The following is a 57,174-nucleotide window of genomic DNA, read 5'->3' as shown; positions in this document are numbered from 1 at the left end:
CAGTGCTCCAGATAGCTGGCCGTTTTGCCCCCGATATTGTCCGAAATAAACATCAGGTCGTAGCCTTCGGCTTCCGCCGTTTTCTTGACGCTGTCGAGCACGCCGCCGAAGAACGGGTGCCGGATGCCGACGCCTGACGATTCGTTGAACAGGATGCCGATCGTCCAAGATTTCTTCGTCATCAGCGTGCGGGCGTGCGAATTGGGCATATACCCCATCTCTTTGGCGGTATCCAGGATCTTCCCGCGCGTCTTAGCGCTGACATCGCTGTAATTGTTGAATACTTTGGATACGGTCGTGGGCGAATACCCGGTGACCCGAGCGATATCGTATATGGTGATCAAACGGTCATCCCCTTTTTTTCGAAATGGGTTTCGGCTAACGTCAATGTAACGGCTTTCATGCACAATGTCAACGGCGAAATCGGCAAAATGACGTCTATTGCCGCTCAACCCGAAAAACGCTCCCCGGCAGCCGAAATTCGGTGCGCCGAAGAGCGTTTTTTTGGCGCGGAGCCCGGTACTGCCCGTTCTCCGCATTCGTCGTAATCAGACCCTGCCGCGTACGATCGAGGAGGCCAGAACGATCCCCGTTCCGGCGTACAGGACGCCTTGAACGTAATCGGGATACAGCAGGGAGCGCACTCCCGCGGCTTCGAACAGAATAACCAGCAGCGCGCAGCCTGCAATCTTTGCTTTCGACGACATAAATGTCCTCCTCCGTCTCCAACCTTACTGCTTCTGATGTCGTACCTCATTAAAATAACCATTTTTTAGCCAAGTTGAAATCTTATAGCACTCAATATATAAGAATTTTCATACGATGTAAATCCCAATTTTATATAACCACAATTGTAAGCGTTTAATCCGCGGCAAAAAAGAAAAGCTTCGAAAGGAATATCCTTCCGAAGCTTCGCTGTCTCTGTCTTATATGCGCTGCGGCGTCCGTCTGTCGATTACGGCAGGTACTGCTGCACGATCTTGACGATTTCGCCGTCTTTGACGGTGATGTGATAAGGGTAAGCACTCAGGTCGAGCAGTCCCAGCGGGTTGTTGTATTGAGCATTGAACTTGGCGAGACCGATCGATTCGTTCCAGTTGATCTCCATGTCTTCATAGTTGCCGGTGTGATCGTAGATCTGCATCAGCACTTCGGCGTTTGCCGCAACCGGCAGCGTCACTTCGGTCGTATCGTTGTTGACGATGTAGTAGCCGTCCGGCGCTCCGCCCAGTTCCTCGACCGCGTCCGGGTTCTCTTCCAGGAAGAGCTTGTCCGCAGCCGCGCCGGTGTACCAGCCGATCTTGTCGGTGTCGACTTTGATGTTGCCGCCTGCGTCTTTTTCAACCGCGTTGATAAATACCGTGTATGTGCTTGCCGTAGAATTCTCGTCGCTTGTTCCCGTCGTCTGTTCCGCCGGAGCGGCTTGCTCCGCAGGAGCGGCCGAAGCCGGGGTGATAATATTGGAGACGGGGAAGTACCCGAAACCGATCATGAATGCCAGCAGCCCTGTGCCGATCATACCGAATGTTGTTTTTTTCATTGTTGTTCTCCCCTTCCAGAGATCTCTGTGTATGCTGCGTTCATAGGAGTTATTAACCCGAAGTTAGCTTGCACAAACCGTTTTTGCAAATTTCCTTGATAGTTTCATTATAGGAGCTGGTCTCAAGTAAAGGGTGTCGAATGGATAAAAAAGTTCTTACAAAATCGACTTTTTTGAAAGCGGAATCCTGTCCGAAACGGGCATCGGGATTCGTTTATGGATTGTTAATAAATCCGCTACGACCGGTTTATTTCCGATGCGGATAATAAAGCGGAAAGCGCTCAATGGCGCCGGAATAATCCCGATCGGAGGTCTGTTTTATGTCTGAAAAAGTCTCTCTCAAAGCCGCCGTCTACCTGCTTGTCTACGCGGCGTTCGTATTCATGGGCAAACTGCACACTCTGCTGCCTTTTCGCACGCCGAATGAAATCCGGTTTGCCGCTTACGCTCTTTTGTTCGCCGCCGGCGCGGTGCTGTTTCGCGAAACGCTGGTCCAAAGCGCCCTTCTGCTGCGCAGCCGTCCGATTCGCCAGTTTTTGCTGCTGATCGGGTTTTATATCGCTTATTTGCTGCTCAGCATCGTCGTCTACACGCTGTTTGAACCCCTGGCCGGCAGCGGTACCAACGACGACAACGTATTCGCGGCCATGGCCGCTTTCTCTCCCTGGATCACGCTGCCCGTCCTGGGCGTGATGGGACCGATCGTGGAAGAATTCGTTTACCGTTATCTGCTGATAGGCCGCCTGTCGGAACGGGTGCCCGTTTGGGCCTGCGTATCGGGCTCCAGCCTTCTGTTCGGACTGCTTCATATCCACAGCCTGCCGGACCTGGCGAATATCGTGCCTTATCTGGCGACCGGGCTTGTGCTCGGGACGCTGTATATCGTTTCCGGCCAGAATCTGCTGCTGCCGATCATTTTTCACGTATTCAATAATTTGAACGGTCTGATTCCGTCTCTGCTGTATGGATCGTGACGCTGCCGGGGCGCGAAGTCCGTGCGCGATTCGCCGCTGTGTTATGCTGGTGGATAGACGACAAAGCGAAATCGATCATGATCAATCCACAGGGAGGAACCGGCCATGCAGGCGAATCGAATTCTGGTCGTGGACGACGAACGCGAGATCGCGGAGCTGATTCGCGACTATCTGGAGGAAGAACATTACGAGGTGGCGATCTGCGCCGACGGCGGCGAAGCCTGGCGGCGGTTCGGCGCGTTCCGTCCGCACCTTGCGGTGCTGGACGTGATGCTGCCGGGCATCGACGGTCTTGAACTGTGCCGCAGAATCCGGGCGGAATCGGCGATTCCCGTTATCATGCTGAGCGCCAGAAAAGAAGAAGCCGACAAGATTCTCGGACTCGGGCTGGGCGCGGACGATTATGTGGTCAAACCGTTTAGCCCCAAAGAAGTGGTGGCGAGGGTCAAAGCCCAGCTAAGGCGGTTCGGTCCGCTCTCCTCGCTTTCCGCCGAACGGGACGTCCTGACGTTCGGCGAGCTGGAGATCGAACCGCAGGCTTACGCCGTCCGGGTCGGAGAAACGGCTGTTCCGCTGACGGCAAAAGAATTCGAAGTACTGCGCCTACTCGCGCTGCACCCCAACCAGGTGCTGAGCCGGCAGCAGATTTACGATCGGGTCTGGGGCGTGAACGAATACGGCGACTTGAATACGGTGACGATTCATATTCAAAGGATCAGGCAGAAGATCGAACGCGACTGCGCCGGCCCCCGCTGTATCCGCACGATATGGGGAGTAGGCTACAAGTTCGGAGGACCGGCTTATGAATAAACGGAGACTGGGGATTCGCGCAAAAGTACTGCTGGCGCTGCTGGCCGCGCTCGTGCTTCCGCTGTCCGTCGGTTCGGTCGCGGGCGTCGGGCTGGAAACGGCGGAAGAGCTGAAGCCGGGCGCTTCGCTCAGTCTGGCCGCGGCGCTGCTGATTCCGTTTGCGCTGTGCGGCGCGGTGCTTGTCTCGGTCGTTTCGTCGAATGTGCTGAGGCCGCTGCGGGAGCTGAAGCGCGCGGCGAACGCCATGGAGGAAGGACGTTTCGATTACGAGATTGCGGTTCGCGGCGGCGGCGAGATGGACGATTTCCGCGCCGCGTTCGAAGCGATGCGGCTTCGCCTCCAGGAATCGCTCGAAGCGCAGCAGGCGCTGGAACGCTCACGCAAAGAGCTGATCGCCAGCATCTCCCACGATCTGCGAACTCCCCTGTCTTCGATCAAAGGCTACGTAGAAGCGCTTTGCGACGGCGTCGTTCGCGACGAAGAGAGGACCGCCCGGTATCTGAACGTAATCCGCGTCAAAACGGAAAGCCTCGACCTCCTGATCGAAAACTTGTTTCAGTATTCGCAGCTTGAGCTGGATGATAGGCCGGAGCGGCGCGTTCTCCTGGATTCGCGGGAACTGCTGGAAACGATCCTGACTCCGCTGGAAATGGAATTTGCCGACGGCCCCGTCGCGCTGAGCTCGGTCAAGCCTTTTCCGGCCGTGAACCTGGAAGTCGACGCGGAGCAGATCGCCCGGGTGCTGCACAATCTGATCGACAACGCCAGACGGCATACGCGGGAGCGCGATTCCGGCCGCATCCGGGTGGAAGCCCATGCGGACGGCGAACGGCTGGCCGTATCCGTGGCCGACAACGGCACAGGCATCGCGCAGGAAGATCTGCCTTATGTCTTCGACTTCTTCTACCGGGCGGAGAAATCGCGTTCCCGGCATCACGGCGGCGCGGGACTCGGGCTCGCGCTTTGCAAGAAAACGATCGAGAATCACGGCGGCGTCATCCGGGTGTCCAGCGTGCCGAGCGAAACCACCGTCTTTACGTTCACGCTTCCGCTGGCCCCTTCCCCGGTTGTTTGACGCGCGGTCGCATTTCTTTTTTCAAAAAGGTTATACCGTTCCCCGCTCGATCATCCGCACGGGGATTTCGGTATGTCCCGCCCCGCCTTCCAGCACTTGCCGGAACAGCTTCGCCCCGATCTCCTGCAGCGGAATCGCAAAAGTCGTAATGCCCAGCACCCGCGCCAGCGGCTGGTCGTCGAACGCGACCAGCGCCAGGCGCCGCGGCACTTCCAGCTCCAGCTCGCGGCAGCGGGCCAGGATGCCCGCGGCGACCTGGTCGCTCGTGACGAGCAGCGCGGTCGGCGGATGCTGCATATCCAGCAGGCGCTCCACGACCGGCCCTCCGTCCTCGACATGGATCGTATCGTCGAACACGCAGCTTTCTTCGAACGGGCGTCTTTTTCGGATTAAAAAGTCCCGATAAGCTTCGATCCGCTGCCGGCTGCTCGTCCCGGAGCGGCGCGCCAGGCAGAAGCCGATCCGGCGATGTCCTTTGTCCCACAGATAGTCCAGCGCTTCGGTGAACGCCCGGTAATGGTCGATAAAGATCGACGGCACCCGGCTTCCCCGGGCATCCTCGAACGCGACGATCGGTCCGTATTCCAGATACGTCTCGAACGCGCTCCAGCCGCTGGTCTTCGAACAGACGATCAGGCCGTCGATCTGCTTGTGCTTCAGCATGCGCAGCGCCTCCAGCTCCCGCTCTTCCTCGTAATCCGTCTGGATCAGTACCAGCTTATAGCCGCGGCGCAGCGCTTCTTCGGCGATCCCTTCGACCACCAGCGCAAAATAAGGCCGTTTGATCGAAGGCACCATAATCCCGATCAGCCCCGTGCGGCCTTTAATCAGATGAACCGCGTTGATATTCCGCTCGTAATCGGCTTCTTTCATGGCACGCAGCACCGCTTCCCGCTTGCTTTCGCTTACATACGGATGCCCGTTGATGACCCTGGAAACGGTCGTGATCGAGACCCCGGCGATCCGAGCGATGTCTTTGATATTCGCCATGCTTGCGCGCTCCTTTCGATCGGCTTTTTTCATTTTCTCGCCGGAACTTTGAGTTTGCGGCTTGACATGAAATGCTTTTCATCTTCTACAGTGGTTCTGCAAGCCCTGCGAAACGCGCGACGGCCGCCGCAGCCCGACCCACCGCACCGGATAAGGCTTGTCCATTATTTACTTATCATAACGAAGATCGGATCTTATTTGAACAAAAGGAGCTGGACCCGCTATGAAATGTATCATTTTCGACCTGGACGGAACGCTCGGCAATACGCTGCCTCTTTGCATCGCCGCTTTCAAGAAAGCGATCGAACCGCTGGCCGGACGCTCGCTGAGCGACCGCGAGATCGTCGCTACTTTCGGCCCTTCGGAAGAAGGAACCGTGCAGGCGCTCATTCCGCAGCATTACGACCGGGGCATCGAAGACTATCTGCTGCATTACCGCGAGCTGCACGGTATGTGCGGCGCCCCGTTCGAAGGGATGCGGGAGCTGCTGGACAGGCTGAGGGAACAAAACGTGCGGCTCGCGCTGGTCACCGGCAAAGGCGAACGCAGCACCGCGATCACACTGGAACTGTTCGGTCTGGACGGTTATTTCGAAGCGGTCGAGACCGGTTCGCCGCGCGGGCCGAGAAAAACCGAAGGCATCCGCGCGGTGCTGGAACGTCTCGGGCTGACGCCCGCCGAGTGCATATACGTGGGCGACGCGCCGAGCGATATCGAAGCTTCGCGCGCGGCCGGCGTACCCGTTATCTCGGCGGCCTGGGCGGAAACGGCCGAGCCGGAGCTGCTGCGGCCGCTGGAACCGGACGAACTGTTCGTTACCGTCGCGGAATTCGAGCGTTATTTGGAACGAAGCATCGGTTGAAGCAAAAAAAGGTATAAAACGATCATACGTTCTGCTACACTTGGGCTGTAACCGTGTCGGCCAAAAAAGACGGCTTTCCCCGTCGTATTCGAGGAGGAACACATATGGAGGTTTTTGCGGATTATCTGGCAAAGATCGACGACCCGCCGCAGCGCGACCAAACCGAAGAAGTCTTGAACTGGGTGCAGCGGACTTTTCCCGGCCTGGTTCCGAAGATTGCCTGGAACCAGCCGATGTTTACCGATCACGAGACGTTTATCATCGGCTTCAGCGTCGCGAAAAAGCATCTGGCGGTCGCGCCGGAGAAAGCCGGAGTCGCGAAGTTTGCGGACGAAATTGTAAAAGCGGGGTACGAACACACGGATCAGATGATCCGCATGCGCTGGGATCGTCCCGTGGATTACGGGCTGTTGGAGCGGATTATCGCGTTTAATATCGAGGATAAGGCGGAGTGCGGGACGTTTTGGCGGAAGTGAAACAGGGCGCGAGGAATCGTTCTCGGGGAAGTTTTATAAAAACTTTATCCTCCAGTATTTTGTAAAACCTGATTGAAATCGCTCCATGGGTGCAAAAAAGAAGCGGGTTAAATCGTCCCGCTTCTTTGTTTGTTTATTGGAAGTCGCTGTATGGATTTTTGCAAAAGTCTCACTTAAAAACTTTAACCCGTTCTTCTAACGGTTGGAAAGCTTTCTCTCCGGCTTCTACGGTCGGTTGACCGAAAGGAAGTTGGGCTCTCAGTTTCCAGGTGGAAGGGATGTTCCAGGCCGCTTGAACGCCGGCGTCGATCAAAGGGTTGTAGTGCTGGAGCGAAGCGCCGAGGCCTTCGGAGGACAAAGCGGTCCAGACTACCAGCTGAAGCATGCCCGAGGACTGGTCGGCCCAGATCGGGAAGTTGTCGGCATAAAGAGCGAATTGGTTTTGCAGGTTTTGGACGATTTCCTGGTCTTCGAAGAACAGAATCGTTCCGTATCCGCTTTTGAACGAATTGATCTTGCCGGTCGTCGCTTCGAAAGCTTCGTCGGAGACGGCTACTTTTTTCAGTTCGTCCAGCGTGATGTCCCACAGTTTGTCGTGCTGTTCGCCAAACAGGATAACGGCGCGCGAAGTCTGGGAGTTAAACGAAGTCGGCGTGTATTTGACGGCTTCTTCTACGATTTCCTGGATTTTTGCTTCGTCCACGGATGTGTTTTTATCAATCCCGTAGATGGAACGTCTGGATTTGAGTGCTTCGAAAAATTCTTTTGCCACTTTAAAACTCCTCCTCGCCGGATCACGAAAGTATTTTAATAACTTTTCGTAATATAATATATAATAGTTAAAACCCGACGTCAAGTCTTTATTCCGATTGTTCCGCTGGGTTAGGATGTGTACGCTTTCGCTCATTGTTTTTTAGCAAATCAGGCTTTGTCTTCATTTTGGAAATAACAGCGTCAGCGCAGTTATTTTTTCTCATTCTCCGCTTGAATCGCAAATAAGTGCGTAGAGGCAGTTATTCGGCGAAAAAAAGAGAGATTAGACGGAAACGCGATCATTTAGATGTATATATGTATTTATTTCATCAAAAAGCTTGAATAGAGCGAAAATAATTGTATGAGCGCAGTTATTTACGTTTATCGCAACCAAAGGAACCCGGCTCTCCGTCTGGAGAGCCGGGTTCCCGATACGCCGAAAACCGCCGATTCAATCGGCAGTTTCATCAAGCGGCATGTCCCAGTCCAAACGCCGCCACAGGCTGCGGGGTTCGGTCAAGAGGCGCGACACGCAGTCGATCTGAGCTTTGGCCGCTTCGGCGGAAGGCTGGTTGGTCCAGACCTGGCGGCCGGCCAGGTAAGCGACCGCATATTCGGTCCAGCTTCCGTACAGCTCCTGCGCCCTCAAAGCGGCATCGAGCGCCAGCTGCTTGGCCCGTTCCGCTTCCAGCCAGCCGGCGGACAGCCCCGTGCGGCAGATAAAAACGTACTGGCCCAGATCCCAGGCCGCGATGCCCGCGGGAGGCAGCTTCCCGCTGTACATCTGCACCAGCCGGGCGTGGTTGAACAGCGCGATATCGCTGCCCAGCCGGTCGAAATAGTTCTGCTGGTCGCGGAAGGACAGCGTGTTCAGAAAAGCTTCCGTTTTGCGAAACGATGCCTGCGCGCCTTCTTCCCACAGCCAGTTCAGGTGACGCTCCAGCGATTCTTCGTCCGTGACCGCCCAGGTGTGCTCGAGCAGGCGGCGCAGTTCGTCGCGCCTTGCGGCCGGCCAGGAGAAGCCGGTTTCTTCAAGCAGTCCGTTCATCCGGAACAGGACCGCCCCCAGCGCGAACGCGCGCAGCTCACGCTCGCTTATTTCTTGAACGCGCAGCGTTTCCAAGGCTTTCAGCCCCTTCCTCAGAATGAATGAATATCGGGCAGCGGCTCTACGGTCGGCTGGGGCAGTTCAGGATGCGGATCGAGTTCGGGCAGTTCCACTTCCCGGCTCCGTCCGAACAGCCGCCGCCGGCGCGATTCGTGACGCTCCAGCGCTTGACGAATCTCCAGCATGCGCGGAGCGGGATCGGCTTCCGCCGCCAGCGCCGCCGCTTTATCCGTAAGACCCAGCTTTACATAGCAGCGGATCAGGTATTCGTCCGCTTCGCAGCGCTGTCCGACTCGGCAGGACGCTTCCAAGAATTCGACCGCCTGCTCGTACTGCGCCAGACGCAGCAGGATGTATCCGCCGTAGAACAGCACGATCGTATCCTGATCTTTCGCTTCGATCCGGTCCGTATACAGCACGATCGCGGCTTCGGCGTCTTCCCAGCGGCCTTCTTCGATCAGCAGGCGGATTCGCTGCAGATAAGCCCAGCCCCGCTGCGGATAGGCCTGGATCAGCGAGCGCAGCGAGCTTTCCGCTTCCGCTTTGCGTCCCAGCCGCAGCAGCATTTCCGCTGTCAGGCGTGCCGGCAGATATTCTTCCGGCGCCAGTTCGGCCGCTTCCGCATAGCTGCCCAACGCTTCTTCCCGCCGCTTGAGCGCACGGTGCAGATCGCCTTCCACAACCCGGATCAGGCTGTCTTGCGGCTGCTCGCGTTTGTACGCGTCCAGCACTTCGAAGGCGCGGGCGGAATCCCCGGCGCGAAAATGCGTTTCGGCGATCAGCAGCTGCGCGGCGCGCGGGAAGCCACGCTGCAGCGACTCGCCGAAGTACTCCAGCGCCCGGCTGTGATCGCCGATGCGCAGGAAACAATACGCGGCGCGGAACCAGGCTTCGCTCAGGCTGCGATCGTACTGGATGACGCGCAGATAATCGAGCAGAGCTTCCGGGTACCGGCGCAGCATATAGAAGCAGTCGCCGCGCGCGGAATGATAATACCACTGCGAAGACAATTCGAGCGCGTGGTTGAGCAGCTGCAGCGCTTCTTCGTAGCGCCCTTCCAGCCTGAGCGATTCGCCGAAACGATACAGCGATTCGGGATCGGAAGGCTGAAGAAGAAGCACTTTCTTGAGATCCGCCCGCGCTTCCTGATACCGCGCAAGCGCGATATAGATCAACCCGCGCAGCTTCAACACATCGGCCTGCTTGAGCGGTTCCGCCTCGCTTTGCTTTGCCGCGAGCGTGAGCCGGCTTTCGCTCTCCGCATACCGTTCCAGTTTACCCAGCGCTTTGGCCAGCAGGAAATTCAGTTCCGCGTTCAGCGGCCGGCGGCTTTCCAATTCGAGCAGGCGCTCCGCGCACTCCGCTTCCCGGCCCGTATCCAGAAACAGCTCCGCCAGCTTCTGCGCGTCTTTCAATTCGTCTTTGCCCTCGGGCAGCAGCTGCTCGGCGAGCCTATCGTTCAATTTGAGCAGACGGATCTGCGCGTCGAGATCTTCGGGATAGCGCCGGTTCAGCTCCTCGTAAACTTCTTTGGCTTTCCACGGTTCGCCCAGGCCTTCCCGGCAGTTTGCGATGCCGCCCAGCGCGTGCGAGCTGCCCGGCATCAGTTCGAGCAGGCGCTCGTAGTCGCGGAGCGCGGCCGGGAAATCGCGGCTGCGCAGCAGCGCGTCGGCGCGCATTAGCCGGGCTTCCGGCTCGTTCGGGAAGTCGCTCAGCAGGCGGTCCAGCACTTGAAGCGCGGAACCCGTTTCCTGCTTGCGCATATAAAAGGCGGCAATCAGGCGCAGACAGTCCGGTTCTCCGTTGTTGAGCAAAGCCGCGCCTTTGAGCGAACGCTCGGCCAGTTCCAGATCGTTCATCACCAGCGCATAATGCGCCTGTTCGCGAAATCTTAGAAAAGTATCGTAATCGTAAGGTTCCTGCGCCGTCAACATATCGTAACGCAGCTCCCAGAAAGCCGAGATTCGCTCGATCAGCCCGTTCACTTCGGGCGATTCGTGTTCGGTTTGCAGCGAGCGCTCCCTGGCCGTCCATTCGAAATGCTCGTCCAGCAGCCGCAGCACCGCCTGCGGAAGAAAAGGATGCTTCAGCAAAAACGCAAACAGTTCGCTGCCGATCCGCTGCCGGATCTCGATCGGCCAGAACATCTCGTCGTCAAGCAGCTCCTGCCAGACTTCCGGATCGATCCGGCGTTCGATATCGGCGTAAATACTTTCGCAGCTGCGCAGAAACAGCGTAACCGGCGCTTCCGGTCCGGTTTCCGCCGCCGCGAGTTCCGGACTTTGCATCCTGACGCGTTCGGCGGTGCTGAGCGGACTCTGCCCGCCCGGCTCCGTCAGCGTTTTCGCTTCCTCCAGCGCCGTTTCGTAGGAATGGCGGATCTGTTGAAATCCTTCCGGATTTTCTTCCGGGTGACATTCTTTGAGTCTGCGCGCGTAAGCGCGTTTGATCGATTTGACCTCGGACGTCGGCTCAATCCCAAGCGTTGCCCAAATATTCGTCATAGTCAGTCCTCCGGCTGTTTTTCCGCCCGCTCCAGCAGTTCTTTCAGCACGACCGCTTCCTTACGGATTTCGCGCTCGTCCTGACGGCCCAGCGCGCTTTCGAAACGCCGCAGCGCGCCGGCGATCTGAGTGCGTCTGCTGCCGAGGGTTTCTTCGTAGATCCGGTCGCCCCGGGCCAACAGCAGCCGATTCTCCGCTTTATCGCGCGGATGGATTTTGATTGCTTCGAGTTCTTGAAACCGCTGCTCCACTTCCTCCATCGACATGCCGCTTCCGTCTTCGCGGATCAACAGCCGGTGGGTCTCGCTTGTCGAGAGCGTGGTGACTTCCACTTCGAGAATGCCGTTGATATCGTAAGTAAAACGGATATCGACGGCCTGTTCGCCCGCTTTGCCGCCCGGAACGGGAATTTCCAGCTGGCCGAGCTTGATATTGTTGCGCGTCAGCCGGTTCTCGCCCTGGTAGATTTCGACGCGGATCGTTTTCTGCTCGTCGCTGACCGTATAGAAGCGCTCGACGCGGCTGGCCGGAATCACGGTATGCCGTTCGATAATCGGGTAGAAATGACCGCTGTCGTAGCCGACTTCGCCGCTTTTGACCGTCACCATCGTACCGAGCGTATACGGACATACGTCCGTCAGTACCACTTCCTTCAATTCTTCGCGGCGCTCTTTCATCGCGGCGATGATGCCGGCTCCGATCGCGATCGTCTCGTCGGGATGGATGCGCGCGGCCGGAAAGCGGCCGAACAGCCGCGCCGCGAACGAGTAAATCAGCGGCATGCGGGTCGCTCCTCCGACCAGAATGATCTCGTTCAGCTCGCGCGGGCTGAGCGAAGCGTCTTTGAGCGCGCGTTCGACCGGGTTGCGCAGCCGGTTCAGCAGCGGCTTGGAGAGGTGGTCGAACAGCCCGCGGTCCACCGTCCAGTCATACGTTTCCCCTTCCACGGTACAGGAAAGCTTGGCGTCCTGCTGCATGCTGAGCAGCCGCTTGCCCTGCTCGGCCTGCTTGCGCAGAGCCGCCATCGTCCGTTTGTCCAGGCGATCCCGGTCGAGTTCGAATTGTTCCAGGAAGCGGTCGATCAGCATGTCGGTAAAGTCTTCGCCGCCGAGAAAAGCGTCGCCCGCCACCGATTTGACTTCCATTACGCCTTCGAACATATCCAGGATCGATACGTCGAACGTGCCGCCCCCCAGGTCGAAGACGAGGAACTGGCTTTCTTCCTGCTCCAGATGCAGCCCGTAGGCGACAGCCGCGGCCGTAGGCTCGTTGATCAGCCGCTCGACGCGCAGTCCGGCCAACTCCCCGGCGCGCTTGGTCGCTTTGCGCTGGATATCGTTGAAGTAAGCGGGTACGCTGATCACCGCTTCTTCAATCGGTTCGCCCAGGAAATCTTCGGCATCCTGCTTGAGCGAGCGCAAAATAAAAGCCGACAGGTCTTCCGGGGAAAATTCGTGCTCGCCCAGCTGGTAGCGCCGGTCCGTGCCTATGTATCGTTTAAAAAGCGCAGCCGTCCTCTCGGGATGCGTTACAAGCCTTTCTCTTGCGATTTCGCCGACCAGAATCTGGCCGTTGTCGTCGACTCCGACGACGGAAGGAGTCAGCACGTTTCCAAGTGCGTTCGGAATCAACGTGCTTCCTTCTTCCGTGCGGTAAGATGCCAGACTGTTCGTTGTACCCAGATCGATTCCGATAATCGGCACTGCGTTTCACCTCGCTTTTCGAAATTTAAATTCGGTTTCCATTCGTTACCGTTATGACATTAATTACACATAAAAAGAAAAACCTCCCTAGTGCCGGAAGGCTTTCTCAAAATCGGTCGGCGGCTTTGCTGCTCCTTATAGGCTGCGAACGAAAATAAATGTCCGATTTTTGTGCCCTGCCGGCCAAACGGCGCGCCCGATGGCGCATCCGATCCACGGCCCGTCTATTCCGGAGCTTATCATCTATTCAGGAAGATTGAGCCAGCTTGACCAGCATATGAGCCAGTTTATGCCGCTGCTCCTCGTCTCCGACTTTCCATAATTCCTGCAGCAGCTTTTCCTCGCTGTTGCGAGGCTTTTCGTTTTCGGCCAGATAGCCCGCAACTTTCTGCGCGACTTTCGCCAGCTGCTCTTCGCCGAGACCGATACTTTCCCCGATCTTGATCCGGTTATGCAGATACTTCTTGAACGATTCGAAATCTTCGAGAATCCGGTCTTTCTTGTCGTCGTCGATCCGGTCGATCGTTTCCCCGATCTTGTCGGTCCGCAGTTCCCCGTCCTTGGTTATCGCATGGTTCGATTCTCTCAAGTTGCCCATCTCTCATTCTCCTCTCAAGTTGCGACCCTGCTGCCTATTATTAACCCGTTTGCCAAATCTGAACCCGTTCATCCCGAATTGTCGATTTTGCGCAATCTTTTATGAATCCAAACCGCGGCCTGCATTCCGTCTCCCATCGCGATCGCCGTCAATTCCGAGTGGAGGGAAATATCCCCGGCGGCCCAGACGCCTTCGACATCGGTCATCTTCGTTCTGGGATCGGTCTTGATATGAAGATTGCTCTCGAGCGTTACGCCGAGCTGCCCGGCCAGTTCGGTGCGCACGTGATTGCCGCCGAAAGCGATAAACCCGCGCTCCGCTTCCAGTACCCGCCCGTCTTCCAGCACGACCGCTTCGATATTGCCGCTGCCGTCGGAACGTACTTCGGCCGCCGGCTGTTCTTCGTAATCGACGCCCAGCTTGCGCAGATGAAGCAGCAGCTTTTCGTCGATCGGCGCTTTCTCGTGATTGACGTAAGTCAGGTGCGGCGTGCGCTCCGAAAGCAGTACCGCCATGCCCGACCCTTCTTCGCCGGAACCGAGCAGCACCGTGCGCCGGCCGACGATCTCGTAGCCGTCACAGTCCGGGCAGATATACACGCTGTAGCCCAGCGTATCGCGCAGCCCGGGAATCGTCGGATAGCGGTCCACCATCCCGGTGGCGATCAATACGGTATGGGCGGCGAAGCGTTTGCCCGTTCCGGTCGTAAGCACGAAGCTTTCTCCGTCGCGCGCGGCTTCCGTGACCGTATCCTGCAAAAACTCGGCGCCGAGCGCTTCCGCCTGCTTTCTCCCCGTTTTGCGAAGATACTCGCCGGTCACGCCTTCGTCCCAACCGAGAATATTGTGGTACGTATGGCAAATCGATGAGCGTCCGTAGCCTGAGTCGATCACGAGCACTTTGTGCGCGCTGTAACGCCCCAGTTGGATGGCAGCCTGGGTGCCCGCGATTCCGCCTCCGATAATGACGCAGTCGTACAGCATGAACAGGGCTCCTCTCTATTCGTAAAAAAAGAATGTACTTGCATTGGAACGGCTTTATTTGCCCGTATTCGCTTGCTTTTGTACAGCCGGTTTCAAAAATATATATAAACCAAAACCCCGGTTTTGAACGTTTATTTGACAGAAGCGCGCCGGATTCTTAAAATTTATCTAGATATGAGCAAGCCGGAACTTTTGATAAAAGCCGGCGTTCGGAGCTGTCGGGACACTTCCCGGGAAAGGAGGACGTTTACTTTTTCGAACCGAATACGCAGGCCCCTGAACGTTTTTTGTTTGGCGAAAAACGGGGGCTTAACGATCTTTATCCTGCTTCTGACGCTTGTGCTTTGTTTGTCGCCGGCCGTGCTCAAAGACGCGGACCCGATCGATATCGACGAAGCGCTCGACAATCTCAACAGCGCCGACACCGGAGTGGGACCGCTGCCGTCCGGTCCGTCGTCTCTGCCGTGGATGCCGTCCGGACCGCCGCCGACTCCCGATCCCGCGCCGCCGGACCGGCCCGCATTCTCGCTTCCCGCCGCCGCGCTGCTGCTCGGCGCGACGGTCGGCCTGCGTTTGAAGCGCATGCTGCTGCGGCCGCTCAAATTTCTCTCCAATTATGTGAATGTACAAGGAATCGCCCCGTACATCCGATTCATATTCGTCGCTTATTAACGAAGGGAGAGACATTCGTCCGCCATGGGAGTTACCATTACAGTCAACCTGATTCTGGTGGCGCTGCTGATCGCCGCCACCGCTTACTTTGTCATTACCGAATTCGCGATTATTCGCGTCCGAACCAGCCGGATCGACCAGCTGATTATGGAAGGCAACAAACGGGCGGTCAACGCCAAGAAAGTCATTACCAACCTGGACGGCTCGCTGTCGGCCTGCCAGCTCGGCATCACCATTACCGCGCTCGGCCTGGGTTCGCTCGGCGAGCCGACGATGGAACTGCTGCTGCATCCGGTGTTCGAAGCGGTTCCGGCCGTGCCCGAAGCGGTCGCCGCCCTGCTGTCTTATGTGCTGGCTTTCGTTATCATCACGTACCTGCATGTGGTCGTCGGCGAGCTCTTCCCCAAAACGGTCGCGATCCAGAAATCCGAAGCGGTCACGCTGGCCGTTGCCGGTTCGCTGCTGGTCTTCTATAAAGTGATGTATCCGTTTATCTGGCTGTTGAACGGCTCGGCCAACCAGATCGGGCGGCTGATCGGCATGAAGCCGGCGAGCGAACACGGCGAAGCCTATTCCGAAGAAGAACTGCGCCTGATTCTGAACGAAAGCTACGAAGGCGGCAAGATCAACCAGAGCGAATACGGCTATGTCAGCCGGATCTTCGCGTTCGACGAGATGTTGGCCAACGAAATCATGGTGCCGCGCACCGATATGGCCTGCCTGTATCTCGACAAGTCGCGCGAAGAAAACCGCCGCATCATTTTGCAGGAGCAGTATACGCGGTTTCCGGTCGCCGATTCCAGCAAGGACAATATCGTCGGCATGATCAATACGAAGCAGTATTTCCTGGCGCTGGAAGAAGACCCGGATACCCGTGTGGACGCGCTGATCCATCCGGTCATGTCCGTATCGGAAACGATGGCGGTGAAAGACCTGCTCACAAAAATGCAAAAAGAAAATACGCATATCGCGATTCTGGTGGACGAATACGGCGGAACGTCGGGCATGGTGACGATCGAGGATATTCTCGAAGAGATCGTCGGCGATATCCGCGACGAATTCGACGCCGCCGAAGAAGCGGAGATCGTCCAGGTATCCGCCGATCATCTGATCGTCGACGGCAAAGTGTTTATCCACCGGATCAACGAGCTGCTGGGGACCGATCTCGACGACGAGGAACTGAACACGATCGGCGGCTGGCTGTACGGCCAGCGCACGGACCTGTCCGTCGGCCGCAAATGGACGCACGACAATCTGGAGTTCACCGTGCTCAGACGCGGCGCAAGACGCTACCGCAAGCTCGATATACTCCGCCGCGAGGCGGAGCAGGGAGACAATCCCGAATAACCAATCGAACCATCTTGCGTCCGGCGCGGTTTGAGCGTACCGCCTCGAATGCGGCGTTTGTCACGCGCCATGCCGCAAGCATGTCAAAAGCCCGCTTTCCGGTTTTCCGGAAAGCGGGCTTTTTCTATGTTGCGCTCTGCGATTGAGTCAGAATCCGCTTTTGTATTTATCGTCGCTGGAAGAACGACTTTTGGTCGCGTCTTTGTCTTTCTCTTCCTGCTGTTCCATCCTGATATCTTCCATCGGCAGCGGATCGACGTTCATCTCGCTCTCGTGCATATCGAACAGGCTTTCATTGCCGGTCGGGTATTGTTCGGGATGATCGTGCGACCCCTGACGATTGTCGTCTTTCTGGTTCTGCTGGAGCGCTTCGGTTTCTTCGCGTTCTTTCACTTTTTTTTGTTCGTTGTCCATAGCTGCGCGCACCTCCTGTTATCGGCTTCTTCTTTCTCTTACCCTTAACAGGAAGCGCTCTAACGGAAAACGGAACTTTCCGGCGAAAGGATCAGCGGTGCTGCGTGTAATAATTAGCCGGAATCGCTTCGCGGATAGCCGTCAGCTCCTCGCCGCGAAGCGGCGGTTTCGAAGCGGCTTCCGCGTTTGCCCGAAGCTGCTCGATCGAGCTTGCGCCCGCCAGCACGCAGGCCACCGCCGGCGCGGCCGCCGGATAGCGCAGCGCGGTTTCGGTCAGCGACCGGTCGGCGGCCGAACGAATACTTTCGCGGAACAGGCGCAGCTCTTCTTCGCCGTATCCGAGCAGTCCTTTGGACAGCTTGGTGTCGCCGCCGTCCGCAAGCATGCCGCTGGCGACCGGACCGCGGGCGATCAGGCCGATCCCTTTGCTTTCCAGCAGCGGCAGCACTTCTTCCTCCGGACGCCGGTCGAAAATGCTGTACTGGCTCATGACGCTGACGATATTGGAACGGGATACGTATTCGCGAATCACATTGGGACGAATCGACGAAATGCCGTAGCAGCGGATGACCCCTTCCCGCTTGAGCTGTTCGAATGCTTCGATTGTCTCGTCGATCGGGTCCTCCAGCGTCCCGCCGTGGAGCTGATACAGATCGATATAGTCCGTACCAAGGCGGCGCAGGCTGTCTTTGACCGCCGACAGGATATACCCTTTCGATGCGTCCCAGGCCCAGCCTTCCTGACCGGGAATCCGGCGGTTGCCGACTTTGGTCGCCAGCACGACGTCTGAGCGGCGGCCTTTGATCGCCTGGCCGACCAGTTCTTCGTTGCGGCCCGCATCGTACAAATCCGCCGTATCGAGCAGATTGATGCCCAGATCGAGCGCTTCGTGCAGCAGATGCACCGCCGTTTTTTCTTCCGTGCCGATCGACATGCAGCCCAGGCCGATCTCGCTTACCTGAAGATCCGATTGTCCAAGCGTATTTCTTTTCATTCGACAGTTCCCCTTTCGTTTTCCGTTTCGGACGCCGCAGACGATTGCGCGAATGTCAGTACGGCTTCGAACGTGCTTCGTCCGTTTTCACCCGCCGCGCCGATCGCCAGCTCGTTTCCGAGCCGGCAGCGGCGCAGCGCGAGCCGGTCTCCCATCGCCGCTTCCCGGCTGTACGTGATATGCAGCGAGCAGAGATCGAGCGTACGCAGTTCCTCCGGCGTCAGCAGATCCATGCACAGATCGGCATAACGCGCATTGTTCATATGGCCGTAACAGTCCACCGCGCTGTATGGAACCGTATAAGAACCGGCCTCCGTCCAGGCGGCGTCTTCGCCCGGGAGCACGGCCTTGTCCGGCGCTCCGGCCAGCGAAGGACGACCGCTTGTCGGAAGCGGAAACGGAACTGCCGACGGACGCAGAATCCGGCGCCGGGCCATATCCACCAGCGTCCATGCCGTCGAAGCGCGGGCCAGTTCCGCCCCGTCCGCGCCGAGTATACGGTAATCGCGCGTCCACTGCACGCCGGAAGCGCCGCAGTTCCAGGTTTCCAGCTCGATCGGAATCCCGAGCTTCGGCAAACCGTTCAAGTCCAGTTTTGTCGTCATCAGAATCCAGGCCAGTCCGTGTTCCAGCATCCGCCCGACCGATATGCCCGCTTCTTCGAGATGGCGGTCCGCCGCATTCTGCATGGCGCCGAGCAGCGCCGAAGGTCGGATCCTGCCGGCATAATCCGATTCAGTCACCGAGAAGGCCGGCGATTCCGTCCAAAGCTCACGCATACATCCCTCTCCTTCCGGGCGGAGGAAGTCTTCCGCCGTTCCTCTTTCATTATAAATATAAGCGATCCCCGTCGGCAAACGCCGAGCCGGGCTTTCTTCGAAACGGACACGGCAAAGCCCCGCGGCCGGACGGTCCGGGCGGGGCTTTGCTTGAAAGTCGCGCGGCGTGCGCCGCTATAAGCTTACCGGCCCGCCGCTAACCGGATCAGGCTTCGAACGTGTCGATCCAGACAGTCTTGCTTTCCGCCGGCTCGCGTTTGCCTTCGCCCGGCTCGCGGTCCGGGTAACCCAGATAAATAAATCCGAGCATCTGTCCGCTGCCGCCGAGGCCGAAGCGTTCCGCCATCACCGGGTGATAGCACGGGCTTCCGCTTCTCCATACCGCGCCCAGTCCCAGCGCGTGCGCTTCAAGCAGCATATTCTGGACGGCCGCGGCGACGGCCAGCGTTTCTTCGATCGGAATAATCTTCGGTCCTTCGACCGGCTCGCAGCCTACGGCAATAATCACCGGAGCCCGCGAGACTTTCTTCAGCGCCGAAGCGAGCATCTCTTCGCGCTGCTCGGCGGAAGGCTCGATGCCTTTCTCGGCCGCTTCGACATCCGCCAGCGCGGAAGCCAGCTTGCCTCTTCCTTCTCCCTGGAGCACGAAGAACCGCCACGGTTCGGTCTTGCGGTGATTCGGAGCCCAGGTGCCCGCTTCCAGAATCCGTTCGATCCGGTCCCGGGAGATTTCCTCGCTTGTGACCGCGCCCACGCTGCGGCGGGTGCGGATCGCTTCCGATAGTTCCATTTCGGTTCCTCCTTATCGTTTGGGGTTTCGACAGCCTGCGCGAAACGTCTGCCGGTCGGGTCGGGTTTATACGCCCGAAGCCAGGTCCACGGCGTAAATCCGGCTGGTCGCCTGCCAGACTTCGCCCGGCTCGATCGCGAACAGTCCCATTTCTTCGGCCGGCAGCGATTGGTTCGGCGCGTTGACCAGATTCGTTTGCGGTTCCGGGCAGATAAACTTGCCGCCCGCTTTGCTGTTCCAGATCATCCAGTGCCGGTACGACGTGCCTACGTCGTAGACGAGCTTGACGCCGATTCTCGTATCGGTGATCTCCGCGCGGTTGCGTCCGCCCTGCGGCACGGCCGTGTAATGATTGTCCATCTCGTCGGCGTACGGGCTGGAGCCGCTTTCGCGCATCTCTTCTTCCCACTCCGTCAGCGGCTGGAAACCGCCGGTCGGCAGCATGCGATCGTCGAGCTCGCGGCGCTGGCCGATGGTGACTTTGATGCGGCAGTCGTCCGAAGAACCGCCTTCGGCGAACGGCGCGTTAAGCGCGGTATGGAACGCCAGCAGCGCCGGGAATTTGCGTCCCGATTCGTTAAAGATCGTGACGGACTGCTCCAGTCCGAGCGAACTGAGGGTGTAGCGGATACGAAGCGTGAACGCATACGGGAAGTATTCGTACATCTTATGGCCTTCGCCCACATGATGCGAGACGGTGACGAAGCTTCCGCTTTCGTCGGCGCCGAATCCTTCCACTTCCCAAGGAAGCGTATGCAGATAGCCGTGCAGGAAGTTGCCGGTGGCTTCTTCGTTCACCGGAAACTTATATTCTTCGCCGTTCCACTTCAAGCGGCCGCCATCGTAACGGTTGGGCGGAAACAGGGGCGGGATGCCGTGCGTGCCGGGATTCTCGACAAACGCCTGCATCTCTTCCGGCTCGCGCAGGAAGCGGAAGCCGCGCGCGATATCGCGGAACGCGATCAGGTTGCCGCCGATCTTGGGCAGCACGGCCGCTTCGTAGTCGCCGTATTTCAGCCAGACGGCTTCTTCTCCGTTGTAATCGCCGCGGCTCGCTTCGTGCACAGGGCGATCTCCGGCATTTGGATTCATCGACATGTTCAGTCTCCTTTAAATCAAAATGGATGCAACAACACGGTCTATTATAACGCGGTTGGGGAGGCGCTTTCAATTTGATTGCGGAATGGGAAATGAAAAAAGACGGAATTGTTGGATTCCTTCTGGGTGTTGGGAAAGTCTTATTTGTAAGGGAAGCTTGGGGGGGCTGCGAGAGAAATTCGTTAGCGTAGGCTTACGATGGGCCTTTCTTCGAAAGACTTTAGGTCGCGTGTTGAAATCGGGAAGACTGATTAGATTTTAGTTGTATCTTCCCGATTTCAAAGGCGAACACTATCAGCATATGCTTCCGGGGTAACTTTCTTTGAAAGTTTGTACCTCCACTGAATTTCTCCCTCCGCTTATAAGCTCCAGCTTAAAATCGGATTCCCAACCTAAACGGAATTCAAAAATTCCGTTTATTTATTCTTTTCCGATTCCGCTGTGGCGGCGGGGAAAAGCACGTCCGACTACTGTACAGTCGGACGGTGACGAACAGCGCGTTTTCTCGGGTTGGCATTGTCATGCGGTTTGTCGCTTCGATTCATTACGGTTCGGCCTCGTTCGAACTTGATTGCATGCAAACTGGATGCGGCCGTTTTTACTTCGGGCCGCGTTTAGCGCGGGGAGTTCGGGCGGCGGGTTTTTGGGCCGGCTTCGGGGACTCGGGAGCTGGCTGTTCATCGTTTGCGCTCTCGCCCCGGCTCTCGTCGGCGGGGGAGGCTTCTTCCGGATTGGCGCCTACGGCCAGGAAGAAATCGTATGTCAGAACGCCTTCTCCCTGGCGTTTGCGTTCGTAAGGTTCAAGCAGTTCCCGGATGCGGCCAAACAATTCTTTTTCTTCTTCTTTGCTCATATGCAGCACGTTTTGCACCAGGCGGGTAGGGTTATTCGTGTCGGTCTGCTTCAGGAAGGCTTCGCGCGTCTCGTCGAACTGTTCGGCGACCAGGCGGCGTACGTTGGACATATAAACGCCGCGCAGTTCGGGTTCGATCTCGGCGGAGCGGATTTCGATCTCGCCTTCGAACGAACGGTAGTATTTGGCTACGATCCCGTTGACGACTTCGGTATGATCGATCCACAGCAGGCCGATGCTTTCCAGTTTTTTGACATGGTAATACACTTTGGCCGGTACTTCGCCGAGGCGGTCGGCTACTTCTTTTACGGTTGCGGTACGGCCGAAGTCCAGAAAGGTTTTCATAATTTTCAGCCGGTAAGGGTCGGAGTAGATCTTGATCTCTTCCAGCGAATTCAGCGTTTTATTGTCTTTTTGGCGTTCTTTCTTGTCCACAGCTCCAGCTCCCGCTCCTTGTGATCTGTATCCATTATAGGCGAAAAGCGGTCCGCTGCACAAAACGGTATTTATTTCAGCGAGCGGAAGGTCCGGTTGGCCAGCAGGATTGCGCCGGGCAGCAGCGTCATCGCGCCCAAGGCGATATAGATGCCGCCCAGCTCGAAATGTTCGGCCGCGCTTCCCACAAGGATGCTGCCGAGCGGATAAGCGCTGAGACAGATCGTATTGAACAAACTGCCGATTCGGCCGAGCATGGAGGAAGGCGTATTCTCCATCAGGTAAGACGTCATCGGGGAAGCGATCAGGTTTACCGAAAAGCCCATCAGAAAATACAGGGCCGAAGCGAATACCAGCGCGGTATTGGAGTCGGGAAGCGCGGGCGGCAGCAGAAGCAGGGCCAGCGAGACGCCGTGCAGGATAAAGCCGGAGATAATCAGCAGCCCTTTGCTGAATTTTGCGCCGATGCCGCCGAGCGCAAGTCCGGCCGCGATCATGCCGGCGGCAAGCGAAATGCTCAGCGCGCTCAGCGCGGCCGGTCCCTGGTGCAGCAGCTCCGCGACGTAAGCGGCTTCCAGCACTTCGACGGGCGCGGCCACAAAGTTGATAAACGCGACCAGCAGCACAATAAGCAGCAGCTTTTTCTCGGCAAACAGATAAGCGGCTCCCGAGCGAAATTGCTGCATAAATCCGTCTTCTTCGCCGGCGGCGGAAGCTGCGGAAACATCCGGCCCCCGCGTTCCAAACAGCACAAGCGCCGACAGCGCCAGCATCAGAGCGTTTACCCAGAACGCGCCGCCGATGCCCGCCCAGGCGATCAGTCCTCCGGTCAGCGCGTAACCGCCCAGACGGGCGCTTTGCGAGATCGAAGCCGACAGCGAGTTGCCCTGCAGCAGCAGGTCTTTGGGCAGCGTATGCGTCACCCACGACATCATGGCCGGATTGGCGAACGCGGAGATCGACGACAGCAGAATCGACAAAGCGAACAAATGCCAGACTTCGATATGCTGCGTAAAGACCATCAAACCGGTGAGGAATACCAGGCTTCCGCGCAGCAGGGCGCTGAATACCGTCACTTTCTTGTTGGACCAACGGTCTACCAGCACGCCGGCGAACGGCCCGAGCAGAATGTTGGGCAGCATGCCGACGGCGAACAGCGTGCCCATCATCAGTTTCGATCCGGTCAGCATATACACAAGCCAGCTGTAGGCGATCGCATCCACCGCATCTCCGAAGTTGGACAGAATGCGCGAGAGAAGCAGGCGCATAAACGACTTTTGTTTCAGAAGCTCCGTCATGCCGAGGTTTTTCGCTTTCGTCCGCTGTTTGGATCTCGGAACGCTTCCGTGCAGAGTTTGAATATCGTCCATTTGTTATTTCCTCCTCAAATTTTTATTATTGTTAAAATTATTTTAACGTTGTTTTTATTTTAACGGATAAATCCAAGAAATCAATAGTTACGTTAAAATATTTTTGACGTCGATCCGCAAAAAAGCCGCCGCCTCGTTTTAACGATGGCGGCGGCGCGTGCGGCACTCCTTTTTCAAAGCTGTCGCTGCTTGGCGTTTCGATAGGCGCGGCTGGCGCAAAAAGCGGACTCCGGCCGGGAGCTGCGCTTCTTTCCACGCTTACCTTTTAACGCAATCAATCCTGCTCGATGTCCGCCCTGCGGCCTTCCCTGGCGGACTGCAAGCAGGCGTCGACGACGCGCATATTGCGCAGAGCGTCCCGCGGTCCGTAAGGCAGCGGTTCTTCCCCGAACACGGCGCGCGCGAACGCGTCCGCTTGAAGCGCGTAGTGATTGGCGCAGGGCAGCTTCTCTTCGCGGCGTTCGCGGTCGGTGTGCACGACAAGCTGCGGATTCTCCCTCCAACCGAACATATACGGCAGCTCGATGCGCCCCAGTGTGCCCGTCACTTCGAAATACGAGCGATTATACGCCCACATCCCGCATTGAAACGTCAGGGCGATTCCGCCGGGAAAGCCGAGCAGGCCGGAAGCGTTCATATCCACCTGGTCGTGCTCCGGGGAGAAAAACGCATGCGCCGACGCCCACAGCGGTTCGGCCTGCGCAATCATGCGGGCGGCGGAGAACGGGTATACGCCGATATCGTAGATCGAACCCCCGCCTTTCGCCCGGTCGAATCTTACATTGCCGGTATCGTCCGGCGTACAATAAGTGAACACCCCGTGCATTGCGCGAATCTCCCCGATCTCGCCGGAGTCCAGAATTTCGCGCAGACGCTGGTGCTTGCCGCCGTAACGGTACATGAACGCTTCGGAAAAAAGCACGCCGTGCCGCTCGCACGCCTCCAGCATTTCCCGGGTTTCCTGCGCATTGAGAGCCGCGGGCTTTTCGCACAATACGTGTTTGCCCGCCTGCGCGGCTTTGATCGTCCATTCTTTATGTAAGTGGTTCGGCAGCGGAATATAAACGGCATCGATCTCCGGGTCGGCCAGCAGTTCCTCGTAACTCCCGCAGCTCCGCGGAATTCCGGCTTGTTCGGCGGCCCGGCGCGCTTTGTCCGCGCTGCGGCTGGCTATGGCGGCCACCGTGCCGCGCTCGGATTCCTTGATCGCCGGAATAAGCGAACCCATGGCGATGCCCGCAGTGCCAAGGATGCCCCATCTCAGTTGTCGAGCCATTCGATTTCCTCCTTCGCAAAGCTTGATTTACTCTGTGCAGAACGGCTTCGCCGCTTTTCTTACTGCTTATGATAACGTTTTCTATTGAAACTGCCAACCGCCGCGCCTCAGCGCGTCAAAGCTGCCGAGCTCGCGCACGCGGCACAAAAAATAGAGGCGGACGTTCCCGTCCTTCCTCTACTTTCGGCGGACTCCCGTGTATACGGTTGCGCTTTACCCGCCCGCGCGGACGGCGCGTCAAACGCCGTAGTTGTCCGACGCGGCTTTGTTGAGCATGCCCAGGCAGCGGTCTAGATCCGTTTTTACCTGTTTTTTGTACAGTTTCGCTTTCTCCGGACCGTCGTCGGTAAAATGATACAGCACGATTTCCTGAAAATCGACGCGCGGATCGCTGCCTTTGAGCTGCTTGGTGCGGTAGAAAATGCCTTCGTGCACCAGCTCGTGCAGCGCGCGGTAAATTTCGCTTTGGGGAGGAACGTACCCGAAGGGTTTGAAGTTCTCCTTCATTTCCTCGAGCATCTGGTATCCGTATCCGCGCTGCTGTTCGACCATGGTGATGAGGTACAGCTTGATAAATGCACGTTGTGCGATCATGAAGGCCACGGGTTTCCCCCTCCTTTTCGGGTGAACATTTGTTCCCTTTCATTATAATCTACTTTACGCAAATTCACATCTCTTGAAAGTATTTGTGCGTTAATCGTACGGGTTTGCCGACTGAACGGTTCTTTTCCCGGCGTGAGGTCGAAACCGGCTTTATTTCACGCATGCTGGACAGGACTGATTTTCTATTTTGAATTTTTCATATGTTGAAATTATTTTTTATTACGAATCAATTCGAGCAGTTCGTGATCCGGCATCAGCGACAACCGGTACAGTTCGGCATAAGGATCGCCTTTCAAACCGTAGAATTCGGCGAAAGCCGGCTCTGTTTTGCGGCCGCCGCGCTTCAAAGCCCGGATTTGCGCGGCCGCTTGCGGATCGTCCAGTTCCAGCAGCCTGCGTTCGACCTGCATATGCCGAAAACCGTTCTGCTTGGCTGTCGGCCGCGCCTGGCCGAACAGCTCGATCGGCAGGCCGCTCAGCCAAAAACGCACGACCGAGCGTTCGACGCCGTCCACACTGCGATGGTAACGTTCGAAGCCTTCGCATTCCCCAAATATTCGCAGCGCGTATTCCAGAAAAGCCGCGTGATCGTAAACCTCGCACAGCACATCGACATCGCTGCCGGGAATATCGATTCCGATCGGCAGCGTTCCGGCCAACGCCGGACGATAAGCGGCAAGCCGTTCCAGCACTTCCGCTTCGCCCAGCATCCCGGCAATCTCCCGCTGGCGCGCGTTTCCGGCGTCCAGTCTGCGCAGTCCTTCGCCGATATCGCCGAAATCCGTGTTTTGCATATTCGTTCTCCCCTTTTCCGGCGCGAGCAGCGGATATAAAAAGGGAGAAGCGCCGAAGCGCTTCTCCCTTTGCCGTCCACCGCTTCATTCGGTATCGTCTTCTGCTGAACCGACCGGCGGCCGGGGGCATGCGCCGATTCAGATACGGCGGTCGCCCCGCGGCGGGAACACGGTATCCGCGGGCTCGGACGCGTCGTTGATCGTCGAACGCCGGGTCTCCTGCTCGCCCAGCGCGCCGAGCGCAGGATCGGCATTGTTGATTCTCGTATTGTCGAGCGCGGGATTGACGGTTTCTCCCGTGCTCATCCGATTGTCGTACCCTTCTTCCGTCAGGTGGTAGCGGTTCGCGTTCAGCGACCGGTTATCGCGGAACGAATTGTATACGGAGCCGCTCCGCTGGTCTTCGTCCACCAGCACGAGGATATTGCCGCGATCCAGATAGCCTTCGTATTCTTTCGCTTCGTCTTCCGGGATTCCGAGTCCCACCAGGCCTCCGACCAGACCGCCCGCTCCGGCGCCCACCGCAAGCCCGGCCAGCGTCGCCGCCAGGGGGCCGGCCGCAAGGATCGGCCCGATGCCCGGAATCGCCAGCGCGCCCACGCCCGCCAGCAGGCCGGTTACGCCGCCCAGCACGCCGCCTGTCGCCGCTCCGGCCGCCAGTCCTTCCGGCGCTTTGGTACCCGTTTCTTCGTCTATCGCTCTCAGATCGTCACGGTCTTTTGCCACTACCGAAATTTCATCCGAAGTGAATCCCTGGCTTTGCAAGTTTTGAATGGCCAGAGAAGCTTCCCGTTCGTTCTCGAATACGCCCACAATTTTCTTAGCCATGCGAAAATCCTCCTTCAAGGATGAATTGGATGTGTGTTCGCACATTATTACCCTGTAAAGGCTGTACGAAACGCCGGATCGCTTTCTCCGCCTGGAAGATAGGCCCGTACGCCGGGCGATTTTACGATTTCGGGCGAACGCGCCGCGTCGCTTCGGCAATCGACGGATCGTCGGGCCAATAGTGCTTGGGATAGCGGCCTTTCAGGTCTTTTTTGACTTCGAAATACGTTTCGCGCCAGAAGTTCGCCAGGTCGGCCGTAATCTGCACCGGCCGCCTTGCCGGCGACAGCAGCTGCACCGTGACCGGAATCCGGCCGCCTCCGATGCGGGGCGTGTCCGTTTGCCCGAACATCTCCTGCAGCTTGACCGCGATAAACGGGCGCTCGGGATCGCTGTAATCGATCGCGATCCGCGATCCGCTCGGAACGCCCAAACGCGTCGGCGCTTCGGTGTCCAGCCGCCGCCGCTGTTCCCAGCTCAGGCGCTGTTCCAGCAGCCGCGCAAGCTCCAGCTTCCGGAGCTGATTCCCGCTGCGGATGCCGGAGACAAAGGGCAGCAGCCAGTTTTCCATATCCGCCAGCAGCGACGCGTCGTCCGAAGCCGGGAATGCTTCGTCGGCCCGGTGCATAAAGATCATGCGGTTTTGCAGCTCGCGCGCTTCTTTGGTCCACGGCAGCAGACGGCCTTCGCTGCGGCGTATGCCGTGGAGCAGAGCGGCGGCGACGTCTTCCTCGCCCGGCGAAGCCGCCTGCGACGAACTCAGGATCACCGCGCCGATGCGCCGGACGCGCAGCGCGGATACCGCTTCGCGTTCGTCGTCCCACTCGACGCGGATTTCTTCCTCGCCTTCCAGGGAGGCGAATTCTTCCAGGTCCCCGGGCTCCAGCGGCGCGGCGAGCCAGATGCGGCCTTCGGCGCCCTGGTCGTCGATATCGGCGGCGACCAGATATTCTTCGCGCGAGAGCAGTTCGCGCTCGGGCACGTACGCGCCGCGTCCGCCGCTGAGCAGAAAGCGGCCGCTTCCCCGCCGCCGGGCTACCCGGTCCGGGAAAGCGAAGGCCAGCAGCAGCCCCGCCCGCTGCGGCGAAGCTTTGCCCGGGCCGGGCGGCAGCCCGGCGATCCGGCGCAGCCGGGCCGCGCGCTCCGCGGCGCGTTCTTCCGGCGTGCGCGCGCCGGAGCGGCCGCGGGCGGAAGCGCTTTGCAGCGCGGCGAGCCGCGGCAGCAGCGAGACGGCGTCGGTCACCGCGCCGCCGGAAGGCGCGGGCGCGGCGGCCTGCTCCTGCAGCAGGGCTGCCAGGTCGCAGGCGGTCTCGCCCAGGCCGAGCGCCAGAGCGCGGCGAATCATGCGCGCAAGGCGCGGATGCACGCCGAGCGCGCTCATCGCGCGGCCCTCGGCCGTGATCCGGCCGGCCTCGTCCAGCGCATGCAGCCGGCGCAGCAGTTCCAGCGCGCCGGCGTAGCCGGCTTCGGGCGGCATGTCGATCCAATCCAGCTCCGCCGGATTGGCCGCGCCCCAGGCGGCCAGTTCGAGCGCCAGCGGCGCGAGATCGCTTTGCAGCATCTCCGGCGCCCGCGCGGCCGGCATGCCCGCCTCCTCCTCCCGGCTCCACAGCCGGTAGCAGACGCCGGGAGCGGTACGGCCCGCGCGGCCGCGCCGCTGATCCGCCGACTCCAGCGACTCCGTCAGCGTAACGAGCCGCGACATGCCGGTCCGCGGCGAGAAGGTCTGCGTGCGGATCAGGCCGCTGTCCACCACGGCCGTCACGCCTTCGACCGTAATGCTGGACTCCGCCAGCGAGGTCGAAAGGATGATCTTCCGCCGGCCTTCGGCGGAAGCGTTCACCGCCCGCCGCTGCTCTTCCCGGCCGAGGCCGCCGTGCAGCGGCAGAATCTCCGCGCCCGGCAGCCGCTCGCCGCGCAGCAGTTCTTCGCGGGCGCGCCCGATCTCGCGCACCCCGGGCAGGAAGACGAGGATGCTTCCCTCCGTCTCCCTCCAGGCGCGCCGCGCCGCGTCGGCCGCGCGGCGCTCAAGCGGCGCCGAGCGCGGACCCGCGGCGTAGACCGTTTCCACCGGGAATACACGCCCTTCGCTGCGAATGACTTCGGCCCCGCCGAGCACGCGGCTTACCGGCTGCGGATCGATCGTCGCCGACATCACCAGGATGCGCAGATCCTCGCGCAGCACGGCGCGGCTTTGCAGCGCCAGCGCCAGGCCGAGATCGGCCTGCAAGTTCCGTTCGTGAAACTCGTCGAAGATCACAAGGCCGGCTTCTTCCAGCGAAGGATCGGATTGGAGCATCCGGGTCAGGATGCCTTCCGTCACCACTTCGATCCGGGTGCGCGCGCCCGATTTGCTGTCGAGCGAGATCCGGTAGCCGACCGTTTCGCCGGTCCGCTCGCCGAGCGACTCGGCCATATAATCCGCCGCGGATACGGCGGCCAGCCGCCGGGGTTCCAGGATCAGGATCTTCCGCCCTTCCAGCCAGGGTTCGCCGAGCAGCGCAAGCGGCACTCTCGTCGTTTTGCCCGCGCCGGGCTGCGCGATCAGGATCGCCGGCTTATTGTCCGCCAGACTTTTCTTCAACAGCGGCAGCGCTTCGTCGACCGGAAGACTTCCGGCAAACGCGCCGCGGCCCGCCTGCTCGGGCAGGCTGCCGAGCGGAGGTTTTTTTCTATCTGTATGCCCGTTATATTCCGTATTCATTGCAGTTATTCTCCTTATTATCGTATTGCGCGGAAGTTCGCGGACGCCGTCATAACCGATCCGCCGCCGCGAATCATTTGGGCCCGGCCGGGATGTAGCGTATAATTGCATATATATGAAAAGTTAGCGACTTGTCTCAATCAAAGGAGTGCATAATCATGAACAGAGGACGCTTCGCGCCCACCCCTTCCGGCAAGATGCACCTGGGCAACGCGCGGACGGCACTGCTGTCCTGGCTGCATATGCGCGCGTTGGGCGGCGAATTCGTGCTGCGCATGGAAGATATCGACACAGCCCGCTCGCGGGGCGAATGGGCTGAGCTGGCCCTGCTCGATCTGCGCTGGCTCGGACTCGATTGGGACGAAGGGCCCGACGTCGGCGGCCCGTACGCTCCCTATACCCAGAGCGAACGCATGGAGCGGTATGCCGCCGCGCTCGAACGGCTGCAGGCTTCCGGCCATATCTACCCGTGTTACTGCAGCCGGGCCGATATTCTCGCTTCGGCCAGCGCTCCGCACGGCCTGTCGTCGGAAGGCCCATCCTACGCCGGCACCTGCCGGCATCTGACCGCCGCCGAACGGGCCGAGAAAGCGCGGCGTAAAGACCCATCCCTGCGTTTTGCGCTGCCGGAGGGACGGGAAGTCCGTTTTGCCGACGGTATCGCCGGACCGCAGGTTTTCCCGCCCGGCAGCGGCGGCGACTTTGTCATCAGCCGGGCCGACGGGCTGTACTCGTATCAGCTGTCCGTCGTGGTGGACGACGCCGATATGCGCATTACCGATGTGCTGCGCGGCTCCGACCTGCTCGACTCCACGCCGAGGCAGATTCTGCTGTACGAAGCGCTGGATCTTGCGCCGCCGGCTTTCCTGCACGTGCCGCTGCTGAACGGACCGGACGGCAAACGCCTGGCCAAGCGCCACGGCGGCATCGCAATTTCCGCTTACCGGGAACGCGGCACGGCCCCGGAGCGCCTTGTGGGCTGGCTTGCTTACGTCAGCGGTCTGATCGACCGCCCGGAGCCCGTCAAAGCTTCCGAGCTGGTCCGCTCGTTCGACCTGTCCATGATTCCGCGTCAGCCCGTGGTTGTCGACGTACCCGACATCTAAGTCCAAACTCAAACGGCCGCTTAATCGTCGACACCCGCCGGCTGCGCGCCGATTCTTCGGTTAGGCTTGTCTTTCTTTTTTATTTCGGCGGCCCCGCTTTTCGAGGCATTAAACCTCGATCGGACGCGGCAGCCGAACCTTTTATTTTTCGAACCCTTATTCTCGTTATCCTCAATCTCCGAGCCGGTCCCGGATTCGATCCGCGTACTGCGAATAAACGCCCCCGCTCCAGCCTCTTTCTTCTTCGACCATTCTCAACTTGAGTTTTTTCGCCGTCAGTCTTCCTTTCAGCGATTCTTGTTCTTCTCCCGCTTCGCACGCCGCCAGCAGGTCTTCCAGCTCCAGACACTCTTTGCGCAGCGTAATTTCCTCCGGCACCATGCCCGCATTTTTCAATATCTTGTACGGGACTTTCAATTCTTCCGGCACGCCCGACAGATCGTCGGGCGGCGCCGGCTTCCCTTTACCCGGCAGATCGTCGAATTCCCCGTTTCGCATCGCTTCTTCGATCTTCTGTTCCGCCAGCCACGACATCCAGGCCATCCGTACCCCTCCCGCATGCAATTTGTCGTTCCATTATACCCGATCCCGCTTTCCTTTTCTTCTTTTTGATTTTTGCTAAAATGCTTGAAAAGACCTGTCCAAAAGGACAGGTCAGGGTGTCAAGAAAGGCGGATAAGGTTCCCTACGAAAAATAGCGGCGCAGGTGCACTTATTTGAGACGAAATGCTTCGTTTTCTTCAAATAGCGACGCAGGTACACTTATTTGGGAGCCAAAGACCGAATGGAAGCGAAAAAGCTCAAAATAATTGTATGAGCGACGTTATTTTCTCCAAAACGTAAAATTAAGCCTGAATAAGGGGCTATACGCAGCTATTTTATATTCGTCGTGCCGCTCGCTTTATTTCTCCAGCCCTTCCCCGATATTTCCTCTCAATCAAACCTTCCTGTCAAAGTACTTTGTCACCTTTCAAATAGCGGGTTTACGCTTGGCTGAAAGGCACACGGTTCAAGTGCGATTCCGCCGGAGACCTCATACACGCACGGGTCAGGTACGAATCTCAGCCAAGCGTAACCTTACCTTCATCCGGGACAAAGTATTAGGGTTACATCCAATCGTTTCTCGACAATCCGACCCGTCCAAAAGGACAGGTCTTCATAATCAATCATTCTTTCTTTGTCTCGCGCTTTCTTTGTCTCGCGGTCTGCGAAGCAGCCGCCCACCCTTCCCTCGCGTTCGCGGTGAGCGAGCCGGATTCCGGACTGGAGCGACTTTGGCTTCCCGTAGGGAAACGACGGAGCGATAGGCCGGAATCCGGCGAGCGGCCCCAAACGCGCTCAGAACAACAAAGATTCTCCCCCGTCCACCGTAATCGAAGCCCCGGTCACGTGCCGGGCTTCGGAGGAAGCCAGGTATACGGCCAGGTCGGCGACTTCTTCCGGCAGGCCGTGGCGGCCGGCCAGAGGGTGATCGCCGCCGCGCGGGAACTCCAGCGGAATCGCGATTTCGTCGGCCAGATCGTGCTCGTCGGTCGTTTCGTCGATATTGGTCGAGATCGCGCCCGGACAGATGGCGTTGACGCGGATCTTGTAACGCGCCAGCTCCAGGGCGGCCATTTTGGCGAACGCGACCTGTCCGGCTTTGGAGGTGCTGTACGGCGACATGCCGATACTGGAGAAGCGGGTGTTGCCGTTGACGGAGCTTGTAATCACGATGCTGCCTCCGCCGCGCTTTTTCATATGGGGAACAGCCAGCTTGACGGACAGGAACATTCCGCCCAGATTGACGTCGATCGTTCTCTGGAACTCGGCCAGTTCCATATGCTCGATCGGTCCTTTCGCGCCGTTGATGCCGGCGTTGGCGAATACCGCGTCGAGACCGCCGAAGCGTTCGACGACCGCGTTGAAAGACTGTTCCATCGTCAGCGGATCGGAAACGTCCACCACGCATACGAGTCCCGCTCCGCGGCGGATGTCCTCCACTTCTCCGCGCACCGATTCCGCCCGCTCCGAATCGAGATCGAACAGCCCCACATTGGCGCCCTCGCTCGCGAATTTAAGCGCGGCGGCGCGTCCGATTCCCGATCCGGCGCCGGTTACAATTACGGTTCTGCCTTCAAAACGTGTTGCCGACATAAAGTCCCTCCTTATCGAATTGGGCTGTGGATGATATACTTTTCAAGGAAGCTAGACAGCTGCCCCAATCAGGGTATTTATTACCCCAAACCGCGCGCTTTTTAATCATTTTGCAATTTTTCGGGGATTTTTCGGAAATCGGTTAAATATTCACCGCAAAAAGGTTTTCATACAGGGGATAACGCGGGTAAACAACTAGTAAATTTGGCCGGATACGAGGTCAACACATGCGGTGCGGGAGGGATGTCGGCTTTTTTTCAGAAAAAACCTTAAAAATAGTAAACATTACGATGAAATTTAAGCGTTTTTTAATTTGTTTTTAAGGAAGCAAGTTTATAATAAAATCACGAACAAATAAACGATGAGGTGAGTATAGTGAAAACGACGATTACAGTTCAAGAAAAACTGGTTCCCGTTTACATTGACGCCGAGAATACACAACCCGCTCAGAAAATGCTCAGACTGCTGACCGGCGCATTAGATAATAAGCTCTCCAACGGCAAAAGAGCGCTCAAAAAATGTATCGGTTCTTTGATCAGTATCGAAATCGTAGGCTCCGAAGCGATCCTGCACTCGTATCGCGAAAGCGATACACTGGCATTGTCCCTGTATTGATCCGCTTTTCCCGAGGTACATAAAAAGACATTCCGGTTCGGACGGAATGTCTTTTTTCGTATGCGCAGCAGCGCAAACAAGCGGCTCTTACCGGCCCGAGCCGTTCTTTTTACTTCGCGCCTTCTCCCAGCACCTGGCGCGTAAAGTCGGAAAATTCCCGGCTCAGCTCGTTAAGACGATCGGTCAGCGAACTGAATTCGCCCAGCAGCTGCGCCTGCTCGTTGGAAGCGTCGGAGATCGATGTAATCTCCTGCTCCATGCGCAGGATGCTGCTCTGCACGTTGTTCAGCGCCAGTTCGATGTTCTGCGTCGCTTTTTTCGTATCCACCGACAGCTTGCGCACTTCGCTCGCCACGATCTGGAATCCCGCGCCCTGCTCGCCGACGCGCGCCGCTTCGATCGCGGCGTTCAATCCGAGCATATTGGTTTGTTCCGAAATTTCGCGGATAAACGAAGTGACTTTGTTGACTTCGCGGGCATCCGTTACCGCGCGGCCCGAGTTTTCCTTAATCTCCGTCGTGGCGGCCGCAAGCTGCTGGGACTGCGCGGCGATCGAAGATACGTAATCGGTCAGCGAGCGGCTGACTTCTTCGATCCGCTGCCGGAAGCCCTGCAGGAAATTCTCGGTCTGCGGCGTATAGGCGACCATGATCGCACCGACCAGCTGCCCTTCTTCGTCGAATACCGGCAGCCCCTGACCGTCGACTTCGGTTCCGTACACCGACGCGGGAATCCGCGCCGCGGAACTTTCACCGCGCAGCGCTTGTTGCAAATTGGGATCGTTGGACGGAATCGGCTTTCCGGGAGTCAATCCGAAATCCAGATTGGCAGCCGGCGAATAAAACACGAACTGTCGGGTGTCGGTCAAAGCGATCATCGCTTCCGCGTTAATCAGCTTTCTGAGATAAGGGATACTTTGAGTCAGCGCATCTAAAATATTCATCGACGGACCTTCTTTCTTCAACAGGGAGATGGTTGCAAACCAATCGTAAGGCTTTCTCTCCCATTTCGTCAATGTTCGACTCTTTTTGAAGATCTATGCAAAAAAGAAAAAGCCCAAAAACCCGTTTCCGATTATACAAAATAACGGGCGAAAGCGCATAGGCGGCCGATTCGTGATATAATTAAGTAGATAAAGGCATTTTGTGCAGCAACTTTCCCGAGGAAAGCCCGGAGGTGACAACAATGAAAGATTCAACGGTTTGTCCGAGATTCGAACGAGGCATGCAAATTTTGTCGCAGCGCTGGAACGGCTTGATCATTTACCGGCTGCTTACCGGCCCGCAGCGATTCTGCAATATTCAATCGGCGTTTCCCGTCAGCGGAAGACTGCTTTCGGAACGGCTCAAGGATCTCGAGAAAGAAGGCATCGTGATCCGGCATGTGTATGCGGAGACGCCGGTGCGGATCGAATACGAGCTGACGGACAAAGGACGCGCTCTGCAGTCTACGATCGAATGTATTCAAGGCTGGTCGGACGATTGGATCGAAGAACCGCGGCAGACCGACCCGACGGCGGAAGCCGTAGAACAAACAGAAGAATGCGAAGAAGCCGCGGCGGGCTTAAAAGCCGAATAAGAGGTTCCGCGAGGAACCTCTTTTGTATGCGCGGCTGTTTCAAGAAGTCAGCCGGCGCGGTTTCTCGGCGCTTTCCGCCTTACGGATACGGATGGCCAGCAGTTTGGCCAGATTTTGTTTGGTTTGTTCGTCGGTAGCACGGCTCAGCTTGGTCCAAATGAAACGGTCGATTGACATGCGCTCCATCTCCTTTAAAGTTCGGAAATCAACCTGTGTGAACATGCGTTTGGGATATCGCTGCGGGTTTTCGTAATGAGTTAATAACCGCTTTTGAGAGGTCCTAAACGCCGGAATCCCGTGTAGTTTTGTTCATAAAAACCACTTTTTTACATGTCGTTTCAAACTCCGTACGCCCGTTCCGCTTCTACGCTTTCCGCAAAGATTTCAAGCACGGGCTGCATGGTCCACGAACCGATAAACGCAAAGCGCTGAAGCTCGGCCGTCCGGTTTTGCGGACGCTCCTGCAGCAGCCCTTCCACAAACGGATCGCCCGCAGACCGGATTGAGGACGTCTCCAGCGCTTCGATCTCCTGTCCCGCCGAGTTCCGGTCGATCGTCCCCGCTACGCCTGTAAAGCGAAACAAAGCCCTTTTGCCGTCCCAGAGACGGTATTCCACCCTTGCCTCCGATTCCGACAGCATTACCGACGCGACCGTCCCGTCGCTGAGCGGAATTTCTCCGATAAATAACTGCTGCATTCCTTTTGCTCCCCTTCCTCAATCAACGTTGTAAGAGTAGCATAAAATTCGCCGCCCAATCCGCCTTTTTTGTCTCGGCGCGCAAAAAAACCTTTATCGCCCCGGCTTGAAGGTCGGTAAAGGTTTTCCTGCGCAGCCCCCTGCGGTTGTTCGGCTTCGATTCCGATCTTTTTTACCTTCAATCAGCCGATTTGCAGCGTGGCGTCTTCAAGCGGGTCCAGGTCCCGTCCGCTCGCGCTTTGCGCAGCCGGAAGCTCTCCGAATACCTCGCTGAAAATGGTGCGGCTCTGAATCTCCGCCAGCACGTCGGAAATCTTTCCCGATTCCGCGCCGCGGTGTTCGATCATCCGGTCGATTTTGCTTTCGATATCCCGCTCCACATGGCTCAGATCGCGCACGTCGAACATATACTCTTTTTGTCCGAAACGTCCCAGCAGCTCCTGGTACTTGGTCGCCCAACCCAGCGCCAGCACCGGAATGCCGTTCTTGTAGGCGTGAATAATGGAGTGATATCTCGATGCGATAATGAACTGGAACTGATTCAGAATATGATGAATTTCGATGCAGTCGTACTCTTCTTCGAGCAGGACCACCCGTTCGTCGTCCGGATAATTTTGTTTGATGCCTTTACAGATCTCCAGATCTTCCGTCGAATGCCGCAGCAGATAAACGTTCATGCCGCGCTTCAGCAGATGATCGGTCATTTTGCCGTACGCCTGCAGCAGATCTTCGCGCGAACCGTACTTCATCGTTTTGACGTTCGGCACGATCGCGGCGGAGTTGTCTTTGACGATCACTCCCGGATTCGGCTGATACGCGCCCGGCTTGAACAGAACGTCGAGATTGTATTCGCTGCTGCCCTGCAGCACCAGGTCGACCGAACGCTTGAGGTTGCCGGTCGTATAAGGGCTCAGGAACTGCATGCCTTCGTCTTCGCGCGCATAGATATGCGTCGGATAAGTCATGTACTTTTTGATCAGCGCCATAATGACGGATTTGTATTTGCTTTCGTAATCGAACGGTCCGAACGATTGGGGCATCAGCACCATCGGCACCTTATAGCGCTTGGCCAGCATGATGTTGACCAGATAGTTCACGGAATGGCGGATCGTAAACTGCGAAGAGAGAGCAAAGCCGCTGATATCGATCATCATGTCGGTGTCTTTCATAATGCGCTCCATATCGGCTCGCGTGACGTTGACATGGTTGGCGCCCGGAATCAGTTTGCCCAGCGTGCCGAACAAACCGCCCAGCATTTCGATTTTCAGTTTTTTGCCGATCTTGACGATATCGAAGGCGTACCCCCGGTCCGGATCGACGCAGTTGACCAGTATTTCTTTATCGGGATAACGTTTCTTGATCTCGTTGATCACCGTAAAAGTCATCGCCTGCGCGCCCTTGTTTTCCATTTGTCCGCCTACGATCAAAATCTTCCCCATCCGTTCGCATCTCCCTTTTCGCAGAATTTTTTTAATTTCAATAAGGCTTATGGTAGTAAGACACCGGATTGGCGATCACCGCGTCGATTTCCTTGCGGACCGAGTGGTAACCGATCGCAAACTGTTCCAGCGCCGGATTCCATTTCTTGTATTCGCTCAGCGAAGCGACCACATACTGCTTGCTGCGTCCCGGACGCTCTTTATGTAGCTGGAGACCTTTTTTCGCTTTTTTCGCCTGGCGTAGATTGTAGGGTTCGACGTACAGACGCAGATCGGCGATCTTCTCCTGCCGGTACAAATTCAGCCCCGCCGTCCCCATATTGGCATGATCGCGGTGATTGCCGCCCAGATCGGTGAACGTTTTGACCCGAGCTCCGTGATACCGGTCGGTAAACGAACGAATCAGTTCTTCGCAATCTTCCACCGTCGTGGTGCCGTCCTGCATATCCTGCATGAAATGCACGTTCTCCACCGGAAGTCCCAGCGCCAGGCACGAACGCAGAAACTCGTCGTTCCGGCAGCGGGTCAGATCGGTCCGGTCCAGCGGCGTATAGCCTTCAAGCTTCGGGTCGAGTATCTTTTTGTACAGGCTGCTGCGGATCTCCCCGTTCAGCTGCTTGAACACATTGGAAGCCGAGCCGTCCGTATACAAGATCACATGGCATTCGTCGCCAGCGTCCAGATGATTGCGGATCGCCGCTCCGAACGTCAACGCTTCGTCGTCCTGATGGGGAACAAAAAATAAATTGACTGCCATTTCCGTCCGCTCTCCTTCATTCTTTATTCGCCGCTTTGCAGCTGCCGCGTCAGTTCCGCATGAATGCGCTCCTTCTCCGCGTCGTCGACCATATAGTAGTAAATACCGTCGATGCGCTTGCCACTGCCCTGTACCTCGTCTTTGTCCACCGTCTCGATCTGAGTCCGGTATTTGGTGACGATGTCCAGCATATCGTCTTTGGTCAGATTGGTTTTGACATTGTCTTTGACCGCGCCGAGGATCGAATTCAGCTTGGTGATGTTGGAAACGCTTTTGCCTTTGTCGATCAGCGCGGACAGCACCAGCTGCTGCCGCTCGTTGCGGCCGATATCGCCTTTGGGATCGTCGTAGCGCATTCGCGAATACATCAGCGCTTCGTGACCGTTCAATTCGATCGGTCCTTTGTCGTATGCGATATGCTCGAAATCGAACTGAAACGGATTGTCCACCGTTACGCCGCCGAGAATATCGATAATGCGTTCGAGACCTTCCATATTGACTTTGACGTAGTAATCGACCGGCACGTCGAGAAAATTCTCGACCGTATCCACCGACATATCCACGCCGCCGAACGCGTAAGCATGATTGATTTTGTCTGTTTTTCCTTTGCCGACAATTTCCGTGCGGGTATCGCGCGGAATATTGAACATCAGCACCGAATGTTTCTGGGGATTGACGGCCAGCAGCATAATAGCGTCGGAACGGCCGATATCGTTTTCACGTTCGTCGACGCCCAGCACCAGCAGATTGAACGGTTTGTTCTCGCTCAGATCGGCCGGCAGTTCCTGCGCCGCCTCCCGGGCGCCGGAAACGCCGAGGGAAGCGGTCAGGCTCCCCCCTTCAACATCGGGACCCGCGCTTCCGATCGTCGTTTCCGAAGCCAGCGGCTCGTAAATCGATTCCATCGTATCCACGACCGGACGATAAAGCGAGTAGGCGTAACCTCCGACGCCGACCGTCAAAGCGGCGACGGCGGAGATTACGATCTTGGCCCCGCGTTTCATAGGGCGCCGCGGCGTCCGACCGCTTCCTGGCGCTTGCAGTGGCTTTCGATTTCCTGCCAGCTGCTGAACATTTCTTCGAAGTCTTCTTCCTGTACGACCTCGCCTTTTTGCACTTCGATATATTCCATATCGCTGAAAGCTTTCAAGCAGTGGTAAGTGCCCGGTTCAACCGTTACGACATCGCCCGCAAAGATGCGGGTAATCGTATCGCCTTTGACCAGCACGCCTTCGCCGCTGATGATCGTCCAGGTATCCGTGCGGTGCATGTGCTTGCAGTAGCCCAGGTTCTTGCCGGCCTGTACGCCGATTCTTTTGGTCAATACTTCGGTGCCGTCCTCGAACTTGGAATAATCGAGCACGCGGTACCAGCCCCAGCGGCGCTCTTCGTACATCGGGCGATCGGCGGCTTCGGCCAGTTCCTTGACCCGCGGGCTTGCCGCTTTGTCCGATACGAGAATGCCGTCCGGGCTGACCGCGACGACCGCATCGGGCATGCCGATGATCGTGACCGGAATATCCAGCTCGTTGATGAGGTGGGTATTTGGCGAATCTTCGCTGATCGTGCCTTTGCCGATCTGCTTGACGCCCATATTCTCAGTCAGCGTATTCCAGGTGCCGAGGTCTTTCCAGTAGCCGTCGTACGAAATTACCGCGATATGCTCTTCTTTCTCGACTACCGCGTAGTCGAAGCTGATCTTCTCAAGCGTCGCATAGCGGGCGAGCAGCTCTTCGTACTGCATCGGCAGACCTTCGCGAATGAGCTTGTCCATCATATAGCTCAGCTTGAACGCGAACACGCCGCAGTTCCACAGCGCGCCCTGCTGGATCAGACGCTCCGCGCGGTCTTCGCTCGGCTTCTCGGTGAAGCGCGAGACGCGTTTGTAATCGCTGCCGCCGCCTTCTTCCGGGACGATGTAACCGTATTTGGAAGACGGGTATGTAGGATTCACGCCCATCAGCGCGATCTTCGCGCCGGATTGATGCAGCGCGCTGTCCAGACCCTCGAGCCGGTCGAAGAAACGGTCGTCGACGTAAGGATCGACCGGCAGAATGCACACCGTCTCGTCCAGGCCCACATTTTGCGAATACAGATAGGAAGCGGCCAGCGCGATCGCCGGGAACGTATCGCGGCGTTCCGGCTCGGTGATGATCGGTACGCTGCCCAGCTGATTTTGCAGAATCTCCACCTGCATCTTGCTGGTCGCGATAACGGTCGATTCGGCGAGGCCGGCGCCTTTGATCTGCCCCCAAACCCGCTGAACCATCGATTCCATTTCGCCGTGCTCATTCTCCAACACTTTCAGAAACTGTTTCGATCTGGCGTCGTTGGACAGCGGCCACAGCCGCTTGCCCGAACCTCCGGACAAAAGTACCAATCTCATGCAAGCCCCTCCATTCGCTCAATTCTGTCGATTTATAATGTGATGTCGTCGTCTGTTGATTCTTGCAAGGTCCCTGATACCCTTGCTTTGCAGATTCTTGTGTGTACGATTCCGGTGTTATACGATCTTGAGGTTGTCTTTCTTCTCCGCTGCGGCCGGATCGCCGATCAGCGATTCGATCAGGTAGTCTCTCAGGTCGCTGCCGAGGTCTTCGCGTTTGAGCGCGAAATCGACGTTGGCTTTGAGGTAACCCAGTTTGCTGCCCACGTCGTACAGGGTGCCGTCGTAGCGGAAGCTGTACATCTGCGACAGCTGAGCCAGCTGTTTGAGCGCGTCGGTCAGCTGAATTTCCCCGCCTACGCCCGCCGTCTGATGTTCCAGAATATTCATGATTTCCGGTTCGAGAATATAGCGGCCAATCATCGCCAGGTTGGACGGCGGATCGACTTTCGGCTTCTCGACGAGATCCGTAATCAGGTTCAGGTTGTCGGTCAACTTGTCGCCTTTGATGACGCCGTAGCTGCTGACATCTTTCCACGGAACGGCTTCGACGGCGATCATGTTGCCGCCGGTGCGTGCCTGCTCGTCCATCATCTGCTTGAGGCACGGGACTTCGCTGTCGATAATCATATCGCCGAGCAGCACGGCGAACGGTTCGTTGTTGATGAATTTGCGTGCGCACCAGATGGCGTGTCCGAGACCCAGCGGTTCTTTCTGGCGGACGCAGTGGATTTCGACCAGGTTGGTCACTTCGCGAACGATGCTGAGCAGTTCTTCTTTATTTTTTTCTTCCAGGTCCGCTTCCAGCTCGATGTTCTTGTCGAAGTGGTCTTCGATCGCCCGCTTGCTGCGGCCGGTTACGATAATGATATCTTCGATTCCGGAAGAGATCGCTTCTTCCACAATGTACTGGATCGTCGGTTTGTCTACGATCGGGAGCATTTCTTTAGGCATCGCCTTCGTTGCCGGCAGGAATCTTGTTCCAAGCCCCGCGGCCGGGATGATCGCTTTTTTGACTGTACTCATTGATGATGCCCTCCCTTAATTCTGAATGTTAGGATAATTAACCTTGTGCCGGTCATTTTGCTAACTTAGTTTTACTTATAAGCCGATTCTTGATGTTTTGAAACAATTCTTTGTTAAAAAGAAACATAACCGCGATATAAATCAATGCTCCGACCGCAACCTGGATAATAAAATTCGCTTCCTGCGAGAAGACCGCGACGGACAAATAATTGATGACCAGCACGCCGCCGACCATGATCATGCCGTAGGCGAGTCCCGGCGCCATGCTGCGCAGATAGTCCGGCAAACAGGAGCCGATCGTCCGCCGCATGGCGTAGTTGTACTGGATAATCAGCAGGATAAACTGGATGACCACATAAGCGATACACGTGCCCATGATCCCTCCCCAGTAGGTTCCCAGCGCAAGCCCCGGCACCTGCACGCACATGCCCATCAGCGTATAGCGGAAGTACATGTCCGTGCGTCCTTTGGACTGCAGCAGCGGCTGGATCGGAACGATCAGGGAGCGGATCAGCATCGCTACGGCAAGCACTTGAATCAGAGGGACGCTCGGTTCCCATTTCGCGCCGAAGATAAACGGAACGAGGACGGGGGCCGTTACGAGCAGCCCCAGGTAGATCGGGGCGTTGAGATAGCTGACGAGCGCGATCGTTTTGATATAGCCGCTGCGAAGACGCTCGATATTGTCCTGCATTTTGGCATACAGCGGAAGGCTGACGGTATTGATCAGCGGAGTCAGCTTGAGTACCGGCATTGTACAGAGCTGGAACGCGAACGAATAGTAACCGAGAACCTGTGCGCTATATAAACGCCCGATAATGATATAGTCGATATTCGACATCAGCGACTGGATCACGTTGGACGACATTTGATACACGCCGAAGCTCAGATACCCTTTCAGATCCTTTTTGGCAAAATGCAGCGCGGGCGTCCACTTTTTCCAGCCCTGAATCATCAGCATAACCGACTTGACAAGCGCGTTGCCCAGATTGGACAGCACGAGCGCGTATACGCCGAAGCCGGCCGCCGCTCCGCCGACGGCGAGCAGGAACCCGACAAAATACGAAACGATTTGAATTTTCGCAATATTGTCGAATTTCAGTTCTTTGCGAAACAGTACTTCGAACTGCTGGCCGAGCGCCGGCAGCAGACACAGCAGCGCCATCAGGCGGACCGGATTCAGCAGCTGCGGTTCGTTGTAGAACCAGACGACGAGCGGAGCCGAGAAGAAAATAACGGCCGCAATAAAAGCGCCTGTGGCCAGATTCAATATGTAGAGACTCGACAGATGATTCCGGGTCACGTCCTGACGCTGAATGATGGCGTTCGAGATTCCCACGTCGGTCAGATTGACCGCGGCGGCCACGACGACCATCGTCATGCTCATCAGGCCGTATTCGACCGGCGTAAGCAGTTGGGACAGCGCGACCAGCTGCAGCAGCTGGATCACGATGGTGACGACCGTGGCAATGGTAGACCACTTCGCCGCCTTGATCCCTTTGGATTTTAACGAAGACATGTCGCCACTCCTTTTTCTTGTCTGTATCTATAAGTTGTCGATAAAATCCAGCAGCGTGTTTACTTTCGTTTCCCAGGCGTGCTTCTTGGCCATGTCGCGGATCGCGATCCGGTCCGGATTCGTTTCCAGCGCCGCCTTGACCGTGCGCGGCAGGTCTTCGCTGCCCCGATAGAAATGCAGAAACCGTTCCTGTCTGCGCAGCAACTCCGGCGTCTCGGTTACGACGACCGGCAGGCCGGCGGCCGCATACTCGTACAGCTTCATCGGGCTTCTGCCCGCATTGGCGGCGTGATTGCTGAGCGGCAGCAGGGCGATATCCGAGTGCTGAAGATATCCCGGCACCGTCGCATACTTTTTCGCGCCCAGAAAGTGCACGTTGGCGAACTGCGCAAAGTCGCGCTTGGTTTCGTCGTTCACCGGACCGATAATGACCAGACTGACTTCGGGCAGCTGCTCCGCAAGCAGCTTGAGACCTTTGAGATCCAGCCGTTCGTCGAGCGCTCCTACGTAAACAGCCCGCGGTCCCGGGATCGGCTTGAGATCGTCCGGTTCTTCCACGGGCGCGGAGAAGTGGTCGTACTCCACTCCGTTCTCCAGCAGCAGCGTCGGCACCGCCGGATTGTATTCCTGCAGCTCCGACAGAACGGGACCGGAAGTGGAAACCAGCCCGTCGACGACGGACATGAGCGTCTGCTCCGCCGAAGCGATCGAAGCGTCGCCGGTCATTTTGCTGTAAATATCGGTCGGCCGGTAAATGGTGACTCTCGGCGACACCAATTTCTCCAGGCCGACGAAGCGCGGCTGGTCGATCAGCAGCAGATCGACCGATTCCATGCCGCCTTCGCGCATTACTTTTTTAATAGAAGGAAGCATCCAATTCTTATGGGTGCGCTTGAAGATCGGACCCGCTATCTCCCAGGGCAGCAAAGACATCGGCACCGAGTTGACGACAGCCGATGTATCGACCTTCTTGCCCTGCAGGATGCGAAAACGCGCCTGAATATCGCGGTCTTTCCATTTCAGCAGGTGGAAAGGACTGAGCGGAGTGCTCACGTGGATCACCGAATGGCCCAGCTTTTCCATCTCCCTGGACAGATGATGGGAGCCGACCACGAACGGGCTTCCCATATAGGTATGGCTTGCAAACATAATATTCATCCGGGTTCTCCTCTCCTTGTCGATACGAATCCCGTTCTATAAGTAAAGTTACATGTCGATACAAATATATACCCGGACGATACCGGAACGATTTGTCCGGTGTTACGCCTGCGCTTTGCGTCCTTCACGGGACTGCGCGCTGCGCGGTTCCCGTCCGCTCACCTGCGGTTTCAGCTCGGCCAGCGTTTCCAGCGCGCATTTCTCCCAGGAAAACCGGTCCGCCTGCGCCAGGCCCCTGCGGCGCATATCTTCGCGCAGCGCCGGATCGCCCATTACGCGGTCGATCTTGGCCGCGATGTCTTCCGGACTCGAAGGATCGCAGTACAGGACCGCGTCCCCGCATACTTCCGGCAGCGAAGCCGTATCCGATACGACGACCGGACAGCCGCAGGCCATCGCTTCGAGCGGCGGAAAGCCGAAGCCTTCGTAGAAGGAAGGGAATACGAAGCAGGCGGCTTCTTCGTACAGCGTCCGCAGCTCCTCGTCTTCGACGTATCCGACGTGCTTGACGTTATCGCCGAGTTCGGCTTCCGCGGACTTGAAGATCTTCGGGTTCGTTCCGCCGGCGATCACGAAATCGTAACCGGAATCGCCGATCAGCTCGGCCGCGCGCACGATCGAACGGAAATTCTTGTTCGGGCTCTGGCTGCTGACGGCCAATACGAACGGCCGCGCAAGCCCTTTGCGCTCCGGAAAGTCCGGCGCCGTTCCGGTCTGAAGCACATGCTCTTTGCCGTGGTACACGACGCGAATCTTGTCCTCTCGGATTCCGCAGTGCTCGATCAGCTCGTTCTTCGAATTGGTCGAGCAGGTCAGAATCAGCGGCGCCGTTTTCCCCAGCGTACGGAACATCAGCTTGTACCACATTTTAAAAGCCGTTGAGTACGTATCGGGCACCGAGTACACCGCGGCGTCGTGCAGCGTAACGGCCTGCCTGCGCTTGAGCAGCGGAGCCGCGTTGCACAGATTGAGCAGGAAACCGTCTTTCGACAGCTGCGGCAGCGAGATCTGCTCCCAGAGCTGTCCTTTCATCCGGCCGCCCTGACGGACTTCGATATGCCGCGTGCCCAACTCGTGAATCTCGCCGGGAGGAGCCAGCACGATAAACTCGTAACCGCGAACCGCCGGATCGTCCCGGCCGATCAAGCGGTCGATCGTGCGCAGCAGCTCGTAAGCGTAGCGCTGGACGCCGGTGACGGAAGCTTTGAGAAACCGTCCGTTGACGTAAATTGTGGTCTTAGTCACCTGCTTCCACTCCTTTCAGCCTGATGCGCCAGCTGGTGAGTTTTTTACGGTTGTAATGCAGAATCAGCGAGAAGGCGAGAATAATGATCCAGCAAGGGAAAAAGCGTCCGCTGCCGAAGTAGAAGTATCTCGGAATCTCCAGCACGCCCACCAGCCAGATCGGATAGATCAGAAGACTGAACGTGTGTCCTTTTTTGAAATGCGCGTACAGCAGGCCGGTGAAGAAACCTACGATCACCCAGAACGCCAGCGCGCCCGAGAATCCGTAATCGCTGTAAGGCTGAAGCAGGCCCGACGGGTTGTTGAATTCCGGGTTGCCCATGGTCGCCAGCGTGTTGTTGATAACGTCCTGCGGCTCGAAGCCGTAGATCGACGCATAAGCGCTGCTCGGCACTCCCGGGAACTTCCAGATGAACTCGGCGGTGGAACTCGGGAACGGCAGCCAGTGAAAACCCAGGTGCTCAAAGTAAAGCGTCCCGGTGTTGATTGCCGTTACATAATAGCCGAAGAAACGTGTAACGATGAATTCCCAGAAAGAGGGATAATAATTGACATAGTAGCTGAGCCAGGAACGGAAATACTCGCTGACTCCGAAGAAACCGACCAGCGCCACAAGCCCGACGATCGGATAAACGCCTACAAACGGCGTCCGGCGGCCGAGTTTGGCCCGCATCGAGAAGTACACAACGGCGGCCGGCACGATAAATTCCATGATGGCCAGACGTTCCAGAAAGAAAATCGCCCGCAGCATCGTCAATACGAATACGGCTGCCAGCATCCATATGTAGATCTTTCTTTTGTTATAAAACAGATAGTATGAAGTTAATATCACGAACGGAATCCCGAAGTTTGTAAACGACGTAACGCCCGCCACGTTGTCGAAGCTTTCTTTGATGTTATAAATGGCGCCGGGCTCTCCGCTCAGCACGCTCATAAAGAGGCCGATGCTGAATCCGTTGCGCAGCATGATCAGGAACCAGACCGCATAACCGAACATCGTAAATCCGAACAGAAGCGCGATCCACATTTTGATAAAAGAGTCTTTCTTCACAATAACGTCCCGGAAAGCCGTGGAAGGCTTTACGCCGCGCCCTGCGAGGGAGGCGATTACGCCTCCGATCACAAAGCAGCAAACCGGGAGAATGGAATACATGATATTCGACTGATTGATAAACTTGTCGACCCGGTAAAAGCTTTCGTAGCTTGAAGCCGGAATATAGTACGCGCCGATCAGAATAATCGTCATCAGCACGATAAAGATAATCGTCGGATTCAGCCACCAGATCGAAAGTTTGTGTTTGCCGCCTTGTTCCATCACCCGATTCTCCTTCCCGTTTGGTAGTCTATTATCAGTCCGAAGCGACCGATTTTCTGAACGGCGACAGACTTTCCAGCTGCGGCCGGCCGATCGAATAGTACTGGAAGTTCGTATCCGCGAGCTGGTCTCTGGAATACACGTTGCGGCCGTCGATCAGGATCGGCTGCTTCATCACGCTACCGAGCTTCGCCAGGTCGACCTGTTTGAATTCCGCCCAGTCCGTCAGCAGGCACAGCGCATCGCAGCTTTCCGCCGCTTCCAGCGCGTCTTCGCTCCACTGCACCACGGCTTCGTCGCGGAAGAAATGACGGAAGTTTTCGGTAGCGATCGGATCGTACGCTTTTACGGTCGCCCCTTCGTCCAGCAGCGTCTTGATGATATCGAGCGCCGGCGCTTCGCGCACGTCGTCCGTATTCGGCTTGAAAGCCAGGCCCCAGATGCCGATCGTTTTGCCTTGCAGATCGCCCAGCGAATGGTTCAGCTTGGCGATGATATTGAAGCGCTGGTCGTTGTTGACTTCCACGACCGACTTCAGCAGCTTGAATTCGTAATCGACGTTGCCGGCGATCTGGATCAGCGCATGGGTGTCTTTCGGGAAGCAGGAGCCGCCGTAGCCGATTCCGGCCTGCAGGAAGGAAGAACCGATCCGATTGTCGTACCCCATGCCTTTGGCGACATGCGTGACGTCAGCGCCGACTTTTTCGCAGATATTGGCGATTTCGTTAATGAACGAGATCTTGGTGGCGAGAAAAGCGTTGGATGCGTATTTGATCATTTCCGCGCTGCGAACTTCCGTCACCATGATTTCGTCGGTCAGCGGCTTATGCAGTTCCGTCAGCGCAGCCGCCGCACGTTCGCTGGCCGTGCCGATAATGATGCGGTCCGGATTCAGCGTATCTTTGACCGCCGAGCCTTCGCGCAGGAACTCCGGAATGGAGACGATATCGAACGGATGCGGCGTCAGCTGGCCGATGATTTTCTTGATCTTGTCGTTGGTGCCGACCGGCACGGTGCTCTTGGTAACGACAATCTTGTAACCGTCCATCGCCAGCGCGATATCCTGGGCTACCTGCTCCACGTATTCCAGGTTGGCTTCGCCGCTCGGAAGCGACGGAGTGCCGACGCAGATAAACACGATATCCGCGTTCTGCACGGAAGACGTCAGATCGGAAGTAAAGCTGAGATTGCCGAGCGATGTATTTTTCTCGATCAGCTCTTTCAGCCCCGGCTCGTAGATCGGCACGTCGCCTTTTTTGAGACGTTCGATCTTCGCCAGGTCTTTATCCACGCAGGTGACTTGATTGCCGATCTCCGAAAAGCATACTCCCGATACCAGACCGACATAGCCGGTCCCGATAAATGTCAATTTCATAAGGTTTCGTCTCCTTTTTGTGTAGGGAATCGGTTAAAGCACCCGCGAAATCATACGTTCCGCCCCGAAGGTACGGCCGTCTTCGTGCTGTTTGTTGTGAATATGCGCCTGCAGATTCTGGCGGAAGACTTCCGGCGAGAAACGCATCGCGTTTTTGCGGCAGTTGGCAGGCAAAATTTTGCCGCCCTCCTGTTCGAATCTTTGCACCGCTGCTATAATAGAAGCAGGTGCTTGCTCGCTATAGAACACGCCTGTCGGATTGACTTCGTCCAGGCCTTTTACCGTTTCCAGAGCCCCGCCTTTGCCGTAAGCGATAACCGGAGTGCCGCATGCCTGCGCTTCGACCGGCGTAATGCCGAAATCTTCTTCCGCGGCGAACACGAACGCTTTGGCCCGCTGCATATAATCGACCAGCGCCTCGTCCGGCTGATAACCGAGAATCCGGATATTGGGAGCCTGGTGTTTGCGTACTTTGTCCATGTCCGGTCCGTCCCCGATGATAACCAGCTTCTTGTCCGGCATCTGGGCGAACGCGGCGGCGATCATATCCATTTTCTTGTAAGGCACCATCCGCGAAGCGGTCAGGTAGAAATCTTCTTTGTCTTCGCGGGGCGCGAACGCGCCTACGTTGACGGGAGGATAGATGACCGCCGCTTCGCGCCGGTACACTTTCCAGATCCGATTGGCGATAAACTGGGAATTGGCGACGAAATGATCGACGCCGTTCGAAGTCCGGTAATCCCACATGCGAATCCGGCTCAGAATCACTTTTGCCATCGTGCCTTTCAAGCCTTTATCGAGTCCCGATTCTTTCAGGTACTGCGGCTGCATATCCCAGGCATACCGGATCGGCGAATGCACATAAGAGATATGAAGCTGATCGGGTCCCGTGATGACTCCTTTGGCCACGGCATGCGAACTCGACAGGATCAGGTCGTACGACGACAGATCGAACTGTTCGATCGCAAGCGGCATCAGCGGCAGATACTGCCGATACTTTTTTTTGGCCAGAGGCAGTTTTTGAAGAAACGAAGTATGTACCTCTTTCCCGCGCAGAAATCCTCTGTCTTTTTCAGGCATAAAATCGACCAGACTGTAAATTTCCGCTTCCGGAAAGATTTGAATCATTTGTTCGAGCACTTTCTCGGAGCCCGCGTAGCTGGTGAGCCAATCGTGAACAAGCGCTACTTTCATTCGGATTCATCCTTTCCCCGTGTATGGAATAAGTTTGGCCCGCACGCCGCCGCGAGGCGGCTTAATAGGCGCCTCTTTTGAGCAGAACACTCACGACGGTAGCAAACAAAATCCGGATATCGAGCCAGATCGTACGGTGATATACATAGAACAGTTCCAGATCGACGCGTTCCGGATAGCCGACATCGCTGCGTCCGCTAACCTGCCAGTAGCCCGTTACACCGGGTTTGACCGACAGCAGGTCGTCTTTTCTGTCCTTGTATTCTTTGAGTTCCTGGGCGACGATCGGGCGCGGCCCGACCAGACTCATTTCGCTTTTCAGCACGTTCAGCAGCTGCGGCAGTTCGTCCAGGCTGCTTTTGCGCAGGAATTTACCGATCTTGGTAATACGCGGATCTTCGTCCGGCTCCAGCTTGTAGTTGTTGGCGACGTACTTGTCGTACAGCGCTTTGTCTTCTTTAAGCCGCTGCTCGGCATTGGTGGCCATCGAGCGGAACTTGTAAATATTGAACATATTCGAGTTTTTTCCGAACCGCTTCTGCTTGAAAAAAACAGGGCCTTTCGGGTCTTCGACTTTGATCAGGATCGCCAGCACCAGGAATACCGGCGACAGCAGAATCAGCCCGATCAGCGAAGAAACCAGATCTATGCTGCGTTTGGTGACATTGAATAAAAGCCCTCTGTTCCATGTCAGGTTTCTGAAAGCTACTTCGTTGTATTCCGTCGCTTCGGCATCGTTGTTGGCTACACTCATGGTTTCCCCTCCATTTATCTTGGATGTCTGCGGATGTCGAGCCGGCAATTTACGCGTTGTTCAGCACTACGCCCAGAATATGAGCGTTGACGTGGTCCATCCCCCGCTTCACTTTTTTGAGCGAATCTTTCGATACTTTGCCCTGGTTGGCTACAAGCACGACTCCGTCAACCATCGTTCCGAGAATCTGCGCATCCGATACGGACAGCGCGGCCGGCGAATCGATCAGCACCACATCGTAAAACGAACCCACTTCCTGCAAAAGCGCCTGCATCCGCTCCGAACCGAGAATTTCCGAAGGATTCGGCGGCAGCGTTCCGGCGGTCAGCACCGACAGATTGGCAATCGCGGTCTTCGTAATCGCGGATTCGATCTCGCACTGTCCGGTCAGCACATCCGTCAAACCCTGCTTGCGCGCCCGCGGAAACACCTGCTGAAGCGAAGGATTGCGCAGATTGCCGTCGATCAGCAGTACTTTTTTGCTTTCCTGCGCGTAAGAAACCGCAAGATTGGTCGCCGTGGTCGTTTTGCCTTCCGCGCCTTTGGCGGAGGTGACCAGCAGGACTTTGGAAGAACGCCCCATGGAAGAGAAACGGATATTGGTTCGCAGCGTCCGGTAGGATTCCGATGCCTCCGCTCCCGAATTTTTGTTGGCTACCAGATAGGTGCCGCTGCTCATCGCTCTAGTCATCGATCACATCGCCTGCCTTTTCTTTAGGATTGAGTCAAGCTTTATTCAAAGAACATGATGGGTTTCGGCAATCGGCGGTTTCATCTTTTCGATGCGCACCCGCTCTTCGACGCTGCCGTCCATCTGTTTGGAAATGACCATTTTGTACAGGTCTTCCATTTTTCGAGTCTGCTCGTACAGATCGAATTGACTGCTCACTCTCGCCTGTCCGTATTCGCTGAAAGACCGCCACATTTGTTCGTCTTCCAGCAGATTGAGAATATGGGAACCGAGTCCTTCCGCATCTCTTTCTTCGGCCAGCAAACCGCTTCTGCCATGTTCGACCGCTTCCGGAATTCCTCCCGTGGCGAAGCTGACAACCGGCATGCCCATAGCGGCGGCTTCCAGAAATACCATGCCAAGCCCTTCTTCGGCTCCGCTTTCGGCGCGTATGCTCGGAACGCTGAATACTTTCGCTTTATTCATCCATTCCCGTACGACCGAATGCGGCTGTGTACCGAGAAACCGGTAACTTTTCAGCGTCGACGCCGCTTTTTGTTCCAGTTCGGCGCGAAGCGGTCCGTCTCCGATCACGACAAGTTCGGCTTCCGGATGATTCTTCTGTACGTCGGCCATGGCTTCGATCAGATAAGCGCAGCCTTTCACTTCGACCAGGCGTCCGACGAACAGCACCACGTTTTCTCGCGGCAGAGTCAAATCGGGCTTGAACGCCTCCAGATTGACTCCGATATAATGCCGAATCACTTTCTCGGGAGGATAACCCTGACTAATCAGTTTGCTGCGGATAAAGTCGGAGACTGCAATAAAAAGGTCGCCTTTGCGCTGGAGCTTCGGTCTTTGCTTGAGGTAGTTACGGTGTGTGTAATACGATTTTCTTGCATACTCGTCTTTGGTGGTTGCATCGTATCCGTGAAAAGTAACAATCAGCGGAATATTCAACTTTTCGGCAATCGGCATCGCCAGACAACCTTCGGGTCCGAAATGGGCATGAATCAGTTTGGGCTGAATCGCTTTAAGCCGGCGGGTAAGCCCGCGGCCCGGTCCCATGAGTTTGAATTCAAGCTCTTTCCGGCGGCCCGATACGCCTCCGGTGTTAATAATGATTTGTTTATCGGCCTCGATCTGCAGTCCCGGCACGAGACGCGAGCCCATAAAGTAAGAATGGAAGGACTCGAAGCGCTCGGCCTGACTTTTGATAAAGGTCTCAGAAGGCGGAAGGATCTGATCACGGTAGATGAGAACGGGAAGTTCGGGTTTGATCAGCTTCATAGTTGCCTCTGTTATCTCTGCTCATTGGCAGGGCGCAGTACGGCCGGTTCCTCTTGACCCGCATCGTTCGCATGCTGGTTTCTCAGATCGCTTTTGGCGATTCGATCGATTCGGGCCAGCACCGGAACGCCGATCGCATGCTCGACATCCAGCTCCGTTTTAACGGAATCGTCGAGGTACTCGATCAGGAAAATGATACCGAAGCCGAGCAGCAGTCCGATAATCAGCGCAAGCGCAAGTACCATTTGACGGTGATCGTTGACCGGTTCGGGATTCAGGCTCGAATCGGCCGCATTGAGTACCGCCACGTTGTTCAGCTGCATGATTTCCGGAATCTGGTCGATAAATACGTTGCCGGTCGAATTGGCAAGCGTAGCCGCTTTTTCGTAACTGGCATCCAGGACCGCCACGTTGATGACCTGGGTATTCTGCGTCGAATCGATCATCAGCTTATTGCTGATCTGGCTCGACGTCAGGTTCAATTCCGGATGGCGTTCCGCTACAATCTTCGTAATCGCGTCGGAATTAATGATTTTTTTGTACGTATTGATGAGCTTCAAATTGGCTTCGATCGAGTTGGAATCGACCTGCGCCTGGCCCGTGCTGGTCAGCGACGGCTCGTTGACGATCAGATCCACCGAAGCGCGGTACATCGGCTGGTACTTGGTGTTGTAGGCGATAGCGGCGGCGAAGCACAGCAGCACCGTCAGCGCCAGCACCCACCATCTTTTTACGATTACGCTCAAATATTCTTTCAATTCCATATACGATCCCTCCGTCGTTATAAATGATGATATGACCGCTGCGCAGCCATGAATGTCAAGCATCAGGCACGCGAGATCCTACTGCTTATAAAACCGGTGCAGCCGATTAAGCCAAGCAATTTTGAAAATGAAACTTAACACGACTTGCAAATGTTTTCGGAAAGTCATTGCATTTTCAAAATTAACAATACTAAAAATGAATCGCTGCTTTTTTTGCCGTGAAAAGGGAGTTCATCGTCGTGGCAGTCCCATTTACGCCAAAGCGATCCTGTACCAACCTTGCTTGTTATGTACGCCTTTTAAAATAATGATCAACTCCCTTCGCAGTGCAATTCTGTTCAGCAGGTATGGCTCGGTAAGTAAACGGCTTTGTCAAATGCGGATATAACCGGCTGTTTCACACTTTCGAAGCAAGCATGTATTCCCGCCTGACCCTGCCGCAGCACTTTTCGATGAGATGTAAGTTTATAAACCGCCCTTTTTCGCTTGAATCAAATTCGGTTTTTTTGGCATGTTTTTAGACCTAAATACCTATTTTTTTCATCCAAAAAAATAGGTATTTATAACCATTTTCGCATAGACAGCAAGCGAAAATTATAAAAAAGAAGCCTGGTCTCTGACCTGGGCTTCTTTTTGCTGCTTAAAAACCGATGTTGTCTTCGGAATGGATTTTTCCACTCTTGAAATTAGTTGCCAATCCTTGAGTGTTTTCCAGTTTGTTGGCATCGAAATAAATATTGCCTATATCCCCGCTGCCCCAGACGCCAATGCCTCCGTGTACGGAATCGGTGATGGTATTATTGTTAAACGTCACCTCGTCGATTTTCCCCTGGGACGCATAAACCAGTACGTTCGGATGCTCGGCGGTAAGCCGCGTCCCCGTATGATCGACCGTATTGCCGGTCACCGTAATATTCTTCACGTTGCGTGTTTCCCATTCTTTTTCCACGGAAATATAAATCCCCGCCATCTCCGTATTGTAAATCCGGTTATTCTCGATCTTCACATTTTCCCCGCCCACAACGGAGATGCCGCGCGCTTTGGAGTTATAACCGACATCGTTGCCGCGAATCGTAACATCGCTCGAGGTTGCCGGATTCTCTTCATAGCTGACTACGGCGATCGTATCGTCTCCGGCTTCTTTGACCGTATTGTTCTCAACCAGAATTCCGCTGCTTCCGTCGGTAATATGTATCCCGTCGGCCCCGGTGCGTTCGAGGACATTGCTTTGAATCACACCGTCTTTCGATTGATAACCGACAAAAATGCCTGCCGTGCTCGATTTGTCGATCCGAATATTCTGAATTTTGAAGTTGGTCGCGCCGCGTACGGTAATGCTGTTCTTATCGTTTGCGCCGTCGCCTCTTTCAACCGTCGTCTCGTATACATGAGCGAATCCGCTCAATACGACTCCGTCTCCTTCGATATCGATCGAGCCGTTTTCCGGGTTGGTGGAAGTCAGAATAGACTGGTCCGCGCCGTCGCCGAGCAGGCTGACTCCTTTTACAACCAAAATTTTGCTCAACCGATAATTGCCCGCGGGCACATAAACGGCTTTGCCGGATTCGGCCGCCTGGTCGATCGCCGATTGGATCGCATCGAAGTCGTCCGTATCGTCGTCCGCCGTCGCTCCGCTGTCCGCAACCGAGATCGCGTCTTCCGGAATCGGCACGGGTTCGGTTTGTTTGACCGCTTCTTCGCCTGCTTCTTCAGCCGGTTTATTATTCATAAACGCAGCTCCTCTCCAGATCGCGAGCGCGGCTGCAGCCGCAACGACAACCGCCACAATCCACCATATTCGTTTGTTGAGCCTTCGATTGTTCATAGGTTCCTCCGTTCTCCATTCGAATTTGTCTCTTTAATTTCGCCACTCCGTTCTCAAGCATATAACGCGGCGCCGCTGCATTTCAAATTTGTACTTTTCTGTTTCAATTCTACCCAATGCGGTTAAACGAGTATAGATACATATAAACAGCATACTCATTCCTCAACCAAAAGGAATCGATAAATAGAAAAAGCGGACACCGATTTATACCCGGTATCCGCTTCTCGCTTGTAATGCGTTTCTTTTTTTAAAAACCTATGTTGTTGCTCAATTTGATATTGCCTTTGGAAAAAACAGTCGAAGCGCCGATACGATTGATCAGCGTATTTCCTTCAAACGTTACGGTTTTGATCGTACCTTCTCCCCATACTCCAATACCCCGATGCGCCGCGTTTTTGATCGTATTTTTGCTGAATACGACATTGTCGATCATTCCCTGCGAAGCATAGACCAGCACATTCGGATGGTTCTGAGGCTCCGCGATACCCGCATGATCGATCACGTTATTCGATACCGTGACCCGGTCGACGTTTCGGGTGTTGTAGGAAGCTTCCACCGCGATATAAACGCCTGCCATATTGGTGTCTTTTACGGAATTGCCGGTAATCAGCACATCGATTCCGCCTACTACCGCAATTCCTCTGGCTTTCGAACCGTATCCCACATCGTTTTTACGAATGGTAATATGATGAGCAGGCCGTGCGTCGCTGTCGATATAACTTACAACCGCAATGGTATCGTCTCCCGCTTTGCGCACTTCGTTGTTTTCCACCGTAATGTAACTGCTGCCTCCGGTAATATGAATCCCGTCCGCGCCGGTGGAATCCACCGTATTGTTGGTGACTTTCCCGTTGGTCGAACCGTACGTTACCATAATGCCCGCCGTGCTGGATTTGCTTACACAGACGTTGTCGATTGTAAAATTTTTGGCGCCGCGCACGGTAATGCTGTTTTTTTCGTTGGCTCCGTCTCCCCGGGAAACGGTTGTCTTATACACATGCTTCAGTCCGCCGAGTTTGACGCCGTCGCCTTTGAGATCGATCGAGCCTCTTTTGGGATCGGTTGAAGTCAGAGTAGTCAGGAATTTGCCGGCTCCCTGCACGTTCACGCTGTCGAGAGTCAGAATATCGCTCAAGATAAAATTCCCTGCCGGTATGGATACGGTCTTCCCCTGCGTTTTGGCTGCGTCGATCGCCGCGACGAAAGCCGGATAATCGTCAGTCGAATCGTTGGGCACCGCTCCGTAATCCAATACCGAAACCGAGGCAGCGGATGAAGCTTTGGCTTTCGGCGCAGAGACCGGCGAGTCGGCCGCCGCGGCAGACACCGATCCCGTACTGCCCGAAGCGGCTGTATAGCGGATAGTCGGTTCCCATAACGTATGATCGTTGTTCATGTTGCCGCGTTTGTTTACGATAAACGAAATCTCCGTACCGGCTTCCACCGGCACCGAACCGACTCCGCTCGGCGAAACGGCCGTTGTGCCGGTAATCGTCGAACTCCACAGCTTTACGTTATCTTTTTGGATTGCAGCGACAATTCCGTCTCCTTCGGCGCTTCCTTTTTGCACGCTGCCGGAGATCGTTACAGTGCCTTTATCGGGCGAAGTCCATTTACGGACGGCATCGAAATTCTGATCCGGATGCATTGCCGTAGCGGAAACCCACGGGTAGCCCGAAGCGCCGGCCCAAGCTTTCCGATTCTGATCGTAAACCAGATCCAAAAATGCAGTCCCGGACAATTTTTCATACTGCCATTGATTGGCTCCCTGTGCGCTGCTGCTGAATCCGGCCAAAGCCGAATAAGTTTGCGCAGCGGCTGCCGCTTCTGCGGAATTTCCTAATGTTACGCCGATACTTAATCCTAAAGACAATGCCATGAACCCGGTCAAAAATTTATGTTTAGCCAAAACGTACCTCCCGGATGGTTGTATTTGATCGATCTTTCCCATCGTTCGAAGTGGTTGAGCGAAGTTGTCAGCTTATACGAAGCTTTGTAAAATACGATTATGCAGGGTATGCCGATCGCTCACGATTATTGAGAAGAAGCGGGTATCGCGGAGAAAGCCGTTATATTTTGCTGTTTCGAAAAAGCCCTATGATATATGTATCGGCTTTTAAGCCGGTCTTTTTTAGACCCAGCCTCCATTCTACTATATGGGGGCGGAAAAAGTCCAAGGGCTTGAGGGGCCGCTGGGTCGCTGGCCCGTTCCGATTTCCGACTCCGCTTGTTTTCCTCACCTTTCATTGAACTAAAACCGTTTAGAGGAAGGGGGAGGAAAGCCAAAGTCGCTCCAATCGGAACGGGCCAGCTCCCGGGACGAGGCGGGAAAGCCGCTCAAGCCTCCCGGCGCTTGAGCGGTCAGAGCCGGACGGCCTGGGGCCTTAAGCGGCGCGCTTCGCCTCGCGCCTGGACAAGCGGATAGCGGCTTTGCCGGCTATGAAGGCTTAAGGGCGGAAGATCTTGAAGATTAAGAGCGGTAAAAGAGCGGTCGGATAGTCCGCTTACGGATCGGTCATGACCTTTCCTTAGACTCGATTCTTTCGTTATGTCTTCTTTCTACAACCCTGATACCTTTCTTCCACTTAAGCCGGACTTTTTTCTTGCATACACAAAAAAGCCTTCACCGTTATGCGCGGTAAAGGCTTTTTCTGCTCGCTTGGCGTCGTCCTACTCTCCCGGGACCCTGCGGTCCAAGTACCATCGGCGCTGGAGGGCTTAACGGTCGTGTTCGAGATGGGAACGTGTGGAACCCCTCCGCCGTCAACACCAAACCTAAGCTTACACAGTAAGCTGGAACAGGAATTTGAATCGCGGACCCCTTCGGGCAAAGCGAATCAAATTTCTACATACAAGGTTTGCACCTTGAAAACCGGATCCGAAACGATCTCTTCGCGTCATCGAAGTGACTTTTCTGTTGAAAAGTCGGGAGGATAAGCCCTCGACCGATTAGTACTGGTCAGCTCCACGCATTGCTGCGCGTCCACCTCC

Annotated in this window: 55 protein-coding genes and 1 rRNA gene (1 of these 56 only partly in view); 10 read left to right on the top strand and 46 right to left on the bottom strand. The window is 56.3% G+C overall.

Features of this window, described 5'->3' with window-relative positions; all coding sequences use genetic code 11:
• The 3 genes from QWJ34_RS18300 to QWJ34_RS18290 all read right to left on the bottom strand — a co-directional run.
• On the bottom strand, positions 1-344 hold the beginning of the coding sequence (locus QWJ34_RS18300; RefSeq protein WP_302730047.1) for a LacI family DNA-binding transcriptional regulator. It extends 664 nt beyond the left edge of the window; the window shows 344 of its 1,008 coding nt (coding positions 1-344); its start codon is at positions 342-344; its stop codon lies off the left edge, out of view.
• Between the two features lie 204 nt (positions 345-548).
• Positions 549-707, bottom strand: coding sequence for a hypothetical protein (locus tag QWJ34_RS18295; RefSeq protein ID WP_302730045.1), 159 nt, complete (start codon positions 705-707; stop codon positions 549-551).
• Between the two features lie 248 nt (positions 708-955).
• Complete coding sequence (locus tag QWJ34_RS18290) at positions 956-1,540, bottom strand: hypothetical protein (RefSeq protein ID WP_302730043.1); 585 nt, start codon at positions 1,538-1,540, stop codon at positions 956-958.
• A gap of 320 nt (positions 1,541-1,860) precedes the next feature.
• Here QWJ34_RS18290 and QWJ34_RS18285 point away from each other — a divergent pair, with 320 nt between their 5' ends.
• From QWJ34_RS18285 to QWJ34_RS18275, 3 genes are all read left to right on the top strand, one after another.
• Positions 1,861-2,514: a CPBP family intramembrane glutamic endopeptidase gene (locus QWJ34_RS18285; protein ID WP_302730041.1), complete on the top strand. Its 654-nt coding sequence runs from the start codon at positions 1,861-1,863 to the stop codon at positions 2,512-2,514.
• Positions 2,515-2,619: 105 nt separating this feature from the next.
• On the top strand, positions 2,620-3,324 hold the full coding sequence (locus QWJ34_RS18280) for a response regulator transcription factor (RefSeq protein ID WP_302730039.1): 705 nt from the start codon (positions 2,620-2,622) through the stop codon (positions 3,322-3,324).
• Positions 3,317-4,399: a sensor histidine kinase gene (locus tag QWJ34_RS18275; protein WP_302730037.1), complete on the top strand. Its 1,083-nt coding sequence runs from the start codon at positions 3,317-3,319 to the stop codon at positions 4,397-4,399. Before QWJ34_RS18280 ends, QWJ34_RS18275 begins: the two co-directional genes overlap by 8 nt.
• Before the next feature lie 30 nt (positions 4,400-4,429).
• Here QWJ34_RS18275 and QWJ34_RS18270 read toward each other — a convergent pair whose 3' ends face one another.
• Positions 4,430-5,389: a LacI family DNA-binding transcriptional regulator gene (locus QWJ34_RS18270; protein ID WP_302730035.1), complete on the bottom strand. Its 960-nt coding sequence runs from the start codon at positions 5,387-5,389 to the stop codon at positions 4,430-4,432.
• Between the two features lie 223 nt (positions 5,390-5,612).
• Between QWJ34_RS18270 and QWJ34_RS18265 the strand changes: the two genes are divergently transcribed.
• A complete protein-coding gene (locus tag QWJ34_RS18265; RefSeq protein WP_302730033.1) occupies positions 5,613-6,251 on the top strand; it encodes an HAD family hydrolase in 639 nt (212 codons plus the stop codon).
• 104 nt (positions 6,252-6,355) lie between these two features.
• Positions 6,356-6,727 carry an iron chaperone gene (locus QWJ34_RS18260; protein WP_302730031.1) on the top strand — a complete coding sequence of 124 codons (372 nt, stop codon included), beginning with the start codon at positions 6,356-6,358 and terminating at the stop codon, positions 6,725-6,727.
• 169 nt (positions 6,728-6,896) lie between these two features.
• On the opposite strand, the gene QWJ34_RS18255 is transcribed toward QWJ34_RS18260, so the two are convergent.
• The 6 genes from QWJ34_RS18255 to QWJ34_RS18230 form a co-directional block, all read right to left on the bottom strand.
• A complete protein-coding gene (locus tag QWJ34_RS18255) occupies positions 6,897-7,499 on the bottom strand; it encodes a nitroreductase family protein (RefSeq protein WP_302730030.1) in 603 nt (200 codons plus the stop codon).
• Positions 7,500-7,931: 432 nt separating this feature from the next.
• On the bottom strand, positions 7,932-8,603 hold the full coding sequence (locus QWJ34_RS18250) for a DUF1266 domain-containing protein (protein ID WP_302730028.1): 672 nt from the start codon (positions 8,601-8,603) through the stop codon (positions 7,932-7,934).
• Between the two features lie 17 nt (positions 8,604-8,620).
• Positions 8,621-11,092 (bottom strand): tetratricopeptide repeat protein, encoded by a 2,472-nt coding sequence (locus QWJ34_RS18245; protein WP_302730026.1) that lies wholly within the window; start codon positions 11,090-11,092, stop codon positions 8,621-8,623.
• 2 nt (positions 11,093-11,094) lie between these two features.
• A complete protein-coding gene (locus tag QWJ34_RS18240; RefSeq protein WP_302730025.1) occupies positions 11,095-12,795 on the bottom strand; it encodes a molecular chaperone HscC in 1,701 nt (566 codons plus the stop codon).
• Positions 12,796-13,042: 247 nt separating this feature from the next.
• Positions 13,043-13,384: a DUF3243 domain-containing protein gene (locus QWJ34_RS18235; RefSeq protein WP_302730245.1), complete on the bottom strand. Its 342-nt coding sequence runs from the start codon at positions 13,382-13,384 to the stop codon at positions 13,043-13,045.
• A gap of 77 nt (positions 13,385-13,461) precedes the next feature.
• Positions 13,462-14,376: an NAD(P)/FAD-dependent oxidoreductase gene (locus QWJ34_RS18230; protein ID WP_302730024.1), complete on the bottom strand. Its 915-nt coding sequence runs from the start codon at positions 14,374-14,376 to the stop codon at positions 13,462-13,464.
• A gap of 291 nt (positions 14,377-14,667) precedes the next feature.
• Here QWJ34_RS18230 and QWJ34_RS18225 point away from each other — a divergent pair, with 291 nt between their 5' ends.
• On the top strand, positions 14,668-15,048 hold the full coding sequence (locus QWJ34_RS18225) for a hypothetical protein (protein ID WP_302730023.1): 381 nt from the start codon (positions 14,668-14,670) through the stop codon (positions 15,046-15,048).
• Between the two features lie 24 nt (positions 15,049-15,072).
• Complete coding sequence (locus tag QWJ34_RS18220) at positions 15,073-16,395, top strand: hemolysin family protein (protein WP_302730022.1); 1,323 nt, start codon at positions 15,073-15,075, stop codon at positions 16,393-16,395.
• Between the two features lie 147 nt (positions 16,396-16,542).
• Here the strand turns inward: QWJ34_RS18220 and QWJ34_RS18215 are convergent, their stop codons facing one another.
• From QWJ34_RS18215 to hrpB, 13 genes are all read right to left on the bottom strand, one after another.
• Positions 16,543-16,809 (bottom strand): hypothetical protein, encoded by a 267-nt coding sequence (locus tag QWJ34_RS18215; protein ID WP_302730020.1) that lies wholly within the window; start codon positions 16,807-16,809, stop codon positions 16,543-16,545.
• Positions 16,810-16,900: 91 nt separating this feature from the next.
• Positions 16,901-17,803 (bottom strand): aldo/keto reductase, encoded by a 903-nt coding sequence (locus QWJ34_RS18210; RefSeq protein ID WP_302730018.1) that lies wholly within the window; start codon positions 17,801-17,803, stop codon positions 16,901-16,903.
• Positions 17,800-18,582: an acyl-[acyl-carrier-protein] thioesterase gene (locus QWJ34_RS18205; RefSeq protein ID WP_302730016.1), complete on the bottom strand. Its 783-nt coding sequence runs from the start codon at positions 18,580-18,582 to the stop codon at positions 17,800-17,802. The genes QWJ34_RS18210 and QWJ34_RS18205 overlap by 4 nt, the downstream gene beginning before the upstream one ends.
• 205 nt (positions 18,583-18,787) lie before the next feature.
• The gene (locus QWJ34_RS18200) at positions 18,788-19,372 is read right to left on the bottom strand and encodes a nitroreductase family protein (protein WP_302730014.1); all 585 of its coding nucleotides are present in this window, start codon (positions 19,370-19,372) and stop codon (positions 18,788-18,790) included.
• Between the two features lie 66 nt (positions 19,373-19,438).
• Positions 19,439-20,470 carry an aldose 1-epimerase gene (locus tag QWJ34_RS18195; protein ID WP_302730012.1) on the bottom strand — a complete coding sequence of 344 codons (1,032 nt, stop codon included), beginning with the start codon at positions 20,468-20,470 and terminating at the stop codon, positions 19,439-19,441.
• A gap of 598 nt (positions 20,471-21,068) precedes the next feature.
• Positions 21,069-21,758 carry an ArsR/SmtB family transcription factor gene (locus QWJ34_RS18190; RefSeq protein ID WP_302730010.1) on the bottom strand — a complete coding sequence of 230 codons (690 nt, stop codon included), beginning with the start codon at positions 21,756-21,758 and terminating at the stop codon, positions 21,069-21,071.
• Positions 21,759-21,829: 71 nt separating this feature from the next.
• Entirely contained in the window at positions 21,830-23,128 is a 1,299-nt protein-coding gene (locus QWJ34_RS18185) for an MFS transporter (protein WP_302730008.1), read from the bottom strand.
• A 37-nt stretch (positions 23,129-23,165) separates the two neighbouring features.
• Positions 23,166-23,384 (bottom strand): hypothetical protein, encoded by a 219-nt coding sequence (locus tag QWJ34_RS18180; protein ID WP_302730007.1) that lies wholly within the window; start codon positions 23,382-23,384, stop codon positions 23,166-23,168.
• A gap of 18 nt (positions 23,385-23,402) precedes the next feature.
• Positions 23,403-24,404, bottom strand: coding sequence for a Gfo/Idh/MocA family protein (locus tag QWJ34_RS18175; protein ID WP_302730005.1), 1,002 nt, complete (start codon positions 24,402-24,404; stop codon positions 23,403-23,405).
• Between the two features lie 237 nt (positions 24,405-24,641).
• On the bottom strand, positions 24,642-25,007 hold the full coding sequence (locus tag QWJ34_RS18170) for a replication termination protein (protein WP_302730004.1): 366 nt from the start codon (positions 25,005-25,007) through the stop codon (positions 24,642-24,644).
• Positions 25,008-25,216: 209 nt separating this feature from the next.
• Positions 25,217-25,801: a DUF4269 domain-containing protein gene (locus tag QWJ34_RS18165; RefSeq protein WP_302730003.1), complete on the bottom strand. Its 585-nt coding sequence runs from the start codon at positions 25,799-25,801 to the stop codon at positions 25,217-25,219.
• Between the two features lie 138 nt (positions 25,802-25,939).
• Positions 25,940-26,629 (bottom strand): general stress protein, encoded by a 690-nt coding sequence (locus tag QWJ34_RS18160; protein WP_302730002.1) that lies wholly within the window; start codon positions 26,627-26,629, stop codon positions 25,940-25,942.
• Between the two features lie 121 nt (positions 26,630-26,750).
• Positions 26,751-29,333 carry an ATP-dependent helicase HrpB gene (gene hrpB, locus QWJ34_RS18155; protein ID WP_302730001.1) on the bottom strand — a complete coding sequence of 861 codons (2,583 nt, stop codon included), beginning with the start codon at positions 29,331-29,333 and terminating at the stop codon, positions 26,751-26,753.
• 158 nt (positions 29,334-29,491) lie between these two features.
• Between hrpB and gluQRS the strand changes: the two genes are divergently transcribed.
• Positions 29,492-30,439: a tRNA glutamyl-Q(34) synthetase GluQRS gene (gene gluQRS / locus QWJ34_RS18150; protein ID WP_302730000.1), complete on the top strand. Its 948-nt coding sequence runs from the start codon at positions 29,492-29,494 to the stop codon at positions 30,437-30,439.
• 171 nt (positions 30,440-30,610) lie between these two features.
• On the opposite strand, the gene QWJ34_RS18145 is transcribed toward gluQRS, so the two are convergent.
• Together QWJ34_RS18145 and QWJ34_RS18140 are read right to left on the bottom strand one after the other, a co-directional pair.
• On the bottom strand, positions 30,611-30,982 hold the full coding sequence (locus tag QWJ34_RS18145; protein ID WP_302729999.1) for a DnaJ family domain-containing protein: 372 nt from the start codon (positions 30,980-30,982) through the stop codon (positions 30,611-30,613).
• Positions 30,983-31,777: 795 nt separating this feature from the next.
• A complete protein-coding gene (locus tag QWJ34_RS18140) occupies positions 31,778-32,575 on the bottom strand; it encodes an SDR family oxidoreductase (protein WP_302729997.1) in 798 nt (265 codons plus the stop codon).
• Between the two features lie 375 nt (positions 32,576-32,950).
• On the opposite strand from QWJ34_RS18140, the gene QWJ34_RS18135 reads away from it, so the two are divergent.
• Positions 32,951-33,190 (top strand): hypothetical protein, encoded by a 240-nt coding sequence (locus QWJ34_RS18135; protein WP_302729995.1) that lies wholly within the window; start codon positions 32,951-32,953, stop codon positions 33,188-33,190.
• 109 nt (positions 33,191-33,299) lie between these two features.
• Here QWJ34_RS18135 and QWJ34_RS18130 read toward each other — a convergent pair whose 3' ends face one another.
• On the bottom strand, positions 33,300-34,133 hold the full coding sequence (locus tag QWJ34_RS18130) for a methyl-accepting chemotaxis protein (protein WP_302729993.1): 834 nt from the start codon (positions 34,131-34,133) through the stop codon (positions 33,300-33,302).
• 242 nt (positions 34,134-34,375) lie between these two features.
• Between QWJ34_RS18130 and QWJ34_RS18125 the strand changes: the two genes are divergently transcribed.
• Entirely contained in the window at positions 34,376-34,768 is a 393-nt protein-coding gene (locus QWJ34_RS18125) for a winged helix-turn-helix transcriptional regulator (RefSeq protein ID WP_302729992.1), read from the top strand.
• 39 nt (positions 34,769-34,807) lie between these two features.
• Here the strand turns inward: QWJ34_RS18125 and QWJ34_RS18120 are convergent, their stop codons facing one another.
• The 20 genes from QWJ34_RS18120 to rrf all read right to left on the bottom strand — a co-directional run bounded on the left by QWJ34_RS18120 (position 34,808) and on the right by rrf (position 56,957).
• The gene (locus QWJ34_RS18120; protein ID WP_302729990.1) at positions 34,808-34,945 is read right to left on the bottom strand and encodes a hypothetical protein; all 138 of its coding nucleotides are present in this window, start codon (positions 34,943-34,945) and stop codon (positions 34,808-34,810) included.
• 161 nt (positions 34,946-35,106) lie between these two features.
• Positions 35,107-35,466 (bottom strand): hypothetical protein, encoded by a 360-nt coding sequence (locus tag QWJ34_RS18115; protein ID WP_302729988.1) that lies wholly within the window; start codon positions 35,464-35,466, stop codon positions 35,107-35,109.
• A gap of 182 nt (positions 35,467-35,648) precedes the next feature.
• Entirely contained in the window at positions 35,649-36,905 is a 1,257-nt protein-coding gene (locus tag QWJ34_RS18110) for a polysaccharide pyruvyl transferase family protein (RefSeq protein WP_302729986.1), read from the bottom strand.
• Between the two features lie 37 nt (positions 36,906-36,942).
• A complete protein-coding gene (locus tag QWJ34_RS18105) occupies positions 36,943-37,662 on the bottom strand; it encodes a PIG-L family deacetylase (protein WP_302729985.1) in 720 nt (239 codons plus the stop codon).
• 23 nt (positions 37,663-37,685) lie between these two features.
• Positions 37,686-38,666, bottom strand: coding sequence for an LCP family glycopolymer transferase (locus tag QWJ34_RS18100; RefSeq protein ID WP_302729984.1), 981 nt, complete (start codon positions 38,664-38,666; stop codon positions 37,686-37,688).
• The gene (locus tag QWJ34_RS18095) at positions 38,663-40,048 is read right to left on the bottom strand and encodes a sugar phosphate nucleotidyltransferase (RefSeq protein ID WP_302729983.1); all 1,386 of its coding nucleotides are present in this window, start codon (positions 40,046-40,048) and stop codon (positions 38,663-38,665) included. Before QWJ34_RS18095 ends, QWJ34_RS18100 begins: the two co-directional genes overlap by 4 nt.
• Positions 40,049-40,165: 117 nt before the next feature.
• On the bottom strand, positions 40,166-41,074 hold the full coding sequence (galU, locus tag QWJ34_RS18090) for a UTP--glucose-1-phosphate uridylyltransferase GalU (RefSeq protein WP_302729982.1): 909 nt from the start codon (positions 41,072-41,074) through the stop codon (positions 40,166-40,168).
• A 52-nt stretch (positions 41,075-41,126) separates the two neighbouring features.
• A complete protein-coding gene (locus QWJ34_RS18085; protein WP_302729981.1) occupies positions 41,127-42,593 on the bottom strand; it encodes an MOP flippase family protein in 1,467 nt (488 codons plus the stop codon).
• Between the two features lie 27 nt (positions 42,594-42,620).
• Positions 42,621-43,751: a glycosyltransferase gene (locus QWJ34_RS18080; protein WP_302729979.1), complete on the bottom strand. Its 1,131-nt coding sequence runs from the start codon at positions 43,749-43,751 to the stop codon at positions 42,621-42,623.
• Between the two features lie 102 nt (positions 43,752-43,853).
• Positions 43,854-44,996, bottom strand: coding sequence for a glycosyltransferase family 4 protein (locus QWJ34_RS18075; RefSeq protein ID WP_302729978.1), 1,143 nt, complete (start codon positions 44,994-44,996; stop codon positions 43,854-43,856).
• Entirely contained in the window at positions 44,989-46,311 is a 1,323-nt protein-coding gene (locus tag QWJ34_RS18070; protein ID WP_302729977.1) for an O-antigen polymerase, read from the bottom strand. The genes QWJ34_RS18075 and QWJ34_RS18070 overlap by 8 nt, the downstream gene beginning before the upstream one ends.
• Before the next feature lie 34 nt (positions 46,312-46,345).
• Positions 46,346-47,686, bottom strand: a complete 1,341-nt coding sequence (locus QWJ34_RS18065; RefSeq protein ID WP_302729976.1) for a UDP-glucose dehydrogenase family protein — start codon at positions 47,684-47,686, stop codon at positions 46,346-46,348.
• A 33-nt stretch (positions 47,687-47,719) separates the two neighbouring features.
• Positions 47,720-48,880, bottom strand: coding sequence for a glycosyltransferase family 4 protein (locus tag QWJ34_RS18060; RefSeq protein WP_302729975.1), 1,161 nt, complete (start codon positions 48,878-48,880; stop codon positions 47,720-47,722).
• 61 nt (positions 48,881-48,941) lie between these two features.
• On the bottom strand, positions 48,942-49,634 hold the full coding sequence (locus QWJ34_RS18055; protein ID WP_302729974.1) for a sugar transferase: 693 nt from the start codon (positions 49,632-49,634) through the stop codon (positions 48,942-48,944).
• Positions 49,635-49,683: 49 nt separating this feature from the next.
• Complete coding sequence (locus QWJ34_RS18050; RefSeq protein ID WP_302729973.1) at positions 49,684-50,325, bottom strand: CpsD/CapB family tyrosine-protein kinase; 642 nt, start codon at positions 50,323-50,325, stop codon at positions 49,684-49,686.
• 45 nt (positions 50,326-50,370) lie between these two features.
• Positions 50,371-51,594 carry a glycosyltransferase gene (locus QWJ34_RS18045; protein WP_302729972.1) on the bottom strand — a complete coding sequence of 408 codons (1,224 nt, stop codon included), beginning with the start codon at positions 51,592-51,594 and terminating at the stop codon, positions 50,371-50,373.
• 11 nt (positions 51,595-51,605) lie between these two features.
• Positions 51,606-52,358 (bottom strand): YveK family protein, encoded by a 753-nt coding sequence (locus tag QWJ34_RS18040; RefSeq protein WP_302729971.1) that lies wholly within the window; start codon positions 52,356-52,358, stop codon positions 51,606-51,608.
• A gap of 640 nt (positions 52,359-52,998) precedes the next feature.
• Positions 52,999-54,087, bottom strand: coding sequence for a right-handed parallel beta-helix repeat-containing protein (locus QWJ34_RS18035; RefSeq protein WP_302729969.1), 1,089 nt, complete (start codon positions 54,085-54,087; stop codon positions 52,999-53,001).
• A gap of 343 nt (positions 54,088-54,430) precedes the next feature.
• Positions 54,431-55,906 carry a right-handed parallel beta-helix repeat-containing protein gene (locus tag QWJ34_RS18030; RefSeq protein ID WP_302729967.1) on the bottom strand — a complete coding sequence of 492 codons (1,476 nt, stop codon included), beginning with the start codon at positions 55,904-55,906 and terminating at the stop codon, positions 54,431-54,433.
• Between the two features lie 934 nt (positions 55,907-56,840).
• Positions 56,841-56,957: ribosomal RNA gene (gene rrf / locus QWJ34_RS18025) — 5S ribosomal RNA — on the bottom strand.
• Positions 56,958-57,174 lie beyond the last annotated feature (217 nt).

Origin of the sequence: Saccharibacillus sp. CPCC 101409 (genome assembly GCF_030518235.1) — a bacterium.
Lineage (GTDB): Bacteria > Bacillota > Bacilli > Paenibacillales > Paenibacillaceae > Saccharibacillus.
Note: the sequence above shows the minus strand (reverse complement) of the source record. Positions and strands in the feature narration are given on the sequence as shown.

What these genes read in the sequence shown, in the direction of transcription:
- QWJ34_RS18295 (WP_302730045.1), bottom strand. Translation starts at nt 707, where the DNA reads ATGTCGTCGAAAGCAAAGATTGCAGGCTGCGCGCTGCTGGTTATTCTG.
- QWJ34_RS18290 (WP_302730043.1), bottom strand. Translation starts at nt 1,540, where the DNA reads ATGAAAAAAACAACATTCGGTATGATCGGCACAGGGCTGCTGGCATTC.
- QWJ34_RS18285 (WP_302730041.1), top strand. Translation starts at nt 1,861, where the DNA reads ATGTCTGAAAAAGTCTCTCTCAAAGCCGCCGTCTACCTGCTTGTCTAC.
- QWJ34_RS18280 (WP_302730039.1), top strand. Translation starts at nt 2,620, where the DNA reads ATGCAGGCGAATCGAATTCTGGTCGTGGACGACGAACGCGAGATCGCG.
- QWJ34_RS18275 (WP_302730037.1), top strand. Translation starts at nt 3,317, where the DNA reads ATGAATAAACGGAGACTGGGGATTCGCGCAAAAGTACTGCTGGCGCTG.
- QWJ34_RS18270 (WP_302730035.1), bottom strand. Translation starts at nt 5,389, where the DNA reads ATGGCGAATATCAAAGACATCGCTCGGATCGCCGGGGTCTCGATCACG.
- QWJ34_RS18265 (WP_302730033.1), top strand. Translation starts at nt 5,613, where the DNA reads ATGAAATGTATCATTTTCGACCTGGACGGAACGCTCGGCAATACGCTG.
- QWJ34_RS18260 (WP_302730031.1), top strand. Translation starts at nt 6,356, where the DNA reads ATGGAGGTTTTTGCGGATTATCTGGCAAAGATCGACGACCCGCCGCAG.
- QWJ34_RS18245 (WP_302730026.1), bottom strand. Translation starts at nt 11,092, where the DNA reads ATGACGAATATTTGGGCAACGCTTGGGATTGAGCCGACGTCCGAGGTC.
- QWJ34_RS18230 (WP_302730024.1), bottom strand. Translation starts at nt 14,376, where the DNA reads ATGCTGTACGACTGCGTCATTATCGGAGGCGGAATCGCGGGCACCCAG.
- QWJ34_RS18220 (WP_302730022.1), top strand. Translation starts at nt 15,073, where the DNA reads ATGGGAGTTACCATTACAGTCAACCTGATTCTGGTGGCGCTGCTGATC.
- QWJ34_RS18215 (WP_302730020.1), bottom strand. Translation starts at nt 16,809, where the DNA reads ATGGACAACGAACAAAAAAAAGTGAAAGAACGCGAAGAAACCGAAGCG.
- QWJ34_RS18210 (WP_302730018.1), bottom strand. Translation starts at nt 17,803, where the DNA reads ATGAAAAGAAATACGCTTGGACAATCGGATCTTCAGGTAAGCGAGATC.
- QWJ34_RS18205 (WP_302730016.1), bottom strand. Translation starts at nt 18,582, where the DNA reads ATGCGTGAGCTTTGGACGGAATCGCCGGCCTTCTCGGTGACTGAATCG.
- QWJ34_RS18200 (WP_302730014.1), bottom strand. Translation starts at nt 19,372, where the DNA reads ATGGAACTATCGGAAGCGATCCGCACCCGCCGCAGCGTGGGCGCGGTC.
- QWJ34_RS18195 (WP_302730012.1), bottom strand. Translation starts at nt 20,470, where the DNA reads ATGTCGATGAATCCAAATGCCGGAGATCGCCCTGTGCACGAAGCGAGC.
- QWJ34_RS18185 (WP_302730008.1), bottom strand. Translation starts at nt 23,128, where the DNA reads ATGGACGATATTCAAACTCTGCACGGAAGCGTTCCGAGATCCAAACAG.
- QWJ34_RS18175 (WP_302730005.1), bottom strand. Translation starts at nt 24,404, where the DNA reads ATGGCTCGACAACTGAGATGGGGCATCCTTGGCACTGCGGGCATCGCC.
- QWJ34_RS18165 (WP_302730003.1), bottom strand. Translation starts at nt 25,801, where the DNA reads ATGCAAAACACGGATTTCGGCGATATCGGCGAAGGACTGCGCAGACTG.
- QWJ34_RS18160 (WP_302730002.1), bottom strand. Translation starts at nt 26,629, where the DNA reads ATGGCTAAGAAAATTGTGGGCGTATTCGAGAACGAACGGGAAGCTTCT.
- hrpB (WP_302730001.1), bottom strand. Translation starts at nt 29,333, where the DNA reads ATGAATACGGAATATAACGGGCATACAGATAGAAAAAAACCTCCGCTC.
- gluQRS (WP_302730000.1), top strand. Translation starts at nt 29,492, where the DNA reads ATGAACAGAGGACGCTTCGCGCCCACCCCTTCCGGCAAGATGCACCTG.
- QWJ34_RS18145 (WP_302729999.1), bottom strand. Translation starts at nt 30,982, where the DNA reads ATGGCCTGGATGTCGTGGCTGGCGGAACAGAAGATCGAAGAAGCGATG.
- QWJ34_RS18140 (WP_302729997.1), bottom strand. Translation starts at nt 32,575, where the DNA reads ATGTCGGCAACACGTTTTGAAGGCAGAACCGTAATTGTAACCGGCGCC.
- QWJ34_RS18130 (WP_302729993.1), bottom strand. Translation starts at nt 34,133, where the DNA reads ATGAATATTTTAGATGCGCTGACTCAAAGTATCCCTTATCTCAGAAAG.
- QWJ34_RS18125 (WP_302729992.1), top strand. Translation starts at nt 34,376, where the DNA reads ATGAAAGATTCAACGGTTTGTCCGAGATTCGAACGAGGCATGCAAATT.
- QWJ34_RS18120 (WP_302729990.1), bottom strand. Translation starts at nt 34,945, where the DNA reads ATGTCAATCGACCGTTTCATTTGGACCAAGCTGAGCCGTGCTACCGAC.
- QWJ34_RS18115 (WP_302729988.1), bottom strand. Translation starts at nt 35,466, where the DNA reads ATGCAGCAGTTATTTATCGGAGAAATTCCGCTCAGCGACGGGACGGTC.
- QWJ34_RS18110 (WP_302729986.1), bottom strand. Translation starts at nt 36,905, where the DNA reads ATGGGGAAGATTTTGATCGTAGGCGGACAAATGGAAAACAAGGGCGCG.
- QWJ34_RS18105 (WP_302729985.1), bottom strand. Translation starts at nt 37,662, where the DNA reads ATGGCAGTCAATTTATTTTTTGTTCCCCATCAGGACGACGAAGCGTTG.
- QWJ34_RS18100 (WP_302729984.1), bottom strand. Translation starts at nt 38,666, where the DNA reads ATGAAACGCGGGGCCAAGATCGTAATCTCCGCCGTCGCCGCTTTGACG.
- QWJ34_RS18095 (WP_302729983.1), bottom strand. Translation starts at nt 40,048, where the DNA reads ATGAGATTGGTACTTTTGTCCGGAGGTTCGGGCAAGCGGCTGTGGCCG.
- galU (WP_302729982.1), bottom strand. Translation starts at nt 41,074, where the DNA reads ATGAGTACAGTCAAAAAAGCGATCATCCCGGCCGCGGGGCTTGGAACA.
- QWJ34_RS18085 (WP_302729981.1), bottom strand. Translation starts at nt 42,593, where the DNA reads ATGTCTTCGTTAAAATCCAAAGGGATCAAGGCGGCGAAGTGGTCTACC.
- QWJ34_RS18080 (WP_302729979.1), bottom strand. Translation starts at nt 43,751, where the DNA reads ATGAATATTATGTTTGCAAGCCATACCTATATGGGAAGCCCGTTCGTG.
- QWJ34_RS18070 (WP_302729977.1), bottom strand. Translation starts at nt 46,311, where the DNA reads ATGGAACAAGGCGGCAAACACAAACTTTCGATCTGGTGGCTGAATCCG.
- QWJ34_RS18065 (WP_302729976.1), bottom strand. Translation starts at nt 47,686, where the DNA reads ATGAAATTGACATTTATCGGGACCGGCTATGTCGGTCTGGTATCGGGA.
- QWJ34_RS18060 (WP_302729975.1), bottom strand. Translation starts at nt 48,880, where the DNA reads ATGAAAGTAGCGCTTGTTCACGATTGGCTCACCAGCTACGCGGGCTCC.
- QWJ34_RS18055 (WP_302729974.1), bottom strand. Translation starts at nt 49,634, where the DNA reads ATGAGTGTAGCCAACAACGATGCCGAAGCGACGGAATACAACGAAGTA.
- QWJ34_RS18050 (WP_302729973.1), bottom strand. Translation starts at nt 50,325, where the DNA reads ATGACTAGAGCGATGAGCAGCGGCACCTATCTGGTAGCCAACAAAAAT.
- QWJ34_RS18045 (WP_302729972.1), bottom strand. Translation starts at nt 51,594, where the DNA reads ATGAAGCTGATCAAACCCGAACTTCCCGTTCTCATCTACCGTGATCAG.
- QWJ34_RS18040 (WP_302729971.1), bottom strand. Translation starts at nt 52,358, where the DNA reads ATGGAATTGAAAGAATATTTGAGCGTAATCGTAAAAAGATGGTGGGTG.
- QWJ34_RS18035 (WP_302729969.1), bottom strand. Translation starts at nt 54,087, where the DNA reads ATGAATAATAAACCGGCTGAAGAAGCAGGCGAAGAAGCGGTCAAACAA.